Source organism: Sphingomonas sp. ASV193, from assembly GCF_040203355.1.
GTDB lineage: Bacteria > Pseudomonadota > Alphaproteobacteria > Sphingomonadales > Sphingomonadaceae > Sphingomicrobium.
This window is the reverse complement of the sequence record NZ_JBEHBW010000001.1, coordinates 1-52,588: the sequence shown is the minus strand read 5'-3', so window position 1 is coordinate 52,588 and position 52,588 is coordinate 1. Positions and strand designations below refer to the sequence as shown.

At 68.4% G+C, this 52,588-nt stretch carries 66 protein-coding genes and 1 pseudogene (1 of these 67 cut by a window edge); 26 read left to right on the top strand and 41 right to left on the bottom strand.

What is annotated here, in order from left to right:
- Window positions 1–52, top strand: the 3' end of a protein-coding gene (locus ABDK56_RS00335) for a MaoC family dehydratase (protein WP_349806079.1). Its footprint begins 410 nt before the window's first position; only the last 52 of its 462 coding nucleotides appear in the window; its start codon lies off the left edge, out of view; its stop codon occupies window positions 50–52.
- A gap of 5 nt (window positions 53–57) precedes the next feature.
- On the opposite strand, the gene ABDK56_RS00330 is transcribed toward ABDK56_RS00335, so the two are convergent.
- The 5 genes from ABDK56_RS00330 to petA form a co-directional block, all read right to left on the bottom strand.
- Window positions 58–645: a hypothetical protein gene (locus tag ABDK56_RS00330; protein ID WP_349806078.1), complete on the bottom strand. Its 588-nt coding sequence runs from the start codon at window positions 643–645 to the stop codon at window positions 58–60.
- A gap of 95 nt (window positions 646–740) precedes the next feature.
- The gene (locus ABDK56_RS00325; protein WP_349806789.1) at window positions 741–1,274 is read right to left on the bottom strand and encodes an adenine phosphoribosyltransferase; all 534 of its coding nucleotides are present in this window, start codon (window positions 1,272–1,274) and stop codon (window positions 741–743) included.
- Window positions 1,271–2,197, bottom strand: coding sequence for a cytochrome c1 (locus ABDK56_RS00320; RefSeq protein WP_349806077.1), 927 nt, complete (start codon window positions 2,195–2,197; stop codon window positions 1,271–1,273). The genes ABDK56_RS00325 and ABDK56_RS00320 overlap by 4 nt, the downstream gene beginning before the upstream one ends.
- 13 nt (window positions 2,198–2,210) lie before the next feature.
- Window positions 2,211–3,536 (bottom strand): cytochrome b, encoded by a 1,326-nt coding sequence (locus tag ABDK56_RS00315; RefSeq protein ID WP_349806076.1) that lies wholly within the window; start codon window positions 3,534–3,536, stop codon window positions 2,211–2,213.
- Window positions 3,537–3,551: 15 nt separating this feature from the next.
- The gene (petA, locus tag ABDK56_RS00310) at window positions 3,552–4,118 is read right to left on the bottom strand and encodes a ubiquinol-cytochrome c reductase iron-sulfur subunit (RefSeq protein WP_349806074.1); all 567 of its coding nucleotides are present in this window, start codon (window positions 4,116–4,118) and stop codon (window positions 3,552–3,554) included.
- A gap of 174 nt (window positions 4,119–4,292) precedes the next feature.
- Here petA and ABDK56_RS00305 point away from each other — a divergent pair, with 174 nt between their 5' ends.
- Together ABDK56_RS00305 and hemF are read left to right on the top strand one after the other, a co-directional pair.
- On the top strand, window positions 4,293–4,742 hold the full coding sequence (locus ABDK56_RS00305) for a tRNA (cytidine(34)-2'-O)-methyltransferase (protein ID WP_349806072.1): 450 nt from the start codon (window positions 4,293–4,295) through the stop codon (window positions 4,740–4,742).
- Window positions 4,739–5,590, top strand: coding sequence for an oxygen-dependent coproporphyrinogen oxidase (gene hemF, locus ABDK56_RS00300; protein ID WP_349806071.1), 852 nt, complete (start codon window positions 4,739–4,741; stop codon window positions 5,588–5,590). The genes ABDK56_RS00305 and hemF overlap by 4 nt, the downstream gene beginning before the upstream one ends.
- Here hemF and ABDK56_RS00295 read toward each other — a convergent pair.
- A complete protein-coding gene (locus ABDK56_RS00295; RefSeq protein WP_349806070.1) occupies window positions 5,587–6,390 on the bottom strand; it encodes a hypothetical protein in 804 nt (267 codons plus the stop codon). The genes hemF and ABDK56_RS00295 overlap by 4 nt on opposite strands.
- Before the next feature lie 81 nt (window positions 6,391–6,471).
- Between ABDK56_RS00295 and lipB the strand changes: the two genes are divergently transcribed.
- Together lipB and ABDK56_RS00285 are read left to right on the top strand one after the other, a co-directional pair.
- Window positions 6,472–7,131, top strand: a complete 660-nt coding sequence (gene lipB, locus ABDK56_RS00290; RefSeq protein ID WP_349806069.1) for a lipoyl(octanoyl) transferase LipB — start codon at window positions 6,472–6,474, stop codon at window positions 7,129–7,131.
- An 86-nt stretch (window positions 7,132–7,217) separates the two neighbouring features.
- Window positions 7,218–7,445 (top strand): hypothetical protein, encoded by a 228-nt coding sequence (locus ABDK56_RS00285; protein ID WP_349806068.1) that lies wholly within the window; start codon window positions 7,218–7,220, stop codon window positions 7,443–7,445.
- An 85-nt stretch (window positions 7,446–7,530) separates the two neighbouring features.
- On the opposite strand, the gene queE is transcribed toward ABDK56_RS00285, so the two are convergent.
- The 9 genes from queE to ABDK56_RS00240 form a co-directional block, all read right to left on the bottom strand.
- Window positions 7,531–8,163, bottom strand: coding sequence for a 7-carboxy-7-deazaguanine synthase (gene queE / locus ABDK56_RS00280; protein WP_349806067.1), 633 nt, complete (start codon window positions 8,161–8,163; stop codon window positions 7,531–7,533).
- Window positions 8,160–8,885, bottom strand: coding sequence for a 7-cyano-7-deazaguanine synthase QueC (queC, locus tag ABDK56_RS00275; protein WP_502959256.1), 726 nt, complete (start codon window positions 8,883–8,885; stop codon window positions 8,160–8,162). The genes queE and queC overlap by 4 nt, the downstream gene beginning before the upstream one ends.
- On the bottom strand, window positions 8,852–9,202 hold the full coding sequence (locus tag ABDK56_RS00270; RefSeq protein WP_349806065.1) for a DUF3147 family protein: 351 nt from the start codon (window positions 9,200–9,202) through the stop codon (window positions 8,852–8,854). The genes queC and ABDK56_RS00270 overlap by 34 nt, the downstream gene beginning before the upstream one ends.
- Window positions 9,203–9,360: 158 nt before the next feature.
- Window positions 9,361–9,741, bottom strand: coding sequence for a DUF3617 domain-containing protein (locus tag ABDK56_RS00265; RefSeq protein ID WP_349806064.1), 381 nt, complete (start codon window positions 9,739–9,741; stop codon window positions 9,361–9,363).
- Between the two features lie 57 nt (window positions 9,742–9,798).
- A complete protein-coding gene (gene hslO / locus ABDK56_RS00260; protein ID WP_349806063.1) occupies window positions 9,799–10,701 on the bottom strand; it encodes an Hsp33 family molecular chaperone HslO in 903 nt (300 codons plus the stop codon).
- Window positions 10,702–10,738: 37 nt separating this feature from the next.
- Complete coding sequence (argF, locus tag ABDK56_RS00255; protein WP_349806061.1) at window positions 10,739–11,674, bottom strand: ornithine carbamoyltransferase; 936 nt, start codon at window positions 11,672–11,674, stop codon at window positions 10,739–10,741.
- Window positions 11,671–12,858 (bottom strand): aspartate aminotransferase family protein, encoded by a 1,188-nt coding sequence (locus ABDK56_RS00250; RefSeq protein ID WP_349806060.1) that lies wholly within the window; start codon window positions 12,856–12,858, stop codon window positions 11,671–11,673. The genes argF and ABDK56_RS00250 overlap by 4 nt, the downstream gene beginning before the upstream one ends.
- Before the next feature lie 143 nt (window positions 12,859–13,001).
- Window positions 13,002–13,502 (bottom strand): hypothetical protein, encoded by a 501-nt coding sequence (locus tag ABDK56_RS00245; RefSeq protein WP_349806059.1) that lies wholly within the window; start codon window positions 13,500–13,502, stop codon window positions 13,002–13,004.
- Window positions 13,503–13,666: 164 nt separating this feature from the next.
- Window positions 13,667–14,494: an ABC transporter permease gene (locus tag ABDK56_RS00240; protein WP_349806058.1), complete on the bottom strand. Its 828-nt coding sequence runs from the start codon at window positions 14,492–14,494 to the stop codon at window positions 13,667–13,669.
- A 57-nt stretch (window positions 14,495–14,551) separates the two neighbouring features.
- Here ABDK56_RS00240 and ABDK56_RS00235 point away from each other — a divergent pair, with 57 nt between their 5' ends.
- Window positions 14,552–15,232 (top strand): GcrA family cell cycle regulator, encoded by a 681-nt coding sequence (locus ABDK56_RS00235; RefSeq protein WP_349806056.1) that lies wholly within the window; start codon window positions 14,552–14,554, stop codon window positions 15,230–15,232.
- Between the two features lie 12 nt (window positions 15,233–15,244).
- On the opposite strand, the gene ABDK56_RS00230 is transcribed toward ABDK56_RS00235, so the two are convergent.
- The 4 genes from ABDK56_RS00230 to ABDK56_RS00215 all read right to left on the bottom strand — a co-directional run bounded on the left by ABDK56_RS00230 (window position 15,245) and on the right by ABDK56_RS00215 (window position 18,914).
- Window positions 15,245–16,285 (bottom strand): glutathione synthetase, encoded by a 1,041-nt coding sequence (locus tag ABDK56_RS00230; protein ID WP_349806055.1) that lies wholly within the window; start codon window positions 16,283–16,285, stop codon window positions 15,245–15,247.
- Between the two features lie 3 nt (window positions 16,286–16,288).
- Window positions 16,289–17,491, bottom strand: a complete 1,203-nt coding sequence (locus ABDK56_RS00225; protein WP_349806054.1) for a peptidase MATCAP family protein — start codon at window positions 17,489–17,491, stop codon at window positions 16,289–16,291.
- Window positions 17,488–18,276, bottom strand: coding sequence for an N-formylglutamate amidohydrolase (locus ABDK56_RS00220; protein ID WP_349806053.1), 789 nt, complete (start codon window positions 18,274–18,276; stop codon window positions 17,488–17,490). Before ABDK56_RS00220 ends, ABDK56_RS00225 begins: the two co-directional genes overlap by 4 nt.
- Window positions 18,277–18,341: 65 nt before the next feature.
- Window positions 18,342–18,914 carry a J domain-containing protein gene (locus ABDK56_RS00215; RefSeq protein WP_349806051.1) on the bottom strand — a complete coding sequence of 191 codons (573 nt, stop codon included), beginning with the start codon at window positions 18,912–18,914 and terminating at the stop codon, window positions 18,342–18,344.
- 143 nt (window positions 18,915–19,057) lie between these two features.
- Here ABDK56_RS00215 and parE point away from each other — a divergent pair, with 143 nt between their 5' ends.
- On the top strand, window positions 19,058–21,046 hold the full coding sequence (gene parE, locus ABDK56_RS00210; RefSeq protein WP_349806050.1) for a DNA topoisomerase IV subunit B: 1,989 nt from the start codon (window positions 19,058–19,060) through the stop codon (window positions 21,044–21,046).
- Window positions 21,047–21,139: 93 nt separating this feature from the next.
- Here the strand turns inward: parE and ABDK56_RS00205 are convergent, their stop codons facing one another.
- From ABDK56_RS00205 to ABDK56_RS00180, 6 genes are all read right to left on the bottom strand, one after another.
- Entirely contained in the window at window positions 21,140–21,466 is a 327-nt protein-coding gene (locus ABDK56_RS00205; protein WP_349806048.1) for a PilZ domain-containing protein, read from the bottom strand.
- Between the two features lie 91 nt (window positions 21,467–21,557).
- Complete coding sequence (locus ABDK56_RS00200) at window positions 21,558–22,232, bottom strand: hypothetical protein (RefSeq protein WP_349806047.1); 675 nt, start codon at window positions 22,230–22,232, stop codon at window positions 21,558–21,560.
- A complete protein-coding gene (locus tag ABDK56_RS00195; RefSeq protein ID WP_349806045.1) occupies window positions 22,229–22,387 on the bottom strand; it encodes a hypothetical protein in 159 nt (52 codons plus the stop codon). Before ABDK56_RS00195 ends, ABDK56_RS00200 begins: the two co-directional genes overlap by 4 nt.
- Before the next feature lie 78 nt (window positions 22,388–22,465).
- Window positions 22,466–22,927, bottom strand: a complete 462-nt coding sequence (locus ABDK56_RS00190) for a hypothetical protein (RefSeq protein ID WP_349806044.1) — start codon at window positions 22,925–22,927, stop codon at window positions 22,466–22,468.
- 86 nt (window positions 22,928–23,013) lie between these two features.
- Window positions 23,014–23,751, bottom strand: a complete 738-nt coding sequence (locus ABDK56_RS00185; protein ID WP_349806043.1) for a hypothetical protein — start codon at window positions 23,749–23,751, stop codon at window positions 23,014–23,016.
- Between the two features lie 105 nt (window positions 23,752–23,856).
- A complete protein-coding gene (locus ABDK56_RS00180) occupies window positions 23,857–24,120 on the bottom strand; it encodes a lipoprotein (protein ID WP_349806042.1) in 264 nt (87 codons plus the stop codon).
- A gap of 116 nt (window positions 24,121–24,236) precedes the next feature.
- On the opposite strand from ABDK56_RS00180, the gene ABDK56_RS00175 reads away from it, so the two are divergent.
- Complete coding sequence (locus ABDK56_RS00175) at window positions 24,237–24,941, top strand: hypothetical protein (RefSeq protein WP_349806041.1); 705 nt, start codon at window positions 24,237–24,239, stop codon at window positions 24,939–24,941.
- Window positions 24,942–24,971: 30 nt separating this feature from the next.
- On the opposite strand, the gene ABDK56_RS00170 is transcribed toward ABDK56_RS00175, so the two are convergent.
- Window positions 24,972–25,316 carry a hypothetical protein gene (locus ABDK56_RS00170; RefSeq protein WP_349806040.1) on the bottom strand — a complete coding sequence of 115 codons (345 nt, stop codon included), beginning with the start codon at window positions 25,314–25,316 and terminating at the stop codon, window positions 24,972–24,974.
- Window positions 25,317–25,585: 269 nt separating this feature from the next.
- On the opposite strand from ABDK56_RS00170, the gene ABDK56_RS00165 reads away from it, so the two are divergent.
- A complete protein-coding gene (locus ABDK56_RS00165) occupies window positions 25,586–26,434 on the top strand; it encodes a serine hydrolase (protein WP_349806039.1) in 849 nt (282 codons plus the stop codon).
- Window positions 26,435–26,440: 6 nt separating this feature from the next.
- On the opposite strand, the gene ABDK56_RS00160 is transcribed toward ABDK56_RS00165, so the two are convergent.
- The 3 genes from ABDK56_RS00160 to ABDK56_RS00150 are packed head-to-tail and all read right to left on the bottom strand — an operon-like array spanning window position 26,441 to window position 30,330.
- On the bottom strand, window positions 26,441–27,718 hold the full coding sequence (locus ABDK56_RS00160; RefSeq protein WP_349806788.1) for a sugar transferase: 1,278 nt from the start codon (window positions 27,716–27,718) through the stop codon (window positions 26,441–26,443).
- Between the two features lie 7 nt (window positions 27,719–27,725).
- Window positions 27,726–28,973 carry a nucleotide sugar dehydrogenase gene (locus tag ABDK56_RS00155; RefSeq protein WP_349806037.1) on the bottom strand — a complete coding sequence of 416 codons (1,248 nt, stop codon included), beginning with the start codon at window positions 28,971–28,973 and terminating at the stop codon, window positions 27,726–27,728.
- A gap of 46 nt (window positions 28,974–29,019) precedes the next feature.
- Window positions 29,020–30,330, bottom strand: a complete 1,311-nt coding sequence (locus ABDK56_RS00150) for a UDP-glucose dehydrogenase family protein (RefSeq protein WP_349806036.1) — start codon at window positions 30,328–30,330, stop codon at window positions 29,020–29,022.
- Window positions 30,331–30,437: 107 nt separating this feature from the next.
- Here ABDK56_RS00150 and rimO point away from each other — a divergent pair, with 107 nt between their 5' ends.
- The 5 genes from rimO to ABDK56_RS00125 all read left to right on the top strand — a co-directional run bounded on the left by rimO (window position 30,438) and on the right by ABDK56_RS00125 (window position 35,647).
- Window positions 30,438–31,793: a 30S ribosomal protein S12 methylthiotransferase RimO gene (gene rimO, locus ABDK56_RS00145; protein WP_349806035.1), complete on the top strand. Its 1,356-nt coding sequence runs from the start codon at window positions 30,438–30,440 to the stop codon at window positions 31,791–31,793.
- 62 nt (window positions 31,794–31,855) lie between these two features.
- Complete coding sequence (locus tag ABDK56_RS00140; protein WP_349806034.1) at window positions 31,856–32,290, top strand: CHRD domain-containing protein; 435 nt, start codon at window positions 31,856–31,858, stop codon at window positions 32,288–32,290.
- Between the two features lie 43 nt (window positions 32,291–32,333).
- Entirely contained in the window at window positions 32,334–33,731 is a 1,398-nt protein-coding gene (locus ABDK56_RS00135; RefSeq protein ID WP_349806033.1) for a serine hydrolase domain-containing protein, read from the top strand.
- A complete protein-coding gene (locus tag ABDK56_RS00130; RefSeq protein ID WP_349806031.1) occupies window positions 33,728–35,122 on the top strand; it encodes a leucyl aminopeptidase family protein in 1,395 nt (464 codons plus the stop codon). Before ABDK56_RS00135 ends, ABDK56_RS00130 begins: the two co-directional genes overlap by 4 nt.
- A gap of 120 nt (window positions 35,123–35,242) precedes the next feature.
- Window positions 35,243–35,647, top strand: coding sequence for a MarR family transcriptional regulator (locus ABDK56_RS00125; protein WP_349806030.1), 405 nt, complete (start codon window positions 35,243–35,245; stop codon window positions 35,645–35,647).
- Window positions 35,648–35,944: 297 nt separating this feature from the next.
- On the opposite strand, the gene mltG is transcribed toward ABDK56_RS00125, so the two are convergent.
- From mltG to ABDK56_RS00110, 3 genes are all read right to left on the bottom strand, one after another.
- A complete protein-coding gene (mltG, locus tag ABDK56_RS00120) occupies window positions 35,945–36,904 on the bottom strand; it encodes an endolytic transglycosylase MltG (RefSeq protein ID WP_349806029.1) in 960 nt (319 codons plus the stop codon).
- 9 nt (window positions 36,905–36,913) lie between these two features.
- Window positions 36,914–38,173 (bottom strand): beta-ketoacyl-ACP synthase II, encoded by a 1,260-nt coding sequence (fabF, locus tag ABDK56_RS00115; RefSeq protein WP_349806028.1) that lies wholly within the window; start codon window positions 38,171–38,173, stop codon window positions 36,914–36,916.
- A 110-nt stretch (window positions 38,174–38,283) separates the two neighbouring features.
- Window positions 38,284–38,520 carry an acyl carrier protein gene (locus tag ABDK56_RS00110; protein ID WP_349806027.1) on the bottom strand — a complete coding sequence of 79 codons (237 nt, stop codon included), beginning with the start codon at window positions 38,518–38,520 and terminating at the stop codon, window positions 38,284–38,286.
- Window positions 38,521–38,613: 93 nt separating this feature from the next.
- Between ABDK56_RS00110 and ABDK56_RS00105 the strand changes: the two genes are divergently transcribed.
- Window positions 38,614–39,063, top strand: a complete 450-nt coding sequence (locus ABDK56_RS00105; protein WP_349806026.1) for a vgr related protein — start codon at window positions 38,614–38,616, stop codon at window positions 39,061–39,063.
- On the opposite strand, the gene ABDK56_RS00100 is transcribed toward ABDK56_RS00105, so the two are convergent.
- On the bottom strand, window positions 39,060–39,596 hold the full coding sequence (locus ABDK56_RS00100; protein ID WP_349806025.1) for a nucleotide exchange factor GrpE: 537 nt from the start codon (window positions 39,594–39,596) through the stop codon (window positions 39,060–39,062). The two genes, ABDK56_RS00105 and ABDK56_RS00100, sit on opposite strands and share 4 nt — an antisense overlap.
- Window positions 39,593–40,624 carry a heat-inducible transcriptional repressor HrcA gene (gene hrcA, locus ABDK56_RS00095; RefSeq protein ID WP_349806024.1) on the bottom strand — a complete coding sequence of 344 codons (1,032 nt, stop codon included), beginning with the start codon at window positions 40,622–40,624 and terminating at the stop codon, window positions 39,593–39,595. The genes ABDK56_RS00100 and hrcA overlap by 4 nt, the downstream gene beginning before the upstream one ends.
- Before the next feature lie 75 nt (window positions 40,625–40,699).
- Here hrcA and rph point away from each other — a divergent pair, with 75 nt between their 5' ends.
- From rph to hemW, 3 genes are read left to right on the top strand one after another with little or no spacing between them, the layout of a single operon-like run.
- Window positions 40,700–41,416: a ribonuclease PH gene (gene rph, locus ABDK56_RS00090; RefSeq protein WP_349806023.1), complete on the top strand. Its 717-nt coding sequence runs from the start codon at window positions 40,700–40,702 to the stop codon at window positions 41,414–41,416.
- The gene (gene rdgB, locus ABDK56_RS00085; RefSeq protein ID WP_349806022.1) at window positions 41,413–42,021 is read left to right on the top strand and encodes an RdgB/HAM1 family non-canonical purine NTP pyrophosphatase; all 609 of its coding nucleotides are present in this window, start codon (window positions 41,413–41,415) and stop codon (window positions 42,019–42,021) included. Before rph ends, rdgB begins: the two co-directional genes overlap by 4 nt.
- Entirely contained in the window at window positions 42,006–43,124 is a 1,119-nt protein-coding gene (gene hemW, locus ABDK56_RS00080) for a radical SAM family heme chaperone HemW (protein ID WP_349806021.1), read from the top strand. Before rdgB ends, hemW begins: the two co-directional genes overlap by 16 nt.
- 12 nt (window positions 43,125–43,136) lie before the next feature.
- On the opposite strand, the gene ABDK56_RS00075 is transcribed toward hemW, so the two are convergent.
- Window positions 43,137–44,243, bottom strand: coding sequence for a penicillin-binding protein activator (locus ABDK56_RS00075; RefSeq protein WP_349806020.1), 1,107 nt, complete (start codon window positions 44,241–44,243; stop codon window positions 43,137–43,139).
- A 59-nt stretch (window positions 44,244–44,302) separates the two neighbouring features.
- Between ABDK56_RS00075 and rsmI the strand changes: the two genes are divergently transcribed.
- From rsmI to ABDK56_RS00040, 7 genes are all read left to right on the top strand, one after another.
- Window positions 44,303–45,142: a 16S rRNA (cytidine(1402)-2'-O)-methyltransferase gene (gene rsmI / locus ABDK56_RS00070; protein ID WP_349806019.1), complete on the top strand. Its 840-nt coding sequence runs from the start codon at window positions 44,303–44,305 to the stop codon at window positions 45,140–45,142.
- A complete protein-coding gene (locus ABDK56_RS00065; RefSeq protein ID WP_349806017.1) occupies window positions 45,139–45,492 on the top strand; it encodes a YraN family protein in 354 nt (117 codons plus the stop codon). Before rsmI ends, ABDK56_RS00065 begins: the two co-directional genes overlap by 4 nt.
- A 49-nt stretch (window positions 45,493–45,541) precedes the next feature.
- Window positions 45,542–46,510 carry a glutathione synthase gene (gene gshB, locus ABDK56_RS00060; RefSeq protein ID WP_349806016.1) on the top strand — a complete coding sequence of 323 codons (969 nt, stop codon included), beginning with the start codon at window positions 45,542–45,544 and terminating at the stop codon, window positions 46,508–46,510.
- 169 nt (window positions 46,511–46,679) lie between these two features.
- A complete protein-coding gene (locus ABDK56_RS00055) occupies window positions 46,680–47,132 on the top strand; it encodes a hypothetical protein (RefSeq protein WP_349806015.1) in 453 nt (150 codons plus the stop codon).
- Window positions 47,129–47,527 carry a hypothetical protein gene (locus ABDK56_RS00050; protein ID WP_349806014.1) on the top strand — a complete coding sequence of 133 codons (399 nt, stop codon included), beginning with the start codon at window positions 47,129–47,131 and terminating at the stop codon, window positions 47,525–47,527. The genes ABDK56_RS00055 and ABDK56_RS00050 overlap by 4 nt, the downstream gene beginning before the upstream one ends.
- The gene (locus ABDK56_RS00045; protein WP_349806013.1) at window positions 47,475–47,648 is read left to right on the top strand and encodes a hypothetical protein; all 174 of its coding nucleotides are present in this window, start codon (window positions 47,475–47,477) and stop codon (window positions 47,646–47,648) included. The genes ABDK56_RS00050 and ABDK56_RS00045 overlap by 53 nt, the downstream gene beginning before the upstream one ends.
- A 12-nt stretch (window positions 47,649–47,660) precedes the next feature.
- A complete protein-coding gene (locus ABDK56_RS00040; RefSeq protein ID WP_349806012.1) occupies window positions 47,661–47,873 on the top strand; it encodes a hypothetical protein in 213 nt (70 codons plus the stop codon).
- 15 nt (window positions 47,874–47,888) lie between these two features.
- Here the strand turns inward: ABDK56_RS00040 and ABDK56_RS00035 are convergent, their stop codons facing one another.
- From ABDK56_RS00035 to fsa, 3 genes are read right to left on the bottom strand one after another with little or no spacing between them, the layout of a single operon-like run.
- On the bottom strand, window positions 47,889–48,812 hold the full coding sequence (locus ABDK56_RS00035; RefSeq protein ID WP_349806787.1) for a tyrosine recombinase XerC: 924 nt from the start codon (window positions 48,810–48,812) through the stop codon (window positions 47,889–47,891).
- A complete protein-coding gene (locus ABDK56_RS00030; RefSeq protein ID WP_349806011.1) occupies window positions 48,809–49,378 on the bottom strand; it encodes a DUF484 family protein in 570 nt (189 codons plus the stop codon). Before ABDK56_RS00030 ends, ABDK56_RS00035 begins: the two co-directional genes overlap by 4 nt.
- A 48-nt stretch (window positions 49,379–49,426) precedes the next feature.
- A complete protein-coding gene (gene fsa / locus ABDK56_RS00025; RefSeq protein ID WP_349806010.1) occupies window positions 49,427–50,080 on the bottom strand; it encodes a fructose-6-phosphate aldolase in 654 nt (217 codons plus the stop codon).
- 105 nt (window positions 50,081–50,185) lie between these two features.
- On the opposite strand from fsa, the gene ABDK56_RS00020 reads away from it, so the two are divergent.
- On the top strand, window positions 50,186–50,959 hold the full coding sequence (locus ABDK56_RS00020) for an enoyl-CoA hydratase-related protein (RefSeq protein WP_349806009.1): 774 nt from the start codon (window positions 50,186–50,188) through the stop codon (window positions 50,957–50,959).
- A 3-nt stretch (window positions 50,960–50,962) separates the two neighbouring features.
- Here the strand turns inward: ABDK56_RS00020 and ABDK56_RS00015 are convergent, their stop codons facing one another.
- The 3 genes and pseudogenes from ABDK56_RS00015 to ABDK56_RS00005 form a co-directional block, all read right to left on the bottom strand.
- Window positions 50,963–51,397 (bottom strand): TadE/TadG family type IV pilus assembly protein, encoded by a 435-nt coding sequence (locus ABDK56_RS00015; protein ID WP_349806008.1) that lies wholly within the window; start codon window positions 51,395–51,397, stop codon window positions 50,963–50,965.
- Window positions 51,394–51,933: a TadE/TadG family type IV pilus assembly protein gene (locus tag ABDK56_RS00010; RefSeq protein ID WP_349806007.1), complete on the bottom strand. Its 540-nt coding sequence runs from the start codon at window positions 51,931–51,933 to the stop codon at window positions 51,394–51,396. Before ABDK56_RS00010 ends, ABDK56_RS00015 begins: the two co-directional genes overlap by 4 nt.
- Window positions 51,930–52,588 (bottom strand): annotated as a pseudogene (locus ABDK56_RS00005) (hypothetical protein); the annotation flags it as partial. The pseudogene ABDK56_RS00005 and the gene ABDK56_RS00010, both read right to left, overlap by 4 nt.

Genomic DNA, 52,588 nt, shown 5'->3' with positions numbered 1-52,588 from the left:
CACCTCGATCGTGCTGATGCGACGGCGGCCGGAGCGGACCCCGGCCGCCTGATCGGCCTAGTTCGGGCGGTGGTGCCGGAAGCCCGGCGGCGGCCCGCCCTCGGTGGCGGCGGGACGCGACGTACCCTCGCTCGCCTGCGCCCGGCGATTCGGCCAGGCCCGCTCCCCGCCGTCGCGCGGCATGGTCGAAGTCGACGGCGCGGTCATGACCTGCGGACGGCGGAAGCCGGTCCAGTTCTCCTGCGTCTGGACGCCCTGCGCCGTGGTGCCGCCACTGGCGCGCGACTGGGCGAGCGCGCGGTCACGAACCCGCTGCCAGAACCGGCGCTGGTCGTCGTTCATGTCGTGACGCCGATGGTCGCGGTCGTACACGTAATAACCGGTGCCGGGGTAGTAATAGCCGCCGTACCAGCCGAAGCCGCCACCGTAGCCATAGGGCGAGCCATAGCCGTAATCATAGGGCGAGCCATAGCCGTAGGGCGACCCGTAGCCGTAGGGCGAGTCGTAGCCGTAGCCACCGTACATCCCGCCGTAGGGCGAGCCATAATCATAGCCGATGCCGACGCCGGTGCCGAAGCCGCCATAGGCGCAGCCGCCGAGCGAGACGCCCGCGACCGCGGTGAGGGCCAAGAGTTTGAGACGCATACTGAGATCCTGTTCCTGATCCGTTGGGAACGCGCACGATGCGACTTTATTACTCACAACGCAAGCCGCTGTAGGCAAAGGACAATTTCGGGCGGCTAGGGACCGCCGAACGCGATCAGGCTGGCGGTGTCGATCCCCGCGGCGGCAAGCGCCGCGCCGCCGCCGAGGTCGGGCAGGTCGACGATGAAACGCGCGCCGACAACTACACCGCCCGCGCGCCTGACCAGCCGCGCCGCCGCCAGCGCGGTCCCGCCGGTGGCAAGCAGGTCGTCGACCACCAGCACGCGCTGGCCGCCGGTCACCGCGTCGACGTGCATCGCCAGCCGGTCGCGGCCATATTCGAGCGCATAATCCTCGGCGATCGTCTCGCCCGGCAGCTTGCCGTCCTTGCGCACCAGCAGCATCCCCGCGCCGAGCCGGACTGCCAGCGCGCCGCCGATCGCGAAGCCGCGCGCCTCGATCCCCGCGACGAGGTCGACCGGGCGGTTGACGGTCGCCGCAAGCAACTCGACCGCGTCGGCGAGGCCGGCGCGGTCGAGCAGTAACGTCGTAATGTCGCGGAACGCGATCCCCGGCTTGGGAAAGTCGGGGATCGTCCGGATCAGCGCCTTCAGCGCCTCCGCGTTCAGCTGGCGACCCCGGCCTTCTTGCGGGCGCGGGTCGTCTTTTCCTTCGTCTCCGGGTCGAGCGGCCCGATTGGCGCGACCGGGGCGTATTTCACGCTCCGCCACGTTTCCTTGTAGGCGAAAAAGCCGAGCAGCGAACCGATGACCAGGATCGCCAGCGCGACCAGCCCGTAGCGGTGACGCTCCTCGAGCTTGGGCTCGGCGGTCCACACCAGGAAGGCGGACACGTCGCGCGCCATCTGGTCGACCGTCGGCTTCGGGTTGCCCGGCGCGTAGGTCACCTGCCCGTCCTGGGTCAGCGGCTGCGGCATCGCCAGGTTGAGGTTGGCGAAATAGGGATTGAAGTAGAGCCCGTCCGGCGTCTTGGCGTCGGGGAACTTCTTCAGCAGCAGCTCGCCCTTCGGGTTCTTGAAGGTCGCCTCGTCGGTGTAGCCGGTCAGCAGCGAGTGGACGTAGGCCGCCCCGCCCTCGCGCGCCTTGGTGATCAGCGACAGGTCGGGCGGATTGCCCTGCCCCGGGTAATAGACCGTCGGGAAGCGGTCCGACGGGAGATTGTCGCGGGTGCCCGCGTCGCCGGTCTTCTCGTCCTTGGTCGGCTGCTTGTTCGCCCACTGCTTGGCGATCGCCTTTACCTCGGCGTCGCTGTAGCCGATCTCCTTGAGGTCACGGAAGGCGACCTGGTGGAGGTTGTGGCAGTTCGAGCAGACTTCCTTGTAGATCTGGAAGCCGCGCTGCAGCTGGCGGTTGTCGAACTTGCCGAACGGCCCGTCCGAGGCGAGGTGCAGCGGCTTGGACGCGAGGTGGAATTCCTCCGACGCGGTCGGCTCGGCCGGCGACTTGATCGCCGCCGCGCCGTTCACGACGAACGCGAGAAGCGCCATGCCGGCGAAGAACAAGCCGACCAGAAATGCGATGATGCGGACCATGTGCCCTTCGTCCTTATTCGGCCGCCACGGGCGCCGTCTTGGCGAGCCCATAGGGTGTATCGTCGTTGTGGCCGCTCTTGAGCACCGCTTCCGAGATGGAATTGGGCAGCGGCAGGGTCCGCTCGAACTTGCTGATCAGCGGGAGGATGATCAGGAAGTGGGCGAAATAATAGGCCGCGGCGATCTGCCCGAGCGCGATATGGACCGGGCTGATCTCGGCGCCGCCGATGTAGCCGAGCAGGAACACGTCCGCCACCAGCAGCCAGAAGAAGCGCTTGTAGACCGGGCGGTAGTTGCTCGAGCGGACCGGCGAACGGTCGAGCCACGGCAGGAAGAACAGCAGCAGGATCGAGCCGAACATCGCAAGCACGCCGAGCAGCTTGGCCGGGGCGAGCGTCGCCACGCCCGGGATACCGAAATCGACCGTGAAGCTGCGCAGGATCGCGTAGAACGGCCAGAAATACCATTCGGGAACAATGTGCGCGGGGGTCGAGAGCGGGTTGGCCGGGATGTAGTTGTCCGGATGGCCGAGCGCGTTCGGCATGAAGTAGAGGAAAGTGGCGTAGACCGCGAGGAACGCGCCGATGAACCAGCCGTCCTTGGCCGTGTAATAGGGGTGGAACGGCAGCGTGTCCTTTTCGCTCTTCACGTCGACCCCGGTGGGGTTGTTCGACCCCGGGATGTGCAGCGCCCAGATGTGCAGGATCACGGTCCCGAGGATCACGAACGGCAGCAGGTAGTGAAGCGAGAAGAAGCGAGTCAGCGCGGCCTGGTCGGGCGCGTAGCCGCCGAGCAGCCAGATCCGGATCGGGTCGCCGACCAGCGGGAAGGCGCTGAAAAAGCCGGTGATGACCTGCGCGCCCCAGTAGCTCATCTGACCCCACGGCAGGACATAGCCCATGAAGGCGGTCGCCATCATCAGAAGGTAGATGACGAGGCCGAGCATCCACACCATCTCGCGCGGCGCCTTGTACGAGCCGTAGTAGAGCCCGCGGAAAATGTGGAAATAGACCGCGACGAAGAAGAAGCTCGCCCCGTTCATGTGCGCGTAGCGGATGAACCAGCCGCCGTTGACGTCGCGCATGATGTGCTCGACGCTGTTGAACGCGCCGTCGGCGTAGCTGTAATAGTGCATCGCGAGCACGATGCCGCTGACGATCTGGATCATCAGCATCACGCCGCTCAGCACGCCGAAATTCCACATGAAGTTCAGGTTGCGGGGCACCGGGTAGCCGCCGCCGACCGCGCCGTAGACGAGGCGGGGGAGCGGCAGGCGATCGTCCATCCACTTGCCCAGCGGGGACTTGGGTTCATAGGCCTTGGCCCAGGCGAAACTCATGATCCTATGCTCCCCTTAGCCAATCTTGACCACGGTGGGTGACGAGAAACTATAGTCGGGCACCTGCAGGTTCTTCGGCGCCGGGCCTTTGCGGATCCGCGCCGCGGTGTCGTAGGCCGAGCCGTGGCACGGGCAGAAATAGCCGCCGAACGGGCCGCGGTTCTCGCCCTCGCCGGTCCCGAGCGGGACGCAGCCGAGGTGGGTGCACACGCCCATCGTGATCAGCCAGTTCTGCTTGCCCGGCTTGGTCCGCTCGGCCAGCGTCTGCGGATCGCGCAGCGACGAGATGTCGACCGCGTTCGCTTCCTGGATTTCCTTCGGCGTCAGGTTGCGGATGAACACCGGCTGCTTGCGCCAGCTGGTCTTGATCGCCTGCCCCGGCTGGATCGCCGAAATGTCAACCTCGATCGAGGCGAGCGCGCGCACTTCGGCATCGGGGCTCATCTGCGTGACCAGCGGGACCGCCACGGCGGCGACCCCGACCCCGGCGAAGCTCACCGCGGCAATGTTGAGGACGTCGCGGCGGCGAAGGCTGTGATCAGCCTCGATCGCCGCTGCGTTATTTTCTTCGAGCGTGGCCATGCGCACCCTTGGCAATGGTTGGACGTGCCGGACTGGCACGAGTGACGAAACGATAGCGCCCGACGGTGCCCCCGCGGACGATTGGCGGGCCTGATAGCGCCTCGTCCCGCCCTTGCAAACGGCAAAATTGCGGACGCTTGCGGCCATCCCTTCCACTGCCTAAGCGAGGCGGCGATGCGGATCGTGCTGTTCGAACCCGAAATCGCCGGCAACGTCGGCGCGGTGATGCGGCTCGGCGCGTGCCTTGGCGCCCCGGTCGACCTGATCGAGCCGATGGGGTTTGAATGGGACGACCGCCGGGTCCGCCGCACCGCGATGGACTATATCGACCATGTCGAGGTGACCCGCTTCGCCTCGTGGGGGGCTTGGAGCACCGGCCGGAAAGGACGGCGGATCCTGTTCACGACCAGGGGGCTGGCCTCGCCCTACGACTTCGCCTTCGCGCCCGACGACAATCTGGTGTTCGGCAAGGAAAGCGCCGGCGTGTCGGCCCATGTCGCCTTGTCCGTGGACGAGCGGCTGCGAATCCCGATCCGCCGCGAGGTCCGCTCGCTCAATCTTGCCACCTCGGTGACCCTCGCCCTCGGCGAGGCACTTCGCCAGACACAGGGTCTTCCCGAATGAAGCCGCTCGACGATCAGCAACAGGCCGCCCGCGACTGGTTCGAAAGCCTCCGCGACCGGATCACCGCCGCGTTCGAGGCGATCGAGCGCGAGGCAGGGAGCCACGCGGCGTTCGAGTATATTCCGTGGGACCGGACCGAGGAGGACGGCACGCCCGGCGGAGGCGGCGTCCGCGGCCAGATGAAGGGCAAGGTGTTCGAAAAGGTCGGGGTCAACGTCTCGACCGTCGGCGGCCGGTTCAGTCCCGAGTTCGCCAAGGCGATCCCCGGCGCCGAGGAGGACCCGAGCTTCTTCGCGACCGGGATCAGCCTGGTCGCGCACATGGCCAACCCGCACGTCCCCGCGGTGCACATGAACACCCGCTTCCTGTGCACGACCCGGCGCTGGTTCGGCGGCGGCGCCGATCTCAACCCGGCGATTGCCTACGACGAGGACACCGAAGCGTTCCACGCCCGGCTCCGTGCCGCCTGCGCCGCGCACGACCCGACCTATTACGAACGCTACGCCAAGTGGGCCGAAGAGTATTTCTGGCTTCCGCATCGAGGTGTCGCGCGCGGGGTCGGCGGAATCTTCTACGACCGGCTGTTCGCCGAGGCGCCGCTGTTCGAGCCGCATTTCGCCTTCACCCGCGACGTCGGCGAGGCGTTCCTCGACGCTTTCCCCGCGATCGTCCGCAAGCGGATGGAGCAGGCCTTCGACGATTCGGATGTCGAGAGGCTGCTCGAATTTCGCGGGCGCTACGTCGAGTTCAACCTGCTCTACGACCGCGGCACCACCTTCGGGCTCAAGACCGGGGGCAATGTCGACGCGATCCTGATGAGCCTGCCGCCGCTGGCGCGCTGGGCCTAGGCCGCGCCCCAGCTGTCACCGGCGGTCGCATTGGCCTGCGCGTAAAGCCGCGCAGTCATGACCCCGTTGATGACCGCGACCCCCATCTGCACCAGCCCCACCAGCAGGCCGCCGACCAGCGCCGCGGGGCTCAGCGAGGTCACCGGCCCGAGCAGCAGGCCGATGGCGGGGGCGACGATCCCCGTGACGACGTAAAGCGAGACGAGCACCGTCGCGCCGAACAACAGCAGGAAGGCGAGGATCCGCAGCAGGTTGCCGCGCGACAGCGCGAAGGCGCGGCGAAGCAGGACGACCGGGCCGCCGCGCTCGTTCATCGCCGTCGGCGTGATCATGATCACGCGCGCACCGAACCAGACGAACAGGACGACAGTCACGAACAGCACCAGCGCGGAGGCGGGGTTGGTCGCCAGCGCTTGCGGGCTCGGCGTGGCGCCGACCAGCGCGACGAGCAGGATCGACAGGATGACAACCGCCGGGGCGATGACCAGCAGCATCGCCCCGAACAGCGGCCAGATGCGCCGCGACGCCAGCGCCAGCGCCCCGCCTGCGCTCTCACCCGGACGGAGCGCGAGGCGGGTTAACGCAAGCTGGCCGACGAGCATGACCAGCGTCAGGACGAAATTGAGCAGCGACAACCAGATCGGCGGCGACGCGGCCGCGCCGGCGCTGGGGGCGACCGATTCGATCAGCGCCGCGGGAAGTGCGATCAGCGCGAGCGCGACCGCCCACACAATCCGCCCCTCGGCGCCGAGGAAGGCGAGGCTCTCGGTCCACGCCTGTCCGATCGAAATCTTTCGCACCCTGTCCTCCCGCTTTACGCCAGCCTTAGCGCCGCGGCCGAGCTTGGCAATCGCCCTCGCCTCGCCCATCTGGCAGCCACGATGGAGATCGACGGCGTCGAATGGCGGGTCAGCCCCGGCCTCACCCCCTACCCGTCCGCGCTGACGGCGATGGAGGAACGCGCCGCCGCGGTCCGCGCGGACAGCGCGCGCGAGCTCGCGTGGCTACTCGAGCATCCGCCGCTGTTCACCGCGGGGACCAGCGCCGACCCGGCCGAACTCTACAATCCGCTGGGCTTCCCGGTGTTCGAGGCGGGGCGCGGCGGGCGCTACACCTATCACGGCCCCGGCCAGCGAGTGGTCTATCTCGTGCTCGACCTCGAGAAGCGCGGCAAGGACATCCGCAACTTCGTCCACGCGCTCGAAGGCTGGATGATCGCCTCGCTCGCCCGGCTGGGGGTCGAGGCGCGGCGCGAGCCGGGGCGGATCGGCATCTGGACCGGCAAGGGGGCCGACGAGGCCAAGATCGGCGCGATCGGCGTCCGCGTCCGCCGCTGGGTCACGATGCACGGGCTGTCGATCAACGTCGCCCCCGACCTGTCGCATTTCGGCGGAATCGTGCCGTGCGGAATCGCCGATTACGGTGTGACCAGCCTCGACAGGCTTGGAACATCGGCGACGCTTGAGACGTTAGATCATTTCCTGGAGGCCGAATTCCCGCCGTTTCTCAACGCCTTGTCCGAAATTGGACAAAAAAGTTGAGGCTTTGCGCCCGTGCCTCTATGGTGCCGCCCGATTTGTGATGCGGGGCAACACCGTAGCAGATCCAATTATCAAGGGAGTTTAGAATGCGTGCTCTTATCCTGGTCGCCACGGCGGCCCTGGCGGTTTCGGCTTGCAGCAAGAACGAAGCCGCTGAAAACACCATGAACGTTGACGCGACGCTCACCACCGAGAACGCCGCCGCCAACGACACCACCGCCGTCGACGCGACCGCCAATGCGGACGCCAACATGGCGATGGATGCCAACATGTCGATGAACGCGTCGAACACGATGTCGAACAACGCCATGTAATCGACTTCCTCCGGGTTCGCCCGGCGGAAAATCGATGCATGAAGGGCCGCCGGAGCGATCCGGCGGCCCTTTTCGCATGGGACGATCAGGGCAGCCCGAGCAGCTTGTGGGTCTGCAGGCTGAGCCGCCATCGCGGCCGCGCCATGACCAGCGCGATCGACGCTGCCACCGCCGCCTCGCGCTTGGCACAATCCATCGGCTGGACGAGGAAGTTGGCGAAGTCCCAGCGTTCCAGCGCTTCGGGATCGATCCCTTCCTGCGGCCAGACCAGCTTGAGCTCGTCGCCCGACCGCTGCACCACCTCGCTCCCCGCCTTGGGACTGACGCACAGCCAGTCGATTCCGGCGAGCGCGGGCAGCGTGCCGTTGCTTTCGACCGCGACGCGGAAACCGCGGGCGTGGAGCCCGCCCAGCAGGGGCGCATCGAGCTGGAGCATCGGCTCGCCCCCGGTAATCACTACCAGTCGCTCGCCCTCGCCGTCGCCCCACGCGGCCGCGACCGCCTCGGCGAGCGCCTCGGCGTCGGCGAACTTGCCCCCGCCCGGACCGTCGGTCCCGACGAAATCGGTGTCGCAGAAGCGGCAGATCGCGCTTGCCCGGTCGGCCTCGCGCCCGCTCCACAGGTTGCAGCCGGCAAAGCGCAGGAACACTGCGCGCGCGCCGGCCTGCATCCCCTCGCCCTGGAGCGTGAGGAATATTTCCTTGACCGCGTAGCTCATTTTCCGGGCGCGTAGCGGGTCGGGTCGGGCAGCCCCGCGTCGGTGAACCCTTTCGCCCGCAACCGGCAGGCGTCGCATTCCCCGCAAGCCCCGCCGTCGGCGGCGGGGTCGTAGCAGCTGTGGCTGAGCCCGGCGTCGAGCCCGAGCCGTGCCGCCTCGTGCGCGATGTCGGCCTTTGTGAGGTGAAGCAGCGGCGCGTGGACGGTGAAGCGGTCGCCCTCGACCCCCGCCTTGGTCGCGCGGTTGGCGAGCTCCTCGAACGCCTCGACGAAGGCGGGGCGGCAATCGGGATATCCCGAATAGTCGAGCGCGTTGACCCCGACGAACAGGTCGCGCGCCCCCGCCGCCTCGGCCCAGGCGAGCGCGAGGCTGAGGAAGACGGTGTTGCGCGCGGGGACGTAGGTCACCGGGATCCCGCCGTCGCCCTCGGCGCCGACCCCATCCTTGGGCACGGCGATGCTGTCGTCGGTCAGCGCCGACCCGCCGAACGCGCTAAGGTCGAGCGGCAGGACGATATGGCGCAGCGCAAGATCGGCGGCGATCCGCCGCGCCGCGTCGAGTTCGACCCGGTGGCGCTGGCGATAGTCGACGGTCAAAGCGAGCACGTCATATCCCGCCTCGCGCGCGAGACCCGCGCAGACCATCGAGTCGAGCCCGCCCGACAAGAGGACGACGGCCTGCCTCGCGCTCACAGCTTCACCCCGAGGCGCGGCATCGCCCAGAAGAACAGGGCGTAGAGCGCCAGCGTCAGCGCGACCGACATTCCCAACGCGATCCAGAAGCCGACGCCCGCGCGCATCAGCCCGGGCAGGACGAAGAACAAGGGGAGCGAGGGCAGGATGAACAGCGCGATCCCGGTCGACAGCTGGCCGACCTTCGCCGGGTCGCGCGTATCGACCCACAGCAGCGAGATCGCCAGCAGCGAGGTCAGCGGCAGGCTGGCGAGCAGCCCGCCCCAGCCGGGATGGCGCTTTGCCACTACCGTGACCAGCGCCACCGTCAGGCCCGAAAAGGCCGCCTTCGCCAGAAAACCGAACATGCGCCGCGCCTTAGCCGCGCCCGTCACCAAAAAGAAGGGCCGCTGGCCCAGTGACGGGAGCGGCCCGAGTTACGAACGGACGGACCGCTCGTCAGGGAGGAAAGCGTGCTTCCTCAAAAGCACGTGATATTCCTACGTCGAACAAGGTAAACGCCAGCTTAATGCGGCGCGCAGGCCCCGTCGCGACGGGCATGAAGCGTGTACTGAAAGGGATAGCCGCCCGAGATCCCCTGGGTCGCGATGCGCAGCGTGCGCGGGGTCAGCACCTCGATGTCGCTGCGGCCGAACGCGCCGTCGGCGCAGGTGAACTGGACCACGACCTTGTTGCCGCTGTCGCTCAGGACGACTCGCGAGCAGCGGCCGCCGCGATGCTCCCACTGGGCAAGCTGCATCGGGTCGGCGATGCAAACCTTGGTCGCGTCGTGCCCGTCGGCCGACTTGCCGACTTCCCACGCGCCGCCGTCGACGCCCGCGAGCGCGCCGGGGCTTGAGCCGGCCGTCAGCAGGGCTGCCGCCGCGATGAGGAAGAGTGACTTCATCGTCCGACTCCTGACCTAGCCCTATTTAGACCCGCCTAATGTCGACTCCAAGACGGTTCATCCGACCGCTTCGGGCTCGACCGGGAAGCTGGTCGCGCAGAATTCGCAGTCGACCCGGATCAGCCCGTCGTCGCCGACCATCGCCGCGCGCTCCTCGGCGGGGAAGCGCGCGAGCACCGAGGCGACATAGGCCGGGTCGCAGCGGCAGCCCTTGGCGAGCGCCAGCGGGGCGAGCGTTCGCACTTCCTCCTCCTCGTGGAGCAGCCGCCAGACGAGATCGTGAAGCGGGAGGGTGCGATCGACCAGCTCGTCGGCAGTGACCGACCCGGTGAGCGTCGCGACATGCGGCCACTCGGGGTGGTCGAGCCGGGTATGGAGCCGCTCGCGCCCCTCCTCGCCGTCGGGCAGGTGCTGGAACATCAGCCCGCCCGCGACCCAGCCCGCTTCGTCCTTTCGCGCGGCGAGGCGGACGATCGAGGGAATCTGCTCCGACTGGGCGAAGAAGCTCTGCGCCGCCTCGGCCAGCCCGATTCCGTCGAGCGGGACGATGCCCTGGTAGCGCTCGTTCGACGCCGGCTGGTCGAAGGTAATCGCCAGATAGCCTTTCCCGAACAGGCCGAACAGCGTCGGGTTCGGCCCGGCCTCGGCCAGTCGCTCGGCATCGTGGCGGATATAGCCGCGCAGCTGCCCGCCGCGATAATCGGTTACCAAGAGGTCGATCACGCCATTCTCGGTCTGCGCCTGGAGCGTCAGCTGGCCGTTCGGGTCCTTGAGCAGTGAGCCGAGCAGCGCGGTCAGCACCAGCGCCTCGGCAAGCAGCGTTTCGAGCACCGGCGGATAGGCGTGGTTGGCGAGGATGGCGTCGAGCGCCGGCCCGAGCCGCGCCACGCGCCCCCGGGCATGGCGCGAGGGAACGGTGACGCCGAGCGCGGCGTCGATCAGGGTCGGCGTGTCGGTCATGCCGCGCAGATGGGCAGCGCGGGGCCCGCTTGCAACCTCAGTCGAGCTTCCCGAACAGCCACAGCAGCAGCGCCTTCTGGGCATGGAGCCGGTTTTCAGCCTCGTCCCACACCACCGAGTTCGGCCCGTCCAGCACCGCGTCGGTCACTTCCTCGCCGCGATGCGCAGGGAGGCAGTGGAGCAGCGTCGCATCGTCCTTCGCGTGCGCCATCATCGCCTCGTCGACCTGGAAGCGCGCGAATGCCTTGCGCCGATAATCCTCGCCGTCCTGCCCCATCGAGGTCCAGGTGTCGGTGACCACCACTTCGGCCCCGGCGATCGCCTCGGCCGGGTCCTCGGTGAAGCAGATCTCGTCGCGGGTCGCGGCCAGCGCCGACATGGTGTCGTCGGGCTCGAACCCGTTGGGGCAGGCTACCGCGAGCGAGAAATGCATCAGGTAGGCAGCCTCGATCAGCGAATTGCAGACGTTGTTGCCGTCGCCGAGCCACGCCCACTTGGTCCCCGCCAGCCGCCCGCGATGTTCGATCACCGTCTGCATATCGGCGAGCAGCTGGCACGGGTGCGACAAGTCGGTCAGCCCGTTGATCACCGGCACGCTGGCATATTCGGCCAGCGCGACCGCCTTGGCGTGGGCGTCGGTGCGGATCATGATGGCGTCGGCGAAGCGGCTGAGCACGCGCGCGGTGTCGGCGATCGTCTCCCCGCGGCCGAGCTGCGACGAGCCCGAATCGAGGATGATCGCGCTGCCGCCGAGCTGGCGCATCGCGAGGTCGAAGCTGACCCGCGTACGGGTCGAGTTCTTCTCGAAGATCATCGCCAGCACATGGCCGGCGAGCGGCGCATCGTCGTCGGGCGCGCCCTTCGGCTTGCCCGCGCGGCGTTGCTTGCGCTCCATCGCCTCGTTGAGCATCAGCGCAACCGCCTCGCCACCCGCGTCGGCGAGGTTGAGGAAATGGCGCGGCCGGGCGGTCATGCCGCTTCGGGGACCTGGTAGGCCGCCGCCGCCTCGCTCAGCTTGCCGACGAATTCCTGGATATGCGCGTCCTCGATCACCAGCGGCGGAAGCACGCGGACGACATTGTCGCCCGCCGCGACCAGCAGGATGCCCTGCGTGCGGAGCCAGGTGACGAAGGCGCGGCTGTCGGTCTTCATCTTGAGCCCGAGCATCAGCCCGACGCCGCGCACCCCTTCGAACAGCTGGTCGTGGTTGCCGATCATCTGCTCGAGCGCGCTGCGCAACCGCTCGCCCTTGGCTCGCACGTCGGCGAGGAACGCCTCGTTCGCGACGATGTCGAACACCGCCTGCCCCGCCGCCATCGCCAGCGGGTTGCCGCCGTAGGTCGAGCCGTGGGTGCCGACGACCATGCCGCGCGCCGCTTTCTCGCTCGCGAGGCAGGCGCCCATCGGGAAGCCGCCGCCGATTCCCTTGGCCGAGGCCATGATGTCGGGGGTCACGCCATAATATTCGTAGGCGTAGAGATAGCCGGTGCGCGCGACCCCGCACTGGACCTCGTCGAACAACAGCATCAGGTCGTTCTCGTCGCAGCATTTGCGCAGCCCGGCGATGAACTCCTTCGACGCCGGGCGGATGCCGCCCTCTCCCTGGATCGGCTCGAGCAGGAAGCCCGCGGTATTGTCGTCGACCGCCGCCAGCGCCGCGTCGAGGTCGTCGAACTGGACGACGTTGAAGCCCGGCAGAAGCGGCGCGAACCCGTCGATCATCTTCGGCTGGTCGGTCGCGCTGATCGTCGCCATCGTTCGCCCATGGAAGGCGTTGTTGAAGGTGATCAGCGTGTTCTTGTGCGGGTTGCCGCCGGCGAAATGATAGCGGCGCGCGGTCTTGATCGCGCATTCGACCGCCTCGACCCCCGAGTTGGTGAAGAACACCGTGTCGGCGAAGGTGAGGTCGCACAAGCGCTTGGCGAACGCCTCGCCCTGCGGTGAGCCGTAGAGATTGGAGACGTGGATCAGCGTCTCGGCCTGCTTCTGGATCGCCTGGGTCAGGTGCGGGTGGCCGTGCCCGAGCAGGTTGACCGCGATGCCGCTGGCGAAATCGAGATATTGTTCGCCATTCTCGCCGTAGAGATAGACCCCCTCCCCTCGGACCGGCCGGACCGGCGAACGGGGATAGACGGGCATCAGCGGCGTAATGGCCATTTGCAGGGACCTCTCATCGGGCGAAAAGGTGAAAAGGCGACCGCAAGGCCGCCTCTTCGCGCCTATAACGAGCGCCGCCCGCGAAGGCAAAAGAAAGGGGCGGGGCCCGATCGAGCCCCGCCCCTCCTTTCGGGTTCGAGCGCTTAGCGGTCGCGCTCGTAGCCGTGGTCGTCCTCGTACCGGTCGTCGCGGCCGTCGCGGTCCCGGTCATAGCTGTTGTAGCCATAGCCGTTGTTGTAGCCGTAGCCGTTGTTGTACCCGTAGCGGCCGTTCATGTCGCGCGCTTCCATGCGCACGCGGCGCTCGAGGCTGGCGAGCTGGTACTCGGCGTTGCGGCGCTCCTGCCAGTTGACGCCGTTATAGGCGGCACGTTGGATCTGGTACTGCAGCCGGATCGCCTGGCGGTCGAGGCCGCGGGCCTCGTTCCACGAAAGCAAACGGCGCGCCGCGAGCTGCTGGATCTGCTGCCGAACCGCCTGGACCCGATACTGCAGGTTCTGCCCGTTGCCGTAGCTGTTGTAGCCATAGCCGTTGTTGTAGCCGTAGCCGCTGTTGTAGCCCTGGTAATATTGGGCCGAGGCCGGCGCGGCGATCGCGACCGTCGAGGCGGCGGCAATGGCGGCGGTGATGAGCAACTTACGCATGATACGCTCTCCTTTGAGCAAGTGATGGCGCCGTTCTAGGCGCGTGCTGCTGGGAGAACGCTGAATGGGGTCGTTAGCTGCCGTTCACGAGGCGAAACGACCTAACTTCTTGATAAAACGAGACGTTGTCCGCGGTTCATCGCGGAAGGCGGGCGAAACCGCGCCTAATTCTTGATCTTCCACCCGCTTTTCAGCAGCGCGTAGCAGGCGGCCGCGAGCGCGGTGTTGAGCACCAGCAGCCCGACCGCGCCGACCATGATCGGCGAGTCGGCCTCGCCGAGGAAGCCGAAGCGGAACCCCGAGATGATATAGAAGAACGGGTTCACATGGCTCACCGCGCGAAACGCGGGGGCCAGCTTGTCGACCGAGTAAAAGGTGCCGCTGAGCAGCGACAGCGGGGTGACGACGAAGTTGGTGACCATCGCCGCCTGGTCGAACTTGTCCGCCCAGATCGAGGTCAGCACGCCGAGGAAGGCGAGCAGCATCGCCCCCATCAGGCCGAACCACGCCACCGCCAGCGGGTGCGCGACCGAGACGTGGACGCCCGGCCACAGCAGCATCACCAGCCAGACCGCGCCGCCGACCAGGAAGGCGCGGCTGACCGCCGCCCCGACCAGCGCCGCGATCAGCTCTCCGGTCGACAGCGGCGGCATCAGATAGTCGACGATCGTCCCCTGCATCTTGCCGACCATCAGGCTGAAGCTCGCGTTGGCGAAGCTGTTCTGGAGCATCCCCATCATGATGAGCCCCGGCGCGATGAAATCGGCGAAGGGCACGCCGAGCACCGTCCGTCCCTGCCGCCCGAGCGCGACGGTAAAGATGACCAGGTAGAGCAGCGTCGTGATCGCGGGGGCCCAGACGGTTTGCATCTTGACCTTGAAGAACCGGCGCACCTCCTTGATATAGAGGGTCCTGAGGCCACCCCAGTTGACGCCCTTGAGGGTGGGGACGCCGGGTTCAGCCCGGACCCAGGAGGATAGCTGGTCGTTCACGCGGAAAGCGCCTATCGGCTGCCGCGCGAACTCGCAACATTTAGGAAGACGGACATCGTGAGCTGGACCGACGAACGGATCGATCGCCTGAAAGCAATGTGGGCCGAGGGCGCGACCGCCAGCCAGATCGCCGACGAGCTCGGCGGGGTCAGCCGCAACGCGGTGATCGGCAAGGCGCACCGCCTCGGGCTCGAGTCGCGCCCCTCGCCGGTCAAGCCTGGCGAAGAAAAGGCCGCGCCCAAGCCCGCCAAGGCGGCCGCGCCTGCCGCTGCGCCGCGCCCGCGCCCGGCCGCGCCCCCGCGCGCCGCCCCCGCCGTGCCGCCGCCGGCCCCCGTCTCGGCCGCGCCCGCTGCCCCCGCCTCGGCGGCGCCGCGCCCCGCGCCCAAGGGCGACCCGGCCGCGATCCAGTATCGCTCGGTCGGCCCCGGCGGCTTCATCCGGCAGGGACCCGGCGACACGCAGGCGCCGATTCCCCCTGCCCCGCCGCGCCGGCTGGTCCCGGCCAAGCCGTCGGCCGAGGTCGCCGACAAGACCAGCCTGCTCGACCTCAACGACCGCGTCTGCCGCTGGCCGATGGGGCATCCGGGCGAGCCCGACTTCCACTTCTGCGGACAGGCGGCCAACCCGGGCTATCCCTATTGCGTCCAGCATTGCGGGGTCGCCTACCAGGCACAACTTCCGCGCCGCGACCGCCGCCCGCCGCCGCCCCTTCCCTACGGCGGCCCGCGCGTCCGCTAGGCCGACCGGCGACTAGATCGTCGCCAAGTGCCGGTTGGTGAAGTCGTGGGCGTAGTCGCCGCGGATCGCGACCTTGCGTTCCAGCGCGGCGAGGATCGGGACCGAGAAATCGACCCCCGCCATCTGCGAGCAGCTGACGAGGTTGCCCGGCGAGAAGACGTTCACCTCGAGGATCTTGTCGCCGACGATGTCGATGCCGACGAGGAACATGCCGTCGTCGATCAGCTTTGGCCGGATCACTTCGGCGGCACGAAGCTCGGTCTCGGTGATCTTGACCGGCTTGGCGGTGCCGCCCGCGTGAATGTTCGAGCGGATGTCGCCCTTCGCCTGTTCGCGCCGAAGCGCGCAATATTTGCCGTCGACCTGTAGGGGCACCCCATTCATCAGGAACAGCCGGATGTCGCCGCGCTTGGCCGCGTCGACATAGGCCTGGGCGATGACATAGCCGTCGCGGCTGATCGCCTCGATCATCTGGTTCATGTTGTCGGCGTTGCCCGGATCAACCTTGAACACCCCGCTCCCGCCCGATCCCTGCAGCGGTTTCAGGATGATCTGGCCCTTGTGCCGGGCCGCGAACTCGCGGATGTCGTCGCTGTTGCGGGTGATGATCGTCTCGGCCCGGACCTCGCGCGGGAAGCCCTGGAAATAGAGCTTGTTGGTCGCGCGCCCGAGGCTGTCGGGGTCGTTGACCACCAGCACCCCGCGCTTGACCGCCTCGCGACCGAACAGGATGCCGCTTTCCGCCGCCCATGGCGCATCGGTCGCGTCGAGCGAGGGATCCGAACGGAGAAACAGCACGTCGACCTCGGCCATGTCGATCTTGCGCCGCTCGGCACGCTTCAGCAGCTTGAAAAAGGCGCCATGGTCCTTCGACTTGCCCACGGGCACGTCGATCACGTGCGCGGCGAGGCAGTCGGCCGAATCGAGCAGCCAGTCGCCGGGGGTGACGTAGCAGACCTCGTGCCCCCGCTGCCGCGCCTGCCATGCGAGGAAGGTGGTCGCGAAATTGGGATGCTCGCGTTCGAGGTCGTTGATGAAAAAGGCGATGCGCATGGCTTACTCCGGTTGCGGGTCGAGGGCGCGCGTCGGGTCGGCGCGAAAGCGCGCGATGCGCGCGGCGGTGTCCTTGCGGTCGAGGAATTCGGGAGTCAGCCGCGCCGGACCGACCAGCCCCTGGTCGGCCAATCGGTCGAGCACCGGCACGTGCACCGGGGCGATCTTGGCGCGCCAATAGGGGTCGAGCGAACCGCCGTCGGCGACCCACTCCATCACCCGCTCGAAACCGCGAAGGTAGATGGCGTCCTTGGCCAGCCCGCCGCCGCGATGGACCCGCGCGGCGATCTGGAACGCGCGGCGCCGGCCGAGGCCGTACTCGGCGTGGAGCAGCCGGTAGGTTTCGCCGAAGTCGGCCCCGCCAAGCATCGCGTCGACTGCGACCACCCGCCCCGCGAGCAGCCGCAATCGCGGCACGGTGAGCCCACCGACCGCCCATTCGGCGAACACCCCGAGCCCTTCCTGGATTTCCTCGTAACCCGCGAGCCCGGTCGAGAAGAGCGACAGCCCTTGGTGCGCGCCGTTGTGCCCGGTCAGCAGGTGCACCGATATTTCGTGCGCCAGCAGCGGATCGACCCGTCGCTCGGCGACCCGGCTGCTCGCGGCGATGCGGAGCGTGGGATAATTGACCATCAGCCCGGCGACATCGTCGCGAATCTCGATCGTCGGCGCGAACGCGGGGTCGAGCGCGCGATAATGGTCGACCAGCGCCCTGGCGCGGCTGGCGATCTCGATCGCGTCAACCACCGGCGATTTTTCCTCGCGTGATGGAACTCGTGCCAGGATCGCGCGCGCCTGCTCCAGCAGCGCGTCGCTCACCCCGCCGTACAGCGTCTCGCCGAGCGTTCGGAACTCCCTCGTTCCGCGCGCACACAGCAGGTCGAGCTGAAGATGGAGCTCGCGCCGCTTTTCGAGCAGCAGCCCTTCGACCAGCGGCTCGTGGAGGTGCGCGAAGTCGATCGCCTGCAAGTCGCGCTGGGTCGCCGCCGGGTCGATCGGCAGGTCGCGGTAGACGAAGCGCGGCGCCTCGCGCCCGTCCGCCGCGAGGAACGCCTCCATCGCCTCGACAATATTGGTCGGGGTCACGCACAGCAGGAAATCGAACGAGCACGACACCGCGTGAAGCTGCGCGTCGGCCTCGTTGCAGGCGGTGACGAGCCGGTCGCGGTCGCGGTGGCCGGGAACGATCGTCGCCGTCGCGCTCATCGGTCGAGCAGCTGTTGCGCGTGCGCGGCGACGGCGTCGATCAGCCCGCGCATCGCCGCCAGGCAGGCCGGGTCGGGCTTCCCCGTCCATTCGTCCATGTAGATTTTCTTGAATTCGATCGCGATCGCGCAACCGACCCCGGGGTAGGTCGCGTGGACGAACCGGGTCTGCTCGCCCTTGCCCTCGAACGCGACATTCTCCCGCACGTCGAGCCTGCGCCCGGCGAAGTCGAACCCGCGCATCGTCTCGATCAGCGGGTCGAGCAGCCATTCCCATTCGTCACGCGGCATCGAAAAGGTGCCGATGTTGATGTCGGGGGCCTCGGCTTGCGGGGTCGGCGCTTCCCCAGCCCCGCCCCGGCGATGGTTGTAGCTGTGCACATCGAGCAGGACGAACTTCGAATGGGTCCGCGCGAGGTCGTCGAGCATCGCCTTTAACGCCGAATAATAGGCGTCGTGGATCGTCAGCCCGTCGTCGCACAGCGTCGCGTCGGGCTCGGCCTTCCACACCTTTAGGCCCCAGCTCTGCTCGGGGGTCTTGTAGATCGCCGTTTCGCGCGACCGGTTGATATCGACCTCGAACCGCGAACGGTTGACGACCAGGTGATTGGGCACGCCGACGACCGCCTGGCCGGTGAACGGGTCTTCCTCGCGCAGCCGGTCCGCCTGTCCCAGCGCCATCGCCGCCAGCGCCTCGGGCCGGACCGCGGAGCCGTCGTGGATCGCAGTCGCGACCACCGCGCCCGTGCCGCGGGCAGTTCGGAACCAGGGTGAGTCGTCGGCCATGACAGGCAAGCGCATCAGCCGCGCGAAGGTTTCACCCGGGGCGGCCCTGCCCGGCGCCGAACGGACTAGTCCTTTTCCCGCGCGCCGAGGCGGAGCTGCTCGGCCCGCTCGCCGCGCGACATGGCGATGACATGGTCGACGCCGGCGATGGTGATCGCGATCGTGCCCTGCTCGGTCCCGACGATCAGCCCTTTTTCCTTCAGATACCATTTATGGAATTCGAAATGCTCGTCCGAACAGCCGAGCAACTTCTGGAGGTAATAGGGGACGACTCCCGCGTCCTGCGCGGCCTCGCGCCGCTTGCGGTACAGGGCCATCAGGATTCGCGCCTGGTCGTCCGCGTCGCGGATCGCGTCGGCGACCTGGCTGTCGTGATCGTCGCCGGCGGTATATTCGGGCGACGGCGGGATCTGGCCGTTGAAGAAACGTTCGTCATAGGCCGCCCGTCGCTCGGGATCGCGCAGGATTCGATAGGCGGTGGTCGCCGCGCTGAACGCGTCGATGTCGTCATTGCCGCTATGATCGGGGTGGGTGTTCTTCGCGAGCCGGTGAAACGCCGCCTCGAGCGTCTTGGCGTCGCAATAAGGCGTGACCCCAAGCACGGCATAATAATCGACGAAGTCCTGGCCCCCCGGCATGGCCGCCAATCTAGACCGATCTCGGAAAGATGCCAAACGGCGGGCCCGACCCGACGGGGCGGAGCGTCCCGGCACTTTTCCGCCTGGTTCGGCGGACGCTCCCTTGGCAGCCGCGCCGCGCCGCCCCTATAGCCGTTCGGACCATGTCCGACCTGTTCGATTCCGGTTCCGCCGCCCCTTCCGCCTCGTCGAATTACGACGCCAGCGCGATCGAGGTGCTCGAGGGGCTCGAGCCCGTCCGCCGCCGCCCCGGCATGTATATCGGCGGGACCGACGAGCGCGCGCTCCACCACCTCGCCGCCGAAGTGCTCGACAACAGCATGGACGAGGCGGTCGCCGGCCACGCCAGCCGCATCGACGTGATGCTCGAGCCCGGAAACCGGCTGACGATCACCGACAACGGGCGCGGCATGCCAGTCGACGAGCATCCCAAATATCCGGGCAAGTCGGCGCTCGAGGTGATCCTGACCACGCTCCATTCGGGCGGGAAATTCGAGGGAAAGGCCTATTCGACCTCGGGCGGGCTCCACGGCGTCGGGGTCAGCGTCGTCAACGCGCTGTCGACCGAGACGGTCGTCGAGGTGGCCCGCGACAGGAAACTCTACCGCCAGTCGTTCGCGCGCGGCAACGCGACGTCGCCACTCGAAGAGATCGGCGCCGCCCCCAACCGGCGCGGCACCAGCGTCGCCTTCACTCCCGATCCGGAAATCTTCGGCTCCGAGGCGGCGTTCGATCCGGGGCGTCTCTACCGGCTCGCGCGGTCGAAGGCCTATCTGTTCGCCGGGGTCGAAATCCGCTGGCGCTGCGACCCGTCGCTCGCCTCCGAGGCGGTGCCCGAGACCGCGACCTTCCAGTTCGCCAACGGGCTCGCCGACCATCTCGCCGAGCAGTTGACCGGGCGCGAGACCTTCACCACCCCGCCTTTCACCGGCAAGCAGGACTTTCCTGACGCGCAGGGCTCGGTCGAGTGGGCGGCCGCGTGGCCGCTGTGGAGCGACGCGCCGGTTCGCGACTATTATTGCAACACCATCCCGACCCCCGACGGCGGGACTCACGAGGCGGGGCTTCGCGCCGCGCTGACCAAGGGGGTGCGCGCCTTCGCCGAGCTCATCGGGCAGAAGCGCGCCAAGGACATCATCCCCGACGACGTCATGGACGGCGCCGAGATCATGCTCAGCGTGTTCATCCGCAACCCGCATTTCCAGAGCCAGACCAAGGACCGGCTGACCAGTCTCGAGGCGGCCCGGTTCGTCGAGGCGGCAGTGCGCGACCATTTCGACCATTATCTCGCCGACAACATGGACCGCGGGCGCGCGCTGCTCGGCGCGGTGATCGAGCGGATGGACGAGCGGCTCAAGCGCCGCGCCGAGCGCGAGGTCAAGCGCAAGACCGCGACCAGCGCGCGCAAGCTGCGCCTTCCCGGCAAGCTCACCGACTGCGCGTCGGACGACCCCGCCGGGACCGAGCTGTTCATCGTCGAGGGCGACAGCGCGGGCGGCTCGGCCAAGCAGGCGCGCAACCGCAAGACGCAGGCGATCCTGCCGATCCGCGGCAAGATCCTTAACGTCGCCAGCGCCACCGCCGACAAGATCCGCGCCAACAGCGAGATCGCCGACCTCGGCCTCGCGCTCGGCTGCGGGACGCGCGACAAATTCGACGAGGCGGCGCTGCGCTACGAGCGGGTGGTGATCATGACCGACGCCGACGTCGACGGCGCGCATATCGCCACGCTGCTGATGACCTTTTTCTTCCAGGAAATGCCCGAGCTGGTGCGCCGGGGCCACCTCTATCTCGCCCAGCCGCCGCTCTACCGGCTGACCGTCGGCGCCAGGAGCTGGTACGCGCGCGACGATGCCCATCGCGCCGAGCTCGAGGCGGGCGAATTGAAGGGCAAGAAGGTCGAGGTGTCTCGGTTCAAGGGGCTTGGCGAGATGAACCCCGGACAGCTCAAGGAAACGACGATGGACCCGGCGACCCGCTCGCTGATCCGCATCACGCTGCCGGGCGAATATCAGGACCGCCAGCCGGTCAAGGACCTCGTCGAGCGGCTGATGGGCAAGGACCCCGCCCACCGCTTCCAGTTCATCCAAAACAACGCCGCCAGCCTCGAGGAAGAGGCGATCGACGTCTGACCTCCAGCCAGGGTCGACCGAGGTCAGGCAACGACCTCGCCAGAAAGTACGCTCCTCGTGGAATCGCCGCGGCGTTCCTCCTGCGGCGCTAGATCAACCGGCGGGATGCATCCTCGCCGCGAGCGCCGTCGACCGTTCGACCAGCGCGGCCGTCTCACGCGCGTCGAGGTCTCGGTCGAACGACACGCCGACCGTCCCGCCGCCGCCCCACCGCACCGTCGCCTGCCGCCGGACCGTCCCGCAATCGAGGTCGACCACCGTCCCGGCCGCCAGCGCTTCGGCCGTGGCGAGCTTGGCCCCGCCCGCCGACACGTCGAGCAGTTGCACCGACGAACGGCGCCCCGCCACGGTCATGAACCCCGGCAGTGCTACCGTTACGCGCGGCGCGGCGCGGCGATCGGCGAAGGGGTCGCTGGACAAGGAGGAAGCGCTTTGGGTCATCTTCGCCTCATCCTAATTCGCGAATGCTGCCAAAAGCTGAAGACGCGAGCCGCGATGGACGAGACTCGCCTCAACGTCGCAGCACGGCCTTGCAGATCGCGGGGTCGATCGGCGCCGTGTCGTCGATCGCGACCGGATGTAGGCCGATCCTGGCGGCGCGCTTGGCAAACCGCGCGTAATTGCTGTCGATCCGCATGTCGCGGAGACGCGCCCGGCTGATCAGACCCTGCAACTTCATCTGGTCCTCGTGGGTCAGTTCGGTCACGCCGTCGAAGCTTGCCAGCTCGATCCATGCCGCCCGCTCGTCGAGCCGATGCACCTCGCTGTTCGCGAATTCGCTGTAGAGGTCGCCGTAGCCGAGCACCTCGGCACGCGGCATGTGCGAGAGGGTCGCGGCGTCGCGGCTGTCCCACGCGCTGGTGTAGATCACCAGCGAGGCCGGGATCCCGATCGGCCCGGTGAGCCTCGCCGGTCGCCCCCCGCGCCAGCCGTCGAGCCAACGCTGGAGCTCGTCGAGCCGGCGCTCGATGCAGCCCTTTTGCTGCGCGCGAAACGGATAGGTCCACAGGTCATGCTCGATTTCGTCGCGCACCGAAGCCCGGAATTCGGCGACGTCGCCGCGCCAGTGCCAGTCCTCGACCAGCTGCTGCGCACCGAGCGCCAGCAGCACGCCGAGCACGATGATCCCGACCTCTCCCAGAAAGACGCGCCAACCGTGCAGCGGGCGCGGCACGCGCACGCTCACGGGCTCACCGCCGGGCTGCACATGCGCCGGACCCAGGGGATATCGGCAGCCACCTTGGCGGGGATCGGCATACGGCCGAATTTTGGGTAACCTGTCAGCCAGCCGCCTTTGCTGTTGAGAATGAGGTTGTTTTCAAGGACCCGGTTGGCGTCCACGGCATCGCTGTACGCCTTTCGCAAATCCCGCCAATCGGTGGGCTCGAGCGATTGCCAGTCGTCGATGCGTTGAAGCGCTCACCACGCGGAACGCTCTTCGGTCGCTGCCGTTCGAAAGAGCTGATAATTGTAAGAGACTTCGAAATAGGCCTGCTTTTCCGTGAGCGGCATGTGCGTCAGAGACTCGTCGGCCATTGCCATTTGGAGGGCGCCTTCGCCCCCGGTGAACGTCGTCGGACGACCGATCGGCGCGAAAATGCCGAGCGCTTGCCCGGAACGCTGTCGCTCGAACACGCGGGCGAGGTCGGCCAGCCGACGGTCGATGCACCCCTGCTGGGCGACTCGGACCATCTCTGCCCCGTAATTGGCGGCGACTTCGTCGTTAAGCGCCTGCCGCTCGTCGGCCAGGACCTGCCGCCAGTGCCAATCGTCGTAGATGCTGTTCGCCGCCAGCGCTATCATGACGCCGAGCACGATGATCCCGACCTCGCCGGCGAATCCGCGCCAGCCGTGCAGCGGGCGAGGCGCGCGCACCCGCATTCTCAAGGCCGTTTGCCGAAAAAGACCACGATCCCGATCGCGAGACCGATGGCGAGGAGCATAACGGCGCGGCGAAAGGTCATCCGCTAACCCTCCTGCGGGTTCGGCGCGCGAACCGGCGCGAGCACCAGCCCGTGCGTCTCGCAAAATCGCAGGGTCCCGCTGTGCTTTCGCAACGTGGCGCGGTCGGGGAGCGCGGGCAACAGCCGGGCTTTGGCGAGCGTATCGAGCGTTTGCCCGGCGACGAGATCAAGCGACGCGACATCATCGCGCAGCTCTTCCGCGATTTCGACGAAATGGAGCCGTTCGGATGCCGAGGGCATCATCGTCGCGAGCGCATTCAGCCGCGCATTGAGCGAGGCGCTGCGGATCGTCGTCTCGTGCTGTTCGCCAACCTGTCCGTAATAATTGTAGATCCGGTTGGCGAGCGCCGGCTGTTGGCGCCGGAGCGTGTCAACCGCCTTGACCGACTCCCACGCGCTCGAGCTCCAGCTTCGCGAGGGCATGCGAAGCACGAAGAAGCTGCGAACGACGTTGTCGGTGTACCGGGGGATCGTTCCCTCGCCGCGCGCAAGTCGCTGCTCAATCGCGTCGATCTGCGCTCCTACACAGGGCGCCACCGTCTCGATTTCGACGGCATGATCGACATGGTCCTTGATCTCGACCTTCAAGGCGGCGAGCGCCGTGTCGACTTGCTCGCGGTCGCTGCGATCCTGCGCCCATTGCTGCGCCGCCATGGCGATCAACACGCCGAGCACGATGATCCCCACTTCGCCAACGAAGCCGCGCCAACCATGCAATGGCTTGGGTACACTGAACCGCATCGACGCCCCCGTCCCTGCTTCAGGGACGGCTTTAGCACAGGGCCAGTCGCGGGCAAAAAGACGGCGCGGGCTCTTGCGAACCCGCGCCGTCGATTAGCTCGGATGTTAGCCGCGCTCGCCCGAGGTGGGCGCCGGCGCCGGGGGCGGCGGCGGGGGCGGCGGGACCGGGCAGGTGGTGCCGGCCGGGACCGTCGTTCCGTCCGGGCAGGTGACCGGCGGCGGCGGGGGCGGCGGAGGCGGCGGCGGGGGCGGCGGACAAGGCTGACCCGCCGCGACCGTGGTGCCGTCGGCGCAGGTCACCGGGGGCGCGGTCGTCGCGCAGGCCGCCAGCACGAATGTCGCGCCAGCCGCAAGCAATAGCTTCTTCATGTTGCTTTCCTCCTTTTTTTCACCCCTGCTCCTGCTCTCGCTAACGCAATCGTTGCGAGAGCGTTCCCATCTTCCCGTCGACGCGAGGAAAGGACGCGATTAAGGGCTCGCTCCCGATGAAACATCTTAAGTCGATCCACACCCATTCACTCGATTTCTGGTATGCGCGGCTGGCGGTCGTAGTGATCGCTGCGCTCCAGTTGGCGATCGTCAATCGGCAGTTCGTGGTCGGTCCGCGAGGGTTGTTTCCGGCGCTCGAAGGGCTGCTGCTCGTCCCGCTCGCTTTTGCGACTGCCTGGGCGCAGCAGCAGGTGCGCGACGCGGAGACCGACGCGCACTGGGAGACGATCGCCCGTCACCGGCGCTGGATCCGACGCGCGGCGATTGCGCTGACCGCGCTGATCTCGATCGGGAATTTCTTCGCGCTGATCGCGCTCGTGAGCGTTCTTCTCGGCGGTCACGCCAAGATCGAGGGGGTGAGCCTGTTGCTCGACGCGATGAATATCTGGCTGACCAACGTCATCGCCTTTTCGCTATGGTACTGGTCGATCGACCGCGGCGGACCGCCGTCGTCGCACCTGTGCATTTTCGACAAGGACGATTTCCTGTTTCCGCAGATGCAGATCGACCAACTGCGCGACTGCTGGAGCCCTGGATTCGTCGACTATCTCTACCTGTCATTCACCAACGCGACGGCTTTCTCGCCGACCGACACGCTGCCGCTGACCGCGCGCGCGAAGCTGTTGATGATGACCGAAAGCGCGGTGTCGCTGCTGACGCTCGCGCTGGTGGCGGCACGGGCGGTGAACATCCTCGCGTAAGCGAGGACGTCCACCGCCTGCCTCGCGGACTTACTGGGCCGGAAGGGTGATGACCTTGGTTACCGCATAGCTCGTCGGATCGACCACGTAGATGTAGCCGTTCGCGGTGACATAGCGCGACTGGTCGGTCAGGCCATACTGGGTCACGACCGCCTGCGGCAGCGTGTCATAGGCGCTGTAGTAGGTGTAGTTCGGCCCGAACACGGTGCCGACGCTGACCTCGCGGGCCTGCTTGTTCGTCAGCCGGTTCCAGCTGGTGCACTGCCCATCGCGCCAGCCGCTGCACGCGACGACGTTCGAATAGGTGCGGGCTTCGGCCGGGATCGCGGTGAAGGCGATCGCAGCAGTGGTGACGGCGAGAATGGACTTGATCATGTTCAGCTCCTGTAACGCACCCCGCACTCGCCGCCTCAAACTCGCCGCCTCGGCGCTTGTTGCCGTCGTTACTCCGCCGACACGGATTTGGACTCGCTTCGCCGAGCGAGACTCTCGGCTCACCGCACGACTCTTGCGCTTCGTCGCTCGATTTCATTCCTCGTTAACCATTGTCCTACGAGGTGGGGGACAGGCCTTTCGATCGGTTCGCGGCGTGGTTTCGGGCCCGCTGTGACGAGTGCCTGTCGTAGAAGGGAACGAAGACGACGATGATCAAGGCGCGGCTGTTCTTCGCATCGCTCGCCCTGCTGGCCGCGCAGCCCGCGCTGGCGGAGGCGCCGCCCCGGCTCGCGACGCTCGAACAGCAGCTCTCGGCCATCGCCGCCGCCAATCCCGGCAACATCGGGATCGCCGCGCTCGACCTCAATTCGGGCGAGCTGGTCAGCATCCACGGCGACACCCCCTTCCCGATGGCTTCGACGGTCAAGGTTGCGATCGCCTCCAACTATATGGCGCAGGTCGAGGCCGGGCGCCGAAGCCTCGACGACACGATCAAGGGCGTGCCCGCGCGCGTGTTGATCGGCCGGATGCTAATTCATTCGGACAATGTCGCGACCGACATGGTGCTCGGCAATCTCGGCGGGCCGCGCTTCGTCCAGTCGTGGCTTGCGACCAAGGGAGTCACCGGGCTTCGCATCGATCGCACCATCGCGCAGCTGCTTGCCGCGCGCCGCGACCTTCACGACGTGCGCGACAGCGCGACGCCCAAGGCGATGGTCCAGATGCTGCGCATGCTCGATCGCGGGTCGTTGCTGCAACCGTCGAGCCGCTCGTTCATCCTGTCGCTGATGGCGAGCTGCGAGACGGGGAAGAACCGGATGCGCGCGCTATTGCCGTGGGGAACCCCGGTCGAGCACAAGACCGGGACGCTGACCGGGCTCGCCGACGACGTCGGCTTCATTACCCTGCCCGACGGGCGTCGCCTCGCGATCGCGATCTTCACCCGCAAGGGCAACAACCGCCCGGCGACGATCGCGCAGGCCGCGCGGACGATCTACGACGGTTTCCTCAACTCGCTTAAAAACCCGTTCGGCTATTCGACCTACGCGACCCAGTAGGCGCCGCTACTTGGCGCCGAACCCGCTGACCACCGTGCGCAGCGTCTTGAACAGGATCAGCACGTCGAGCCACGGCGAAAAATATTTGATGTAGAAGAAGTCGTACTGGAGCTTTTCGTAAATCTCGTCGACTTCGGCCACGTGGCCTTGCTTCACCTGCGCCCAGCCCGAGATTCCGGGCTTCACCACGTGGCGATAGCGGTAGAAGGGCACGTCCCCCGCGTACCACGCCGATAGCACGGCCGCCTCGGGACGCGGGCCGATCCAGCTCATTTCGCCGCGCAGGATGTTGAGGATCTGCGGCAGCTCGTCGATCCGCGACTTGCGCAGGAAATGGCCGACGCGGGTGATCCGCGGATCGTCGGCGGCGGTCATCGCGATCCCGCGCTCGGCGCTCGCTTCCTCGACCACGCTCATCGTGCGGAACTTGTAGATGCGGATCGGCTTGCCGCCCTGCCCGACGCGCTGCTGCCGGAAGATCGCCGGTCCCGGGCTGTCGAGGCGGATCGCGATTGCGACCAGCGCCATCAGCGGAAGCACCACCGGCAGCAGCGCCACCGCGAAGATCCAGTCGCCGATGCCCTTGGCCACCGAATAGCTGCGGGTCGGAATGAGGCTGCCGAAGCTGTTCTCGCTCAGCTTGTCGACCTGTACCCGGCCGGTCAGCGATTCGTGGAGCTGCTTGACCTGGTAGACGAGCCGTCCCTCGACCGCCGCGTCGGCGAGCAGCGCTTCCCATTCGTCGGGTAGCGCCGCGAAATCGGCGACCATCGCGTCGCAGCCGTCAGCCTCCGCCAAGCTCGGTGAACGCATTACGTGCCAGTCGATGCTGTCGATCCCGGTCAGCAGGTCGACCTCCCCGAACGGCAGCACCGCGATCCGCTGGCGAAGCCGCCGCTGGTTGACGAAATAGAGGAGGAACGACCAGCCGACGTGGATCGCATAGCCCATCGTCACGGCGAGACGGTCGTAGGGCAGTCGCAGCAGCAGCAATGCCGCGAGCACGGTGGCGTGCGCCGCCGACACCGAGGGCAGGATCGTCGCGCTCGATCGCGTCCCCGGATAGGTGCGGATCGACAGCCGGGTCCACGCCTCGAGGAAGACCGCGGTGATATTGGCCCACATCGACACGGTGATGGTATTGGCCATCGCCGTTTCGGGAAGCAGGTAGACGCGCACCGCGAGCGGGATGAACGGCACCAGCAGCAAGGCGCCTGCCAGCGCAAAGCGGAGCCGGGTCAGGATCGATCGGCGCGGCAGGGTCAGCGACGCGTGCTGCTGCATGTTCACGTCAGAGCGACCAGCGATCGAGCGACGGACCGAAATCCTGCCCGCGCCACAGCCCCTTCAGATCGGCCAGCGTGCCGCCCGGCGAGACCAGCGCGGCGACGGCGGCGGGCGCCATCGCGCGATAAGCCTCGTGCGGAACGGCGCCGATCACGAGATCATACTGGCCCTCCAGGGGGACCAGGTCGAGCCCATACTCGTGCTTCGCCTCGGTGGCATCGGCGAGCGGGTCGGCGACGCTGACCTCGTGCCCCAGCCACGACAGCCGCCTGGCGAGGTCGCCGACCTTGCTGTTGCGAAGGTCGGGGACGTCTTCCTTGAAGGTCAGGCCCAGCACCAGCACGCGCCCGGCCTTGCCGCCGCGCCGTTCGTGCAGGCGATCGGCGATCCAGCCCGACATGGCGTCGTTGATCCCGCGCCCGGCAAGCACCACTCGCGGTTCGTGCCCGACCGCCTCGGCCGCGTGCGCGAGATAATAGGGATCGACGCCGATGCAGTGGCCGCCGACCAATCCAGGCTGGAAATTGAGGAAGTTCCACTTGGTCCCGGCGGCGTCGAGCACGTCCCAGATGCTGATGCCGAGCTTGCCGACGATCTGCGCGACCTCGTTCATGAAGGCGATGTTGATGTCGCGCTGGGCGTTCTCGATCGCCTTGGCGGCCTCGGCGGCACGGATCGAGGCCGCCGCATAGGTCCCCGCCTCGGTCGCCACGCCGTAGACCTCGGCGAGTTGCGCGGTGACTTCGTCGTCCTCGCCGGCGATGACCTTAACGATCTTGTCTACCGTGTGGACCTTGTCGCCCGGGTTGATCCGCTCGGGGCTGTAACCGAGCCGGAAGTCGCGCCCGCGCACCAGCCCGCCGGCCGCCTCGATCGCCGGCCCGACCTCATCCTCGGTGCAACCGGGATAGACGGTGCTTTCGACCACCACCGTCGGGCGCTTCGCCGGGTCGATCATCGCGCCGACCGCGCGCGCCGCGCCGAGCAGCGGCTTGAGGTCGGGGCGGTTGCGCGCGTCGACCGGGGTCGGCACGGTAATCAGGTAGAGGTCGCAACCCTTGGCCGCCTCGGCGTCGGCGGTAAGCTCGAGCCGGCTCGCCGCGACCAGCCGGTCGCGGTCGATCTCGCCGGTCCGGTCATGCCCGGTTTTGAGCTCTTCCACCCGTCCCTGATCGATATCGAAGCCGACCACGTCGAACTTTCGGGCCAGCGCGACTGCCAGCGGCAGCCCGACATAACCCAGCCCGATCACGGCTATGCGAGTTCCGAGCAACGCATACACCCTTTCGCATTGGCCGTCAGGCCGCGCCGCGACCGATCCCCGAATAGGTCAGCCCGACCCGCTCGGCTTCTACCGGCGCGTAAATATTGCGCAAGTCCACCAACGCCTTACCGCGCATGCGTTTCGCAAGCGCGGCGAGGTCGAGCGCGCGAAACTCGTCCCACTCGGTCACGATCACCAGCGCGTCGGCCCCTTCGGCCACCGCGTCGGCCTCGTCGGCGTAGGCGATCGCGGGTAGCAGCGGCTCGGCCTGCTTGCGCCCGACCGGATCGAACGCGACCACCTCGGCGCCTGCGTCGGCCAGCCCGTGCACCAGCGGGATCGCCGGGCTGTCGCGCATGTCGTCGGTGTTCGGCTTGAAGGTCAGCCCGAGCACGCCGATCCGCTTGCCCTTCAGGTCGCCGCCGACCGCCGCCGCGACGCGACCGGCCATCGACGCCTTGCGATCGTCGTTGACCGCGACAACGGTCGAGATGATCCGCTGTTCGACCCCCGCCTCCTCGGCGGTGCGGAGCAGCGCGAGCGTGTCCTTGGGAAAGCAGCTCCCGCCATAGCCGGGGCCCGGGTGGAGGAACTTCGGACCGATCCGGTTGTCGAGTCCGATCCCGCGCGCGAGGTCCTGGACGTCGGCGCCGACCGCCTCGCACAGGTTGGCCATCTCGTTGATGAAGCTGATCTTCATCGCCAGGAAGGCGTTCGCGGCATATTTGGTCAGCTCCGCCGTCCGGCGCGACGTGAACAGCATCGGCGCGCGATTGAGGAACAGCGGGCGATAGATCTCGGAAAGGCAGTCGCGCGCCCGCTCGTCGTCGCAGCCGACGAGGATCCGGTCGGGGTGCTTGAAGTCGGCGATCGCCGCGCCCTCGCGCAGGAATTCGGGGTTCGAGGCGACCGACCAGCCTTCGGGCGCACCCTTTTCCTTGAGCAGCGCCGCGATCCGGTCGCCGGTCCCGACCGGGACGGTCGACTTGGTGACTACCACCGCCGGTCCTTCGAGCGCCGCTGCAAGCTCCTCGACCGCGGCGAAGACGTAGGTAAGGTCGGCATGCCCGTCGCCGCGTCGCGTCGGGGTGCCGACGGCGATGAACACCGCCTCCGCCCCCGCGATTCCTTCGGCGAGGTCGGTGGTGAAATGGAGCCGCCCCTTGGCGACGTTGCCGGCGACCAACGCTTCGAGCCCCGGCTCCCAGATCGGCATCACCCCGTCGTGGAGCCCGGCGATCTTGGCCGGGTCCTTGTCGACGCAGGTCACCTGGTGGCCGAAGTCGGCGAAGCAGGCGCCCGACACGAGCCCGACATAGCCGGTGCCGATCATCGCGATGCGCATGCCTGTTCCTCTATCCTTGCCGGGGTCGGCGCGCTTTAGCCAGCACGACCGGGCAACGCCAGCCCCTCGCTTTCGCGGCGAAAATCGGTATAGGCCAGCCGCTTCCCATGGCTACGACCCTTCCCTCCCCGCCCCGCGTCGGCATGGTCTCGCTCGGCTGCCCCAAGGCGCTGGTCGACTCCGAACGGATCCTGACCAAGCTTCGCGCCGACGGCTACGACCTGTCGCCCGACTATGCCGGTGCCGACGTCGTGCTGGTCAACACCTGCGGCTTTCTCGACAGCGCCAAGGAGGAAAGCCTCGAGGCGATCGGCGAGGCGATCGCCGAGAACGGCCGCGTCGTCGTCACCGGCTGCATGGGCAACGAGGCAGAAGTGATCCGCGCCCGCTTCCCGCAGGTGCTCGCGATCACCGGCCCGCAGCAATATGAGGCGGTCGTCGAAGCGGTCCACGAGGCCGCCCCGCCGGTCCCCAACGCCTATCTCGACCTCGTTCCCGAGGCGGGCCTGAAGCTCACCCCGCGCCACTACAGCTATCTGAAGATTTCCGAGGGCTGCAACCACCGCTGCGCCTTCTGCATCATTCCGAGCATTCGCGGCGACCTTGCCAGCCGCCGCCCCGACGCGATCCTGCGCGAGGCCGAGAAGCTGGTCGCGGCGGGGACCAAGGAGCTGCTGGTGATCAGCCAGGACACCAGCGCCTACGGGCTTGACCTCAAGCATGCGTCGTGGCCGCTCAAGCAGGGCGGCGAGGTTCGCGCGCACATGACCGACCTCGCGCGCGAGCTCGGTCGCCTGAAGACGCCGGCGGGCGAGCAGGTCTGGGTCCGGCTTCACTATGTCTACCCCTACCCCCACGTCGACAGCGTCATCCCGCTGATGGCCGAGGGGCTGGTGCTGCCCTATCTCGACATCCCGTTCCAGCACGCCAGCCGCAAGGTGCTGAAGGCGATGCGCCGCCCGGCGAACGAGGCGAAGGTGCTCGAACGGCTAAAGGCGTGGCGCGCCGAGGTGCCCGACATCGCGATCCGCTCGAGCTTCGTCGTCGGCTTCCCCGGCGAGACCGACGAGGATTTCCGCTACCTGCTCGACTGGCTCGAGGAAGCGCAGCTAGACCGGGTTGGCGCGTTCCGCTTCGAGCCGGTCGAGGGGGCCGCCGCCAACGCGCTGCCCGACCCGGTGCCCGAGGCGGTCAAGGAAGAGCGCTACGCCCGCGTCATGGAACTGACCGCGCGGATCAGCGCGGCCAAGCTCGCGGCCAGGGTCGGCAGCGAGATCGACGTGCTGATCGACGCGGTCGGCGAAGACGGCGGCGCGTCGGGACGGAGCAAGGCCGATGCGCCGGAGATCGACGGCGAGGTTCACCTGCGCGACGCGGGCCATCTCGCGCCGGGCGATTTCGCGCGCGTGCGCATCGAGGGATCGGACGAGCACGACCTGTTCGGCGTGCCGGTCGCGGGCTGAACCGAGGAACGCCCGCCCCGCTCGCTCATTCTCCCTTCGGACCAACCGAGAGGAGACCCGCCATGCGTATCACCCCCAAGCTACTGCTCGCCGCCGGCGCGTTCGCCGCGCTCCCCGCCGCCGCGATCGCCCAGCCGTGGGGCGGCCGGAACCTCAGCGCGAACCTCCGCGCCGGGATGGAAACGCCGCCCAACAACATCGCCGCGCGCGGCTATGCGACGGTGAAGGTCAACCCGGGCCGGGACCGCGCCTGTTACAACGTCAGCTTCTCGGGCCTGCCCCGCGCGACGATGGCGCACATCCACAGCGGCGCGATGGGCGTCGCCGGCCCGCCGGTCGTGACCCTGACCCGCACCGGCGCGAACCGCTTCTCGGGCTGCGCGCGGATCGACCGGGCGCTGGCGCGCGACCTCGTACGCACGCCGGGCCGATTCTACGTGAACGTCCACAGCGCCGCCTTCCCCAACGGCGCGATCCGCGGACAGCTGCGCGGTTAAAAGCTGTTGGCGCGGCGACGGTCTGCCGCCTAGGGTCATGCCCATGCTTAAGACCGCCGCCGCGCTGATCGCGCTCCTCGCCGCTTCGCCCGCCCTCGCGCAGGCGCTCACCCCCGCCGAACAGGCCCGGATCGACGCAATCGTCGCCAGGGCGCTCGCCGCCGACCAGACGCCGTCGGCATCGATCGCGGTGGTTCGCGGCGGCAAGATCGTGATGGCGAAGGCCTATGGGCAGGCCTCACCGAAGCTCGCGGCGACCCCCGACCTTCCCTACCAGATCGCGTCGAACAGCAAGCAGTTCACCGCGATGGCGGTCCTGCTGCTCGCCGACGAGGGCAAGCTCAGCCTAGACGACAGCGTTTCGAAATTCCTTCCCGGCATCACCGACGGCGACAAGATCACCATCCGCGAACTGCTCAGCCACACTTCGGGGCTGCAGGATTACTGGCCGCAGGATTACAGCTTCGCCGACATGAGCCGACCGGTGACCCCGCAAGGCATCGTCGACAAGTGGGCGAAGAAGCCGCTCGACTATGCCCCGGGCACCCAGTGGCAATATTCGAACACCGGCTATGTCGTTGCCGGGATGATCGTCGAGAAGGTGGCGGGAATGACGCTGCTCGACTTCCTCAAGGCGCGAATCTTCAGGCCGCTCGGCATGACCAGCGTGGTCGACCAGGACCTCGCGATCGGCCCGCGCTACCCGGTCGGCTATGGCCGCGCCGCGCTCGGGCCGCTGCGGATCGAGCCGCCGGCGGCGCGCGGCTGGCTCTATGCCGCGGGCGAACTGTCGATGACCGCCGCCGACCTCGCCAAATGGGACATCGCCCGGATGGACCGTGCGCTGGTCCCCGCGCGCGACTGGGCGATCCAGGAAACGCCGGTCAGGCTGACCAGCGGCAAGGACACCGGTTACGGATTGGGTGTCACCCTTGGCGACCGTGGCGGACACCGGGTCGTCACCCATGGCGGCGAGGCGGTCGGCTTCCTGTCGACCAACACCGTCTATCCCGACGACAGGATTGCGGTGGTGGTGCTGACCAACAGCTGGTCGGGCAGCGCCTATCGCGCGATCGCGCGGGGCATCGCCGACCTGTTGCTCCCCCCCGCGGCGGCCCCCGCCGGCGCCGACGTTGCGGCGGCGGCGAAGGTGCGCGCCGCCTACGACCAGCTTCGCGCCGGGCGGATCGACCGAAAGCTCCTGACCCCCAACGCCAGCTATTATTTCACGGCCCAGCGGGTCGCCGATTTCGGCGCGAGCCTCGGGCCGCTCGGACCCGAACAGGCGATCGAGCCCGCCGGCCCGTCGAGCCTCCGCGGCGGCTTCGTCATCCAGGGCTACACGGTCAAATATCCGGGCCGGACGCTCAACCTGTCGACCTTCACCGAGCCGGGGCCGAACGGGCGGATCGAGCAATTCCTGGTAACCCCGGGCGAATGACCGAGTTTACCGCCCTGCTGAAGCCCGACCGCGGCGAGGACGCGCGGACCATCCACCTCGTCGACAAGCACGGATTCGACGATTGGCTCAAGCGGCAGACGCCCGAGGTGCGCGCGCTGCTTGCGGCGGCGCGGTTCGACGGGAAAAGCGCGAATGCCTACGTGCTGCTCCCGGCGCGGGGCGAGGCGTTCGACGTCGTTCTGGCGGTCGCCGACGCGGCGGTGCTGACCCCTTGGTGCCTCGCCCGGCTCGGCGAGGTGCTGCCGGCCGCGACCTACCGGCTGGCCGAAGGCGAGCCCGGGATCGCCGCGCTCGGCTGGCTGCTCGCGCAGCACCGGTTCGATCGCTATCGCAGCGAGCCGAAGCCCGACGCGGGGCCGCGCGTCTTGCTTACGCGCGACGCCGGCGCGATCGACGCGGCGGTGCGCGAGGCCGAGGCGACCGCGCTGGTCCGCGACCTCGTCGATACCCCCGCCGCCGACATGGGGCCAGCCGAGCTCGAGGCGGCGGTCCGCGCGGTCGCGACCGAGATGGCGGCGAAGGTCGAGGTCGTCGACGGCGAGCTGCTCGCCTGTGACTATCCGCTGATTCACGCGGTGGGCAAGGGCGCCGAACCCGCGCGCGCGCCGCGGCTGATCGAGCTTCACTGGGGCCGCGACGAGGATCCGCGGCTGGCGATCGTCGGCAAGGGCGTGTGCTTCGATACCGGCGGGCTCGACCTCAAGCCCGCGTCGGGGATGCGGCTGATGAAAAAGGACATGGGCGGGGCGGCGCATGCGCTCGCGCTTGCCCGGCTGGTCATCGGGGCGAAGCTGCCGGTACGGCTCCACCTGCTGATCGCGGCGGTCGAGAACAGCGTGTCGGCCACCGCCTTCCGCCCCGGCGATGTGATCGGCAGCCGCAAGGGGCTGACGGTCGAGATCGACAATACCGACGCAGAAGGGCGGCTGGTGCTCGCCGACGCGCTCGACAAGGCTGGCGAAGGCCAGCCTGACCTCATCGTCGACTTCGCCACGCTGACCGGCGCGGCGCGGGTCGCGCTCGGCCCCGACCTGCCCGCCATGTTCGCCAACGACGATGCGCTCGCGGGCGATCTCGAGCAGGCCTCGCGAACCGTCCACGACCCGTTGTGGCGGATGCCCTTGTGGGACGGCTATGCCGACATGCTGAAATCCGACATCGCCGACATGGCCAATTCGTCGGACAGCGGGTTCGCTGGATCGGTGACCGCGGCGCTGTTCCTGAAACGCTTCGTCCCGCCCACTGCGCCGTGGGCGCATTTCGACACCTTCGCGTGGCGACCGAGCGCGAAGCCGGGCCGGCCCAAGGGGGGCGAAGCGCTGGGGTTACGCGCGGTTTTCCGCGCTTTGGAGGCCCGGTTCCCCCGGTAACGGATTCGCAACGGTCCGCCTAAACGCCTGATATTTTCGACGAAATTCCTCCGCGCGCTGCAACCGAAGCCCCGATCAAGGGGTTTTATACGCAAAACGCGACGAGAGGTTCTGGCTCCCATGAGCAACACCAGCCTGACCGCCTGGATGCGGGCATTGATCCGTTATGTCCGCTCCGGCGAACCCGACCTGACCAACCGGCAGATGGCCCTGCTGATGCTTGTTTACGAGACCCCCGGTCCGCACACCGTGCGCGGCTTGGCGGCGACACTAGGCGTATCGAAACCCGTGGTCACGCGCGCCTTGAATACGCTCGGCGCTCTCGGCTATCTCCGCCGCGAACGTGACCAGGACGATCGGCGCAACGTGTTCGTCGTCCGCACCAGCGACGGGGCGAAATTTCTTGAAGGGTTCCAGCACTACCTCGCCGGGAGCGACGGCGCCGAGCGGGGGAAAGGCGCCGAGCGGCCAGCCATCGGCCAGCAGCGCGTCAGCGATCGGCAACCCGCCTTCGCGCACCGGTGAGTGGTTCGCGCTGGTCGGGCGATCAAGCCTGCCCGATCCCTCGACCCACGCCTACAGGCCCGACCTTGCCGACGTCGCGCTGACCGGGCGCGTGATCGCGTCGCATTACGCCGAGCCTTTGGTCCGTCATTTGCGCGAAGACGCTGTCTTGCTCGACCGACCCGGAGGAGCGGCAATCGCGGGGCTTGGTAAGGGTGACGAAATCAGGCTGCTCGATTGCTCGCGCGGCTGGGGCTGGGGCTACGGCCCAGATGGTCGCGTCGGCTATATCGTCGCAAGCGCGATCGCGCCCTAGGCCTACATCTCGCCGCGCTGGCGGCGGATTGCGAACCACTTCGCGACATTGGCATTTTGCTGTTCGAGCGTATCGGCGAAGACGTGGCCGCCGGTCCCGTCGGCGACGAAATAGAGCGCCTTCGTCGGCGCCGGGTTGAGCACCGCGGCGATGCTGGCCTTGCCCGGGTTGGCGATCGGCCCGACCGGCAGCCCCGCCTTTTCGTAGGTATTATAGTCGTTCTTCGCGTGCACTTCGGACGCGAGCGGGCGACGCCCGAGCGGCTTGCCGCGGGTGATCGGGTAGATGAAGGTCGGGTCGGCATCGAGCTTCATGCCGATCTTCAGCCGGTTGCAATAGACGCCGGCCACCAGCGGGCGCTCGGCGGGCTTGGCCGTCTCCTTTTCGACGATCGACGCGAGGATGATCGCGTCGGCCTGGCTGGCGACGCAATCGCCCTTCTTCGCCTTCCACAATTTCTCGCGCAGGGCCGCCATCGCCTTGACCATCCGCGCGAGGATCGCCGCGCGCGCCTCGCCGCGCTCGTAGGTGTAGCTGTCGGGAAGCACCGAGCCCTCGGCCGGAAGCGGCGCGGGGCCGGTCGCGAACGGCAGCGCAGCCAGCTTTTCCTGGACGAGGATCGACGGCAGCCCCTCGGGGATGGTGATCAGCCGCTGGACCGGCTGCCCGTGCTGGAGCAGGTCGAGCAGCGCCGCGCCGCCGGTATGCGCGGGCACTTCGAACTCGCCCGCCTGGATCCCGTCCTTCGACCCGAACAGCCGCGCCATCGCGCGATAGCTGCCGCAGCTTCCCGGGATCAGCTGCTTCTTCGCGAGACCCGGGCAAAGGCTGCGAAGGGTCGCGCCCTGCTCGACGACCACCGTCTGGCGGGTCGGCGCGCCGCCCCCGGCCCATAACGCCCACCAGCCGCCCGCCAGCAGCAGCACGCCGACCGCGGCGACGACGAGGAGCGCGCGGCGCATCGCGGCGGCCTAGTCGAGCGCCTTCATCACCAGGCTGGCGTTGGTCCCGCCGAACCCGAAGCTGTTGTTGAGCGCGGCGCGGACCTTGCGCTTGCGCGCCACCTTCGGGACGAGGTCAACCCCGTCGGTCCCCTCGTCGGGATTGTCGAGGTTGAGCGTCGGCGGGACGATCTGGTCGCGGATGGCGAGGATGCAGAAAATGCTCTCGACCGCGCCGGCGCCGCCGAGCAGGTGACCGATCGCCGACTTGGTCGAGCTCATCGACACGTTGCCGATCGCATCGCCGAACAGCCGCTTGACCGCGCCCAGCTCGATCGTGTCGGCCATCGTCGAGGTGCCATGCGCATTGATGTAATCGATGTCGGCCGGTGTCATCCCCGCCTTTTTCAGCGCCGCGCTCATCGAGCGGAAGGCGCCGTCCATCTCGGGGTCGGGCGCGGTGACATGATAGGCGTCGCCCGACAGGCCGTAGCCGACCACCTCGGCGTAGATTTTCGCCCCGCGCGCCTTGGCATGCTCATATTCCTCGAGCACCACCACGCCCGCGCCCTCGCCCATGACGAACCCGTCGCGATCCTTGTCGTAGGGGCGGCTGGCCTCCTCGGGCCGGTCGTTGAAGCTCATGTTGAGCGCGCGCGCCTGCGCGAAGCCGGCGATCCCGATCGGGCAGATGGTCGCCTCGGCGCCGCCCGCCAGCATGATGTCGGCATCGTCGTCGCGGATCATCCGCGCCGCGTCGCCGATCGAATGGGCGCCGGTCGAGCAGGCGGTGACGACCGCGTGGTTAGGTCCCTTCAGCCCGTACTTTATCGACACCTGCCCCGAGATGAGGTTGATCAGCCGCCCGTGGACGAAGTGCGGCGACACGCGCCCCGGCCCCTTTTCGGCGAGCAGCAGGCTCTCGCTCTCGATCCCCGGAAGCCCGCCGATGCCGCTGCCGATCGACACGCCGGTGCGAAGCCTGGTCGCCTCGTCCATCTCGGTCAGGCCCGCGTCCTCGAGCGCCTGGCCCGCTGCGTCGATCCCGTAGACGATGAATGGGTCGACCTGGCGCTGCACTTTGTGATCGACCCGCTTGTTCGGATCGAAGCCGTAGGGGTGATCGGCGGGCTTCACCTCGCAGGCGATCCGGCACTTCTGGTCCGACGCGTCGAAATGGGTGATCGGTCCCGCGCCCGATTTCGACGCCAGGATGTTCGCCCATGTCGTCTCGACGTCCGCGCCCAGCGGCGTCACCAGACCAAGCCCCGTCACCACAACTCGCCGCATTCGTTCACCCCTGACAATGACCATCGCCGCAAACGCGAACGGCCTCCCGCGCGAAGCAGGAAGCCGTTCGTGCCGCCTCTAGCGGGCGGGCGGCAGGAAAGACGTCCCGCTTAGCCCTTATGTTCGTCGATGTAGCTGATCGCGTCCTTGACGGTCGTGATCTTCTCGGCCGCATCGTCGGGAATCTCGACCCCGAACTCTTCCTCGAACGCCATGACCAGCTCGACGATGTCGAGGCTGTCGGCGCCCAGGTCGTCGATGAAGCTGGCTTCCTCGGTGACCTTTTCCGGCTCGACGCCGAGATGCTCGACGACGATCTTCTTAACCCGATCGGCGGTGTCGCTCATGCCAAAACTTCCTTCCCGTTTTAATTTTGCGATGCCCTAGCGTTCGTCGCGGCACTGGGCAAGCGCCGTTGAAGCGCCTACCTCGACCCCTCGATGAACGGTGCCCGGCCCCTGACCGACGGCGAGGTCGCGCTCGCCCGATCGATGTTCGGCGACGCGATCGACTATCCTCGGGTGTGCGTCGTCCATCGCAAATGGTGGCCGTTGCAGCCGAGGGACGTCACCATGGCGCCGACCGGCAACATCCACTTCCACCCCGACAGCCCCAACTGGTCGGACGATTTCAGCCGCGAAGGGCTGGGGCTGCAGGGGCTGTTCATCCACGAGATGACCCATGTCTGGCAAACCCAGACTCGGGGGCGTTTCTACCTGCCGCTGATGCGCCACCCCTTTTGCCGCTACGACTATCGGCTCGAGCCCGGACGCCCGTTCGACCGCTACGGGCTCGAGCAGCAGGCCGAGATCGTCCGCCACGCCTTTCTCGCGAAGCGCGGCGCGCGGGTCGCCCAGGTCCCGCCCGACGACCTCGTCCGTTTCGCCTAGCCCGCCTTGGCGACTCCAACCAGCGCGGGGCGCAGAAGCCGGCCCTTCATTTCGTAGCCGGCCTGCATTTCCTCGACGATGGTGCCGGGCTCGGCGCCGTCGGTCGCGATCTCGATCATCGCCTGGTGCTTGTGCGGGTCTAGCGGCAGGCCCTTGGCCGCGATCCGCTCGACCCCGTTGCGGGTCAACACCGAGTCGAGCTCGCGGAGCGTCGCCTCGATTCCCTCGATGAAGCCTTTCATCTCGCCCTCGCGCGCGCCCGCCGGGACATGGCCGACCGCGCGTTCGAGGTGATCCTTCACGCTCAGCATGTCCCGCGCGAAGCCGGTGGTGGCGAAGGCGCGGGTGTCGGCCAGCTCCTTGTCCATCCGCCGCCGCGCGTTCTGCAGCTCGGCCGCCGCATAGAGCGCCTTGCCATTGGCTTCCTCGAGCTGCTTTTCGAGCGACTCCAGCCGCTCGTCGGCGGGTTCGGGAACGTCAGCCTCGGTGGCGATGTCTTCGGGTTCGTCGGTCATGTTGGTCTCGTCGATCATTGCATCCGTCTCGTTAGCGCCTGGGCCGTGAAATCCACCATGGGAATCACCCGGGCATAGTTCAACCGCGTCGGGCCGATCACCCCGACCACGCCCACCACCTGTCCGTCGCTGCCGCGATAGGGCGCGGCGATGACGCTCGATCCCGACAACGCGAACATCCGGTTTTCGCTGCCGATGAAGATGCGCACGCCTTCGCCCTCGCGCGCGCCCTCGAGCAGCCGCACGATCTCGTGCGCGTCCTCGAGCTCCTCCATCAGCCGCCGGACTCGTTCGAGATCGGCGGCGGCGCTGGCGTCGATCAGGTTCGACGCGCCCTTGACGATGAGCAGCGGGCGCTGGTCGAGATCCTCGCTCCATGCCGCCAGCCCCGCCGCGACCAGCTCGGCCGCCGCCGCGTCGATCGCCTCGCGCCGCCGGCTCTGCTCGGCCCGAAGCCGACCCACCGCCTCGGCCAGCGTCAGCCCGGCGAGCCGCGCGGTGACATAATTGCCGACCTCAGCCAGCTGCGCCGCGCTCGTTCCCGGCGGGATCGGCACCACGCGATTCTCGACATTGCCTTCGGTCCCGACCAGCACCGCCAGCGCCCGGCCCGAATCGAGCGGCATGAAGCTGAGCTGCTTCAACCGCATTTCGACCTTGGGGGTCACGACCACCCCGGCACAGGCGCTCAGGCCCGACAGCGTCGCCGAGGCCGCGGCGAGCGCCTGCTCGACCGGCCCGGCGCCGAGCCCCGCCTCGATCACCGCGCGCTCGCTCGGGCCGGGCACGCTCGCCTGCATGATCCCGTCGACGAACAGGCGCAGCCCGACCTCGGTCGGCACCCGCCCCGCGCTGGTGTGCGGGTGCGCGAGCAGCCCGCGTTCCTCGAGGCTTTGCATCACCCCGCGCACCGAGGCGGGCGACAGGCTGACCTGCCCGGCGATCGCCTTCGAGCCGACCGGCACGCCGCGATCGAGATAGGACTCGACCACCAGCCGGAAGACGTCGCGCATGCGGTTGGAAAGATCGCCGATCGGTTCGGTCATGGCGGGCGATGTAGGACGCGCTGGCGCGTTCCTCAACGCTGCTCTAAGGCGCGGGCAAACCACAAGGAGTCCTTCATGCGTCCTTCCGGCCGCGCGCCCGACCAGATGCGCGCCCTCGCCTTCGAGCCCGGCTTCACCCGCCACGCCGAGGGCTCGTGCCTCGTCAGCTTCGGCGATACCCGCGTGCTCGTCACCGCCAGCGTCGAAGAGCGGGTTCCGCCCTTCCTTCGCGGCAAAGGCCAGGGCTGGGTCACGGCCGAATATGGCATGCTCCCGCGCGCCACCCACACCCGCGGCAACCGCGAGGCGGCCAAGGGCAAGCAGTCGGGCCGGACCCAGGAAATCCAGCGGCTGATCGGGCGCTCGCTACGTGCGGTGGTCGACCTGAAGAAGCTCGGCGAGCGGCAGATCACGGTCGACTGCGACGTGATCCAGGCCGATGGCGGCACCCGCACCGCCTCGATCAGCGGCGCGTGGGTCGCGCTGCGCATCGCGGTCGACAAGCTGATCGCCTCGGGCGCGCTCACCGCCGACCCGATCACCACCCAAGTGGCGGCGGTGAGCTGCGGTATCCACGACGGCACCCCGGTGCTCGACCTCGACTATGACGAGGATTCGACCGCTGGCAGCGACGGCAATTTCGTGCTGACCGGCGACGGCAACATCGTCGAGGCGCAGCTGACCGCCGAAGGCGCCACCTTCGACGAGGAAAGCCTGCTGCGCCTGCTCCGCCTCGCGCGGATCGGCTGCACCGAGATCTTCGCCGCGCAGTTGAAGGCGACTGACCGGTGAGGCCGATCGGGCCGAAACTCGTCATCGCCACGCACAATGCGGGCAAGCTGCGCGAGATTCGCGACCTGCTCGCCCCGTTCGACATCGAATGCGTCGGCGCGGCCGCGCTCGACCTGCCCGAGCCCGAGGAGACCGGGGTCACCTTTATCGACAATGCCGAATTGAAGGCGCGCGCCTCGGCCGACCTGTCGGGGCTGCCCGCGCTCGCCGACGACAGCGGCATCAGCGTCGACGCGCTCCACGGCGCGCCGGGGATTCATTCCGCCCGCTACGCCGAGGACGCGGAGGGGAATCGCGACTTCGGTCGGGCGATGCAGCGCGTCTGGCGCGAGGTCGAGGCGGCGGGCCCCGATGCCGGCCACGACGCGCATTTCGTCTGCGCGCTTTCGCTCGCCTGGCCCGACGGTCATGTCGAGAGCTTCGAGGGCAAGGTGTTCGGCAGTCTCGTCTGGCCGCCGCGCGGCGAGAAGGGATTCGGCTACGACCCGATGTTCGTCGCGACCGGCATGGACCGCACCTTCGCCGAGATCGACCCGGCGCAGAAGCACGCGATCAGCCACCGCGCCGACGCCTTCGCGAAGCTGCTGGCGTGGCTGAAAGCCTAGCGCTCTACGTCCACTGGCCGTTCTGCGTCAGCAAATGCCCCTATTGCGACTTCAACAGCCACGTCCGCGAATCGATCGACCAGGCGGCGTGGCGTGACGCGTTGCTGGCCGACCTCGCGCACGAGGTCGCGCTGCTTCCCGGGCGGCGGCTGACCAGCATCTTTTTCGGCGGCGGCACCCCCTCGCTGATGGACCCGCGCACCGTTCAGGCGGTGATCGAGGCCGCGCGCGCCGCCTGGACCCCCGCCGACGACCTCGAGGTCACGCTCGAGGCCAATCCCAACAGCGCCGAGGCCGCGCGCTTCGCCGACCTCGCCGCCGCTGGGGTTAACCGCATCAGCCTCGGCCTGCAGAGCTTCGATGACGCCAAACTCGCCTTCCTCGGCCGCGCCCACAGCGCCGACGAAGGCCTGGCCGCGCTCGCCGCCGCGCAGGCCGCGGTGGCGCGGGTCAGCTTCGACCTCATCTACGCGCTTCCCGGCGACGACGAGGCGGGATGGCGGCGCGACCTCGACCGCGCGCTCGGGCTCGGCACCGAGCATCTCTCGCTTTACGAGCTCACGATCGAGCCCGGCACCCGCTTCGCCACCGACGTCGCCGCGCGGCGCTTCGCCCCGCTCGATGCCGAGCGAGCGGCGGCGTTGTTTGAAATCACCCAGGCACGCACCGCCGAGGCGGGCCTGCCCGCCTATGAAATCTCGAACCACGCACGGCCCGGCGCCGAGAGCCGCCACAACCTCACTTACTGGCGCTACGGCGACTATGCCGGGATCGGCCCCGGCGCGCACGGGCGGCGGCTCGGCCAGCGCACCGTGCGCCACAGGAAGCCCGAGAATTTCCTGTCGGCGATCGCCCGCAACGGCCACGGGCTGGTCGAGGAAGGAGCGCTGTCGCCCGACGAAGCGGCGCACGAGGCGCTGGTGATGGGCCTCCGCCTCGCCGAGGGCATCGCGCCGGTCCGGAACGGACGGGCGCTGGTCGACGAGGCGGCGGTCGAGCGGCTGGTCGCGCACGGCCTGCTGTGGCGGACCGACGAGCGGATCGGCACGACCGAGGCCGGTCGGCTGCTGCTCGATTCGATCCTCGCCGAAATCGCCGCTTAGGCGGCAATACGCCTAGAAGCCGCTGCCCGCCGGGGACACGACCTGCGTCCCGGTGGCGGTCACCTGCCGCACCTCGAGCAGCCGCTCGGCAGTACCCCCGCGCGTGAAGCGGAAGCTGCCGTCGACCCCCGCGAAGCCGTCGCGCGCGACCAGCGACCTCGCCGAGAACGGTGTCCCGATCCGCCATTGCGGCGCGGCGCGCGCGACCAGCAGCACCGAATCATAGCCGAGGCTGGCGAGCCGGCTCGGCGCGGCGCGATAGCGCGCGCGATATTTCGCCGCGAGCTGGGCGAAGCGCAGGTTCGGCGCCGCCGCGAACAAGGCGCCCTTGAGCCCCGGCGTCCGCCCGAGCGTCGGATCGGCGGCCCACAATTCGGTGCCGAGGATTTGCGCGCGCCCGAGTGCCGGCGCGGCGAGAGCCGCGAGCCGCGCCGAATCGGCGACCAGCACCGCGTCCGCCCCGCCCTTCGCACGGATCCGCCCCGCCGCCGCCTTCACCGAGGCGGGCGTGCGCTGGTAGGTCTCGATCGTCGTCACCCGTCCGCCCGACTGGCGCGCCGCGTCGAGCAGCGCCTGCGACGCGCGCTCGCCGTAAAGACCGCTCGGCGCCAGCGCGGCGTAGCGGCCCGCCCCGGTCCCGCGGGTGTAGGCGACCACCCGTGCGATCGACTGGGCGGGGGTGAAGCCCATGACATAGACGCCGTTCCCGGCCACTCCGCTGTCGTTCGAATAGGAGATCACCGGTACCCCCGCCCCGCGCGCGATCGGCGCGACCGCGCGGACGTCGGCGGCGAGCAACGGGCCGAGGATCAGCCCGGCGCCGTCGCGCACCGCCGCCGCCGCCGCCGCCGCCGCACCGCCCGCCCCGGCGCTGTCGTAGCGCGACAGGCGGACGTTGGCGGCGCCGGTATCGGCAAGCGCGAGGCTGGCCGCATTGGCGATCGAGCTGCCGACCCCCGCCTCGGGTCCGCTCAGCGGAACGATGACCGCGACCAGGTGGCGCTGCGGCTCGGCGACCGGGCCGACGATCGGCCCCGCGCTGCCGCCGCCCTCGATCCCCCCGCCGGGCCCGCCCCCGCCCGCGCAGGCGGCGAGCGCGACCGCCAGCAGGGAAACCATCGCGCGGCGCCGCGCTTGCCGATCGGTGAACTTTGGTGTCATCAATTCAGTCCTGCCCCATGGAGAACACCACCCTGACCCCCGGTCTCTATATCGTCGCGACGCCGATCGGCAATCTCGGCGACATCACGCTCCGCGCCGCCGAGGTGCTGCGCGGCTGCGACCATGTGCTGGCCGAGGACAAAAGGGTCAGCGCCAAGCTGCTTCGCCACCTCGGTGCGTCGAAGCCGATGACCGCCTATAACGACCATAGCGATGCCGCCGACCGCGCGCGGATCGTCGAGCGGCTGGGGCGCGAGGCGGTGGCACTGGTCAGCGACGCGGGGACGCCGTTGATTTCGGACCCCGGCTACAAGCTCGTCCGCGCCGCGCGGGAGGCGGGGATCGCGGTCCACACCCTCCCCGGCCCGTCGGCGGCGATCGCCGCGCTGACGCTCGCCGGGCTGCCGACCGACCGCTTCCTATTCGCCGGCTTCCTGCCCCCCAAGGCCAAGGCCCGCGCCGAGGCGATCGCCGAGGTGGGGGCGGTCCGCGCGACGCTGGTCTTCTACGAAAGCGGCCCGCGGCTCGGCGACACGCTAGAAGCGCTGCGCGACGCGCTCGGCGCGCGCGACGCGGCGGTGGTGCGCGAGATCAGCAAGCTTCACGAGGAGACGGTGACCGGCCCGCTCGTCGAGCTCGCCGCTCGCTATGCCAAGGCCGGCCCGAAGGGCGAGATCGTCGTCGTCGTCGGCCCGCCGGCCGATGCCGCCGAGGCGAGCGACGAGGAGCTCGATTCGGCGCTTCGTACCGCGCTCGCCAGCGAATCCGCCTCGCGCGCCGCCGCGACCGTCGCCGCAGCGCTCGCGGTCCCGCGCAAGCGCGCCTATGCCCGCGCGCTCGAGCTGGCGGGGCGTTGAACCGCCGCGCCGAGGCCGAGCGGCGCGGTCGCCGCGCCGAGACGCTCGCCGCCTGGTGGTTGCGATTGAAAGGCTGGTCGATCCTCGGCCGGCGCGTTCGCGCCCGGCGGGGCGAAATCGACCTCGTCGCTCGGCGCGGGCGGACGCTCGCCTTTATCGAGGTCAAGCAACGCGCCAGCGACGAGGCGGCGGCCATCGCGCTCGACGCCTATCGGTTGCGCCGGGTCGCTGCGGCGGCGGACGAGCTCGCGCCGCGCTTCGCCCGCCCCGGCGACGACGTCCGGATCGACGCGATCTACTTCGTCCCGGGCCGGTTGCCGCGCCACCTCGCGAACATCTGGATGGGGTGAAGCCTGGTCTGGGGTGACAAGCGCGGCGCGCTGACCTAGCGCTGCACCCATGATCCTGACTGTCGCCGTCCAGATGGACCCGCTCGAAACGATCGCCATCGCGGGCGATTCGACCTTCGCGCTGATGCTCGGCGCGCAGGCGCGCGGGCACCGGCTGTTCCACTATCTTGCCAGCGACCTCGCCTATGAGGACGGCCGGGTCACCGCGCTCGCCCGACAAGTCGAGGTGCGGCGCGAGGAGGGCAACCACTTCACCGCCGGCGAGCCGGTGCGGATCGACCTCGGCCGCGACACCGACGTCGTGCTGATGCGGCAGGATCCGCCGTTCGACATCGGTTACATCACCGCCACCTATTTGCTCGAGCGCGCGGCGCGCGAGACGCTGGTTGTCAACGATCCGCGCAGCGTACGCGACGCGCCCGAGAAGCTGTTCGTGCTCGATTTCGCGCGGTTCATGCCGCCGACGCTGATTAGCCGCGATCCCGCGCAGATCCGCGCCTTCCACGCCGCGCACGGCGAGGTCGTGGTCAAGCCGCTCCACGGCAAGGCGGGCGAAGGCGTGTTCAAGGTCGGCCGCGATGGCGCCAACCTCAACGCGCTGGTCGACCTCTTCTCGGCCACGATGCGCGAGCCGTTCATCGTCCAGGCCTTTCTCCCTGCGGTCGCCGACGGCGACAAGCGGATCGTGCTCGTCGACGGCGAGGTCGCCGGGGCGATCAACCGCCGCCCTGGCAAGGGCGAGTTCCGCTCCAACCTCGCCGCGGGGGGAAGCGCCGAGGCGACCGCGCTCAGCGCGCGCGACCGCGAGATCTGCGACGCGCTCGGCCCTGAGCTCAAGGCGCGCGGACTGCTGTTCGTCGGGATCGACGTGATCGGCGGGCACCTCACCGAGATCAACGTCACCTCGCCGACCGGGATCGTCGCGATCGACGCGTTCAACGGCAGCGACATCCCGGCGCTGTTCTGGAACGCGGTCGAACGGCGGGTTATCCACATAGATGGATCCGGAAGGGACTAGACGAATCCCGGTATTCGGCGCTTTTCTTCGAGCAATAACCATCCGAATTGGTTCTTTATCGGTATCTTTACCGGAATTGTCGCTTGGTCGCCTTCTGGCCTGCGGGCTTCCACTCGTCCGCCGCCGGTGAGCCCACACACCGGCGGCGGACCATCGGGGGGGATGGCATATGAGGACTATTTTCATCTGCGCCGCGCTGTTGTCGGCTACACCCGCCGTTGCCGGGACCAACGTCACCTTGTCGGGCACCCTGACCTCGAGCTGCACCTTGACGCTGAGTGCGGGCGGGACGCTCGCGGTCGCGCCTAGCGGCACCGTCCTCTCATCGGAAAGCGCCGGCGGGACCGCCGCGACGCTGACCATGACCGCAGTCGGGTCGAACCCAACCGTCACCTTCGCCGCGCCCGACCTCGCCGCCAGCCCTTCGGGATGGAGCGGGACGCCGACGCTCGAGGTGAAATACACCTCCACCGGCGGCGCCAACCAGGCTTATACCTCGGCCCAGTCGAGCTATGCCGAGAACCGGCTGCTCGACACCTTCACCGTCCACGGCCGGATCACCGACAGCGCAGGCTTCGCCGCGGGCACCTATACGCTCCGCACCGTGGCGACCTGCTCGTGACGCGGGCGCTGTGGCTGACCGCCTCCGCCTGCCTCGTACCGGGAGCGGCGATGGCGGTCGGCCTCGGACCGCTGAAGATGAGCGGGATCACCGACGGCAGCGGCAAGGCCTTTTACCTCACGCTGACCAACCCCTACCCGACGGCCGAGCGCTTCCGCGCCCGCGCGGTCAGCGCCGGGGACGAGACCGCCCAGTCGCGCGTGGTCGTCTTTCCGTCCGACAGTCTCGTCGGCGGGGGCGGGCGCCGCCGGCTGCTGGTGATCGTCCGCGACCTCAAGCCGGGCGAAACCTATTCCTTCCGGGTCTGCGCCGGGCGCGACCCCAAGCCAGAGGAGACCGTCTATGCGCGGGTTTGCTCGACCCTTACTGCTCGCCGCCTCGCTGCTCGCGGCTGACGCCGGGCTGGCGCAGAGCCTCTACCTGCCCTCCCCGCCAACCGGCCCGGGCGGCGAGGACACGATCGAGACCGAGAGCGGGGTTCGCTGCCGCCAGTCGATGAATTCGAACGGCGCCTAGGTCGACGTCGGCGTGACCGGGACCGCCGCCTCGGGGAGCAGCCGCCAGTCGGACAGCTTTTTTCCGCAGGCGCGCGACGGGCAGCAGGCGACCGGCTATGCGCGGCTCACCCTTCCGCTCGGGCCGCGCCCGAAGCGGATCGACTGTTCGCGAATCTACGAGATGGAGATCGCGCGGATGAGGCGCGAGATGGAACTGCTGCAGATGGCGGTGCAGGACAAGTAATCGGACGACGGCGCGTCAGGCGCGCGGATGCGCGTGGCGATAGACGTCGAGCAGCCGCGCCGCGTCGACCTCGGTATAGATTTGCGTCGAGCTCAGGCTGGCATGGCCAAGCAGTTCCTGCAGCGAGCGCAGGTCGGCGCCGCGCGCGAGCAAATGGGTCGCGAAACTGTGGCGAAGCGCGTGGGGGGTGAGGCTGTCCGCCAGCCCCAGCCGCGCCCGCGCCGCGCGCACCGCGCGCCGAACCACGTCGGCGCTCAGCGGCCCGCCCTTGGCGCCGACGAATAGCGGCCCTTCCCCCGCCAGCGGCCAGGGACAGCCGGCGACATAGGCGGCGATCGCCTCGCGCACCGCCGGGAGCACCGGGACGATCCGGGTCTTGCCGCGCTTGCCGAGCACGCGGATCGCCTGCCCGAGCGGGAGGATGCTCGCCTTGAGGCCGAGCGCTTCGGACACGCGCAGCCCCGACCCGTAGAGTAGCAGCAACACCGCGAGGTCGCGCGCACCGATCCACGGCTCAGCCGCTCCCTCCCCCGCCTCTTCGGCGAGCGCGACCGCGTCGGCCGGGCTGGCCGGGCGCGGCAGGGTTCGCGGGCGTTTCGGGGCACGGGTGCGCGGCAGCTGCGGCATATTGCCCGAATCCTCAGCGGCGAAGGTCAGGAAGCCGCGCACCGCCGACATTTCGCGGCTCGCCGAGGCCGCGCCGAGCCCCTCGGCGCGCCGCCGCGCGAGGAAGGCGCGAAGGTCGGCCGCCTGGAGGCCGAGCAGCGCGAACCGGCCGATCTCCTCGCCGCGATGCTCGCCGAGAAAGGCGATGAAGCGATGCGCGGTCGCGACATAGGCGCGCACCGTGTGCGCCGACCGGCGCCGGTCGAATGCGAGATGCTTGCCCCAGCGGGTGGCGACGTCGCGCGCCGGGTGCGGCGCGTCGGGGTCGGTCAGTCGTCGGTCGCGGTCAGCCACCGGGTGACGATAGCGCCAAGCGAGCGGCCGAGGAACAGCAACAGCGAGGCGGCGTGACGCGCGTCGATCGCATGATCCTCGTGCTGGCCGAGCAGCAGCAGGCCACGGGGAAGCCCAGGACCGCAATCGACGCGGACGACCGCCTCGGCGCGGATCCGCCGCGCCTCCTGGCCGAACAGGGCATGACCGCGTCCCACCGATCGTGCCTCGACCTCGCCGAGGAACGCCGATGCCTTGTCGACCAGTTGCGGCGCGACGAAGCCGATCCCCTGGCGGTCGGCGCGGAACCCCTGGTGACCGACGACGAGCGCGAGCGCGACCTGGTCGACGCCGAGCAGGCGCGGCCAGCTACGCGTGACGACGGTGAGCAGCGAATCGATCGAGTCGGCGCGCATCGCCTCGAGCACCGCGGCGTGGATCGAGGCGACCGCCCCGCTGTGCCCGCGCGCGAAGGCCAGCAGGTCCTCGTTGACGCTCTCGGCGGCGCCGAGCCGGGCGCGAAGCGACGCGACCGCGCGATCCTGGAAATCGATGACCCCACCCATGACGCGCAGCCTAGCGCGCCACGGTTAACAAGCCGTCGCCGCGTGGCGTCAGACGATTTTCTGGCCGGTCGCCTGCCAATCCTTGAGGAAGGAGGCGATGCCGTTGTCGGTCAGCGGATGGTTGAACATCTGCATGAGGATCTTGGTCGGCGCAGTGGCGACGTCGGCGCCGATCTTGGCAGCCTCGAGCATGTGCACAGGACTGCGGATCGAGGCGGCGAGGATCTGCGTGTCATAGTCGTAATTGTCGTAGATCAGGCGGATATCGCTGATCAGGTCCATCCCGTTCTGCCCGACGTCGTCGAGTCGCCCGACAAACGGCGAGATGAAGGTCGCGCCCGCCTTGGCCGCGAGCAGCGCCTGGTTGGCCGAGAAGCACAGCGTGACGTTGACCATCGTCCCGTCGCCGCGAAGCTTGCGGCAGGTCTTCAGCCCGTCGGGGGTCAGCGGCACCTTGATCGCGACATGGTCGGCGATCTTCCGAAGCACCTCGGCCTCGCGCATCATCCCGTCATGGTCGAGCGCGACAACCTCGGCCGACACCGGCCCCTGCACGATCTTGGTGATCTCGGTCACCGTCTCGACGAAATCGCCGCCGGACTTGTGGATCAGCGTCGGGTTGGTGGTGACCCCGTCGAGCAGGCCGGTTTCGGCCAGCTCCTTGATCTCGTCGATGACGGCGGTGTCGGCGAAGAATTTCATCGGATCGGCCCCTACGGGTTGCGGAATGTTTGCGCCTCCTAGCGCGTGGCCGCTAGATGGTCACCCGCCCAGCGACAAAAAAGGGCCGGGGAAGACGAGGCGCGAATGAGCGAAGTGCGGGTCGAACGGCGTCATAACGGCGCGCAGCTGGCGATCACCCTCGCCCGGCCAGCGGCGCGCAATGCGATCACCGTCGCCATGTACGCCGCGATGGCCGACGCGATCGAGGGCGCGGCGAGCGATCCGGCGGTCCGGCTGGTCACGATCGAGGGCGAGGGAGTCGATTTCACCGCCGGCAACGACCTCGCCGATTTCCTCCGCGCCATGCCGCGGCCGGGGTCGGGCGAAGACATACCCGTTTGGCGTCTGCTCCGCGCGCTCGCGCTCAACGAAGTGCCGATCGTCGCCGCGGTCCATGGCAACGCGGTCGGCATCGGCACGACGCTGCTGCTCCACTGCGACCTCGTGCTGGCCGAGGAAGGCAGCCGCTTCGTGATGCCGTTCGTCGACCTGGGGCTGGTGCCCGAAGCGGCGAGCTCGCTGATCCTGCCGCGCCTCGCCGGGCGCCGCGCCGCTGCGCGGCACCTGCTGCTGGGCGAACCGTTCGGAGCCGAGGAAGCGCTGCGGATCGGGGTCGCGAGCCACCTCGTCGGCAAGGGCGCGCTCGCCGCGGCGCTTGACCGGCTGGTCGCCGCGATGCTCGACAAGCCGCCCGAGGCGATGCGCCAGACCCAGCGGCTGCTGCGCGCCGTCAATCGCGACGAAATCGTCGAGCGGATGAACCGGGAAAACGGTCATTTCGCCGAGCGACTTCAGTCTGAAGAGGTCAAGAACGCGATCGCCGCCTTTTTCGCGGCGCGCGCCAAGCCGCCCGCCTGATGCTTAGGTCCCGGCGGTCCACACCCGCTTCGACTTGGTGACGTTGACCGTCGGGCCGGGCACGATCAGCAGGCTGGTCGGCTGCGAATAGGTGACGGTGAGGTCGTAATAGCCGCCGGTGCCGCCGTTGCCGAGCGCCGATACGCTCGAGGTGAAGGTGCCCGGACCCACCCCGTACACCGCGCTGTCCATGGTCGACTTGATGTTGGTCGCACTCGGCGGGACGCAGCCGGTGGTGGTCGGGTTGGTGCACAGCGTTGCATAGCGCGCACCCTGGCCGAGCGCCTGCTGCATCCCCGCCAGCGCGCGGAACATCTGCGCGAGCTGGACGAACGCCCAGATCATCATGATGAAGATCGGCAGCGCGAAGGCAATCTCGATCGCCGCCGCCCCGCGATCGTTGCCGGCGAGGCGCATCCGCTTGGCGAGCTTCCTCATGCCGTCCTCATCCCTGCGGTCGCCGAGAGATGGTAGGTCCCGTCGCTCGAATTGTAGTTGGAGAAGTGGATCGGGAACATCGGCGTGTACTGGTCGGTCGCGGTGACCGAAATGTAGCGCGACGTGACGTAGCCCGCGCTGCAACCTTCCCAGTCGTTATAGGTGTCGGCGTCGGTGGTCGTGTTGCTGGTCACCGCGCCGGTACCCGAATTGGTGCATTCCATCCGGTAGGTGATGGTGATGTTGGCGGTGGTGATCGGGCTTGTCTTGCAGGTCCCGTCCGCATTGGTGCCGTTGACCTGGCACACCGCCTCGCTCGCAAGCGTTCCCTCGACCGTCGTGTCCTCGGTGGTCTGCATGATCTTTTCGATCGCGCGTTGCACCCCCTGTTCGAGCGCCAGCTTGCGGCTGTAGGCGCTCGAAATGTCGACGATCCCGGCGACGGTGATGGCGACGACCGGCGCGATCAGCGCGAGTTCGAGAACCGCCGCGCCGCGCGCGTCGCGCCGGAGGATGTTGAGCAGCTTGCGGGTCATGCGACCAGCCTCACGATCGTCAGCGTCCCGCCGTCGGACCAATAGTTGGTGCAGTCCTTCAGCCCCGCGAACTGGTTGTTGCCACTGTTGCCGGTGAAGGTGATCCGCTTGGCGACGAACTTGGAGCAGACCGAGTTGGTGTTGCCGGTGCCATTGTACTGCAGTTCCTGATTCGGGAAATACATCGCCCCGGTGATCAGCGAGTTGGAGTTGCCGTTGATCAGGTTGCAGTTGTTGCAGTCGCTCGCGCGCCGGTCCTGGTAGAAGGCGAGCCCCTGGTACGGTCCCGAGGTCGGCGCGGTGATGTTGACGTTGGCGTTCGCGTTCGCCTTGACGTTGCCGATCGTCGCGGTCGACGACGTGTCCGAGTTGGTCAGCACGATAGTGCACGACTTGCAGGTAAAATTGCCGCGGAACGTCGCGCTGCCGCCGTTGATGTAGATCGGCCCGTTGTAGCTGTCGGGAATGGTCAGCGTCTTGTTCGAATTGACCAGCAGCGACGAGAAACAATTGTAGTTGGCCAGCGTCGCCGCGCTCGTGCTGTCGTCAAGCGTCGCCGCGCTCCCGGTCGCGCACTTCATGTCGCTGGGATCGACGTCGACCCCCGCGTAGGGATCCTGGATCGCGGTCGAATATGGATAGTAGGCGGTCACGT

Bases quoted from the DNA above. Each gene is read 5' to 3' on its own strand.
- ABDK56_RS00330 (WP_349806078.1), bottom strand. From the start codon at position 645: ATGCGTCTCAAACTCTTGGCCCTCACCGCGGTCGCGGGCGTCTCGCTC.
- ABDK56_RS00320 (WP_349806077.1), bottom strand. From the start codon at position 2,197: ATGGTCCGCATCATCGCATTTCTGGTCGGCTTGTTCTTCGCCGGCATG.
- ABDK56_RS00315 (WP_349806076.1), bottom strand. From the start codon at position 3,536: ATGAGTTTCGCCTGGGCCAAGGCCTATGAACCCAAGTCCCCGCTGGGC.
- petA (WP_349806074.1), bottom strand. From the start codon at position 4,118: ATGGCCACGCTCGAAGAAAATAACGCAGCGGCGATCGAGGCTGATCAC.
- ABDK56_RS00305 (WP_349806072.1), top strand. From the start codon at position 4,293: ATGCGGATCGTGCTGTTCGAACCCGAAATCGCCGGCAACGTCGGCGCG.
- hemF (WP_349806071.1), top strand. From the start codon at position 4,739: ATGAAGCCGCTCGACGATCAGCAACAGGCCGCCCGCGACTGGTTCGAA.
- lipB (WP_349806069.1), top strand. From the start codon at position 6,472: ATGGAGATCGACGGCGTCGAATGGCGGGTCAGCCCCGGCCTCACCCCC.
- ABDK56_RS00285 (WP_349806068.1), top strand. From the start codon at position 7,218: ATGCGTGCTCTTATCCTGGTCGCCACGGCGGCCCTGGCGGTTTCGGCT.
- queE (WP_349806067.1), bottom strand. From the start codon at position 8,163: ATGAGCTACGCGGTCAAGGAAATATTCCTCACGCTCCAGGGCGAGGGG.
- ABDK56_RS00270 (WP_349806065.1), bottom strand. From the start codon at position 9,202: ATGTTCGGTTTTCTGGCGAAGGCGGCCTTTTCGGGCCTGACGGTGGCG.
- ABDK56_RS00265 (WP_349806064.1), bottom strand. From the start codon at position 9,741: ATGAAGTCACTCTTCCTCATCGCGGCGGCAGCCCTGCTGACGGCCGGC.
- hslO (WP_349806063.1), bottom strand. From the start codon at position 10,701: ATGACCGACACGCCGACCCTGATCGACGCCGCGCTCGGCGTCACCGTT.
- argF (WP_349806061.1), bottom strand. From the start codon at position 11,674: ATGACCGCCCGGCCGCGCCATTTCCTCAACCTCGCCGACGCGGGTGGC.
- ABDK56_RS00250 (WP_349806060.1), bottom strand. From the start codon at position 12,858: ATGGCCATTACGCCGCTGATGCCCGTCTATCCCCGTTCGCCGGTCCGG.
- ABDK56_RS00245 (WP_349806059.1), bottom strand. From the start codon at position 13,502: ATGCGTAAGTTGCTCATCACCGCCGCCATTGCCGCCGCCTCGACGGTC.
- ABDK56_RS00230 (WP_349806055.1), bottom strand. From the start codon at position 16,285: ATGCGCATCGCCTTTTTCATCAACGACCTCGAACGCGAGCATCCCAAT.
- ABDK56_RS00225 (WP_349806054.1), bottom strand. From the start codon at position 17,491: ATGAGCGCGACGGCGACGATCGTTCCCGGCCACCGCGACCGCGACCGG.
- ABDK56_RS00220 (WP_349806053.1), bottom strand. From the start codon at position 18,276: ATGGCCGACGACTCACCCTGGTTCCGAACTGCCCGCGGCACGGGCGCG.
- ABDK56_RS00215 (WP_349806051.1), bottom strand. From the start codon at position 18,914: ATGCCGGGGGGCCAGGACTTCGTCGATTATTATGCCGTGCTTGGGGTC.
- parE (WP_349806050.1), top strand. From the start codon at position 19,058: ATGTCCGACCTGTTCGATTCCGGTTCCGCCGCCCCTTCCGCCTCGTCG.
- ABDK56_RS00190 (WP_349806044.1), bottom strand. From the start codon at position 22,927: ATGCGGGTGCGCGCGCCTCGCCCGCTGCACGGCTGGCGCGGATTCGCC.
- ABDK56_RS00185 (WP_349806043.1), bottom strand. From the start codon at position 23,751: ATGCGGTTCAGTGTACCCAAGCCATTGCATGGTTGGCGCGGCTTCGTT.
- ABDK56_RS00180 (WP_349806042.1), bottom strand. From the start codon at position 24,120: ATGAAGAAGCTATTGCTTGCGGCTGGCGCGACATTCGTGCTGGCGGCC.
- ABDK56_RS00175 (WP_349806041.1), top strand. From the start codon at position 24,237: ATGAAACATCTTAAGTCGATCCACACCCATTCACTCGATTTCTGGTAT.
- ABDK56_RS00170 (WP_349806040.1), bottom strand. From the start codon at position 25,316: ATGATCAAGTCCATTCTCGCCGTCACCACTGCTGCGATCGCCTTCACC.
- ABDK56_RS00165 (WP_349806039.1), top strand. From the start codon at position 25,586: ATGATCAAGGCGCGGCTGTTCTTCGCATCGCTCGCCCTGCTGGCCGCG.
- ABDK56_RS00160 (WP_349806788.1), bottom strand. From the start codon at position 27,718: ATGCAGCAGCACGCGTCGCTGACCCTGCCGCGCCGATCGATCCTGACC.
- ABDK56_RS00150 (WP_349806036.1), bottom strand. From the start codon at position 30,330: ATGCGCATCGCGATGATCGGCACCGGCTATGTCGGGCTCGTGTCGGGC.
- rimO (WP_349806035.1), top strand. From the start codon at position 30,438: ATGGCTACGACCCTTCCCTCCCCGCCCCGCGTCGGCATGGTCTCGCTC.
- ABDK56_RS00140 (WP_349806034.1), top strand. From the start codon at position 31,856: ATGCGTATCACCCCCAAGCTACTGCTCGCCGCCGGCGCGTTCGCCGCG.
- ABDK56_RS00135 (WP_349806033.1), top strand. From the start codon at position 32,334: ATGCTTAAGACCGCCGCCGCGCTGATCGCGCTCCTCGCCGCTTCGCCC.
- ABDK56_RS00130 (WP_349806031.1), top strand. From the start codon at position 33,728: ATGACCGAGTTTACCGCCCTGCTGAAGCCCGACCGCGGCGAGGACGCG.
- ABDK56_RS00125 (WP_349806030.1), top strand. From the start codon at position 35,243: ATGAGCAACACCAGCCTGACCGCCTGGATGCGGGCATTGATCCGTTAT.
- mltG (WP_349806029.1), bottom strand. From the start codon at position 36,904: ATGCGCCGCGCGCTCCTCGTCGTCGCCGCGGTCGGCGTGCTGCTGCTG.
- fabF (WP_349806028.1), bottom strand. From the start codon at position 38,173: ATGCGGCGAGTTGTGGTGACGGGGCTTGGTCTGGTGACGCCGCTGGGC.
- ABDK56_RS00110 (WP_349806027.1), bottom strand. From the start codon at position 38,520: ATGAGCGACACCGCCGATCGGGTTAAGAAGATCGTCGTCGAGCATCTC.
- ABDK56_RS00105 (WP_349806026.1), top strand. From the start codon at position 38,614: ATGAACGGTGCCCGGCCCCTGACCGACGGCGAGGTCGCGCTCGCCCGA.
- ABDK56_RS00100 (WP_349806025.1), bottom strand. From the start codon at position 39,596: ATGATCGACGAGACCAACATGACCGACGAACCCGAAGACATCGCCACC.
- hrcA (WP_349806024.1), bottom strand. From the start codon at position 40,624: ATGACCGAACCGATCGGCGATCTTTCCAACCGCATGCGCGACGTCTTC.
- rph (WP_349806023.1), top strand. From the start codon at position 40,700: ATGCGTCCTTCCGGCCGCGCGCCCGACCAGATGCGCGCCCTCGCCTTC.
- ABDK56_RS00075 (WP_349806020.1), bottom strand. From the start codon at position 44,243: ATGGTTTCCCTGCTGGCGGTCGCGCTCGCCGCCTGCGCGGGCGGGGGC.
- rsmI (WP_349806019.1), top strand. From the start codon at position 44,303: ATGGAGAACACCACCCTGACCCCCGGTCTCTATATCGTCGCGACGCCG.
- gshB (WP_349806016.1), top strand. From the start codon at position 45,542: ATGATCCTGACTGTCGCCGTCCAGATGGACCCGCTCGAAACGATCGCC.
- ABDK56_RS00055 (WP_349806015.1), top strand. From the start codon at position 46,680: ATGAGGACTATTTTCATCTGCGCCGCGCTGTTGTCGGCTACACCCGCC.
- ABDK56_RS00045 (WP_349806013.1), top strand. From the start codon at position 47,475: ATGCGCGGGTTTGCTCGACCCTTACTGCTCGCCGCCTCGCTGCTCGCG.
- ABDK56_RS00030 (WP_349806011.1), bottom strand. From the start codon at position 49,378: ATGGGTGGGGTCATCGATTTCCAGGATCGCGCGGTCGCGTCGCTTCGC.
- fsa (WP_349806010.1), bottom strand. From the start codon at position 50,080: ATGAAATTCTTCGCCGACACCGCCGTCATCGACGAGATCAAGGAGCTG.
- ABDK56_RS00020 (WP_349806009.1), top strand. From the start codon at position 50,186: ATGAGCGAAGTGCGGGTCGAACGGCGTCATAACGGCGCGCAGCTGGCG.
- ABDK56_RS00015 (WP_349806008.1), bottom strand. From the start codon at position 51,397: ATGAGGAAGCTCGCCAAGCGGATGCGCCTCGCCGGCAACGATCGCGGG.
- ABDK56_RS00010 (WP_349806007.1), bottom strand. From the start codon at position 51,933: ATGACCCGCAAGCTGCTCAACATCCTCCGGCGCGACGCGCGCGGCGCG.